Raw genomic sequence first — 57,671 nt, forward strand, 5'->3', positions numbered from 1 at the left:
TAAAAGGTTACAAAGAATTGGGGTAGGTTGATTGATCGTATATACCTCCCATACATGACAAAACTTTATTTATCGATATATAGGACTCATATCTGATTTCTGAACAAGATTTCAGATAAAACCCTGAGAAAACGGGCTTTTCAGTCTCAGGATATTTTCAGAAATCAAATCGGAGTTCTATAGATGAGATTTATAAAATTTTGATAGCTTTTAATACAAGTAAACTGCTCCTGTTTCTTGTATATCCAAAGCACGATGACTTTTATTTGCGTTGTCAGCTTCTTCAACAGTAACCTCGACAACTTGATCTTTTAATTTAACAGCGTATTGCAAGAAATAATTGGCACTGCCTGCAATATTGTAATCGGGATAGATAACTAACTGTAGAGGATATTGAAGATTTTGGAGAGTTACTTGTTGTTTTGCCTTAATTAAAGGCCGTTTTACTTTCGCATCCGTTATGCCATAGTCTATAGAAAAACCTGCTTTATTAATTATAAGAATAGTAATCGGACTCTTAATATTTAATCTTGCCACTGGTTGCCAAACTCCGGCTTTGTATGTATTTGCTGGCGGATCTTGCGCTGTAGCAGTCATGCAAGGAAGTATATTTAAACCAGCAGTAGCGATAAGTAGAGATGAAACGATAACAGATTTAAACATGGGTTAAAACAATGCCTTAAATTTAAAAAACTCGTAGCTATTATAATATTGGAAATGTGATTATTTCCTGGCTATTGATCATAAAAATTCAATAAAATACTAAAGAGTAAAAATCACTGAGAATTTAAAACAATAAATTTACTATTACATTTGCCAAAAGTTATAATCCAAACATTTGAGAATAGTTATAAAAAGCAACAACTACAAATTTTATCTGAGAAACTTTTATTACTCTGGATTCAGGTAAGTTCCAAAATTTTAGCTAGTTCTAAATCTGTCATATTTTCCTATTTACTTCAAGTGCAGATAAATCAGTTAGCCTAACTTGTAGGCAAATTAGCTAAAAATACTCATGCATAGCCTGAGTTTTCACGTCATGTGGAAAAGTCAACGGAAAACCTAACCCCCCAACCCCCTTCCCTACAAGGGAAGGGGGAGAAATCAAAGCCTCTCTCCTTGTAGGGGAGAGGTTTGGAGAGGGGTTTTCCAGATCCCGTGAAAAGTCAGATGTATAGCCTGTAGCGTCAGCAATGGAAGGATTGAGGAAAGGTTTACTTCACTTACTAGCAAGCTTTCGTATCTTCATACACTATTTTAGATCCTTACTTACGTATATATCTAAAGATTTTTTTAGTATTGTTTTATTTTGTCACGACCAAAAAATAAATTGAGATTTTTGCGGTTCAAAAACCTCACTTACATCAGTTAAAGTGTCACATATATCGGGTAATATGTAAATTACAACAATTAAAACATCACATACGCCATTTAAAAGTGAAAGCTCGCTTTTAATAAAAATTAATATGAATACCAATAAAAAATTTCATTTAGAGATGACAGAATCAAACAATAAATTCCTGCGAAAAAGAGGAGTAGTTCTGACTGTTGTTGGTTTGAAGAGATTGCAAACTGCAATTTTAGAAGAAGAAAGACAAACAAGAGGAGGTAAACGTTTTACCCAGGTAGAATTAAGCGATCGCATTGGCATTTCCACCTCTAGCTTAAGCCGTTTATGGTCTTTGAATTCTCGGATAGATCCACGCACCATCCGAATCTGCTTTAGTGCTTTTGACTTAGCGTTGCATGAAGATGACTACACTCTCTATGATGCAAATGAAATTGATTCTAAGCAGGAGTATTTCCAAAAAGCTCGGCAGATGATAGATCGAGATTTATCTGAGTATTCAGATAATGCAGATTTATTATCAGAAAGTGAATTAGTTGTGCAACAAAAAACAATGATAGCAAAGACTGCACCATCTGAAATTGTTTCCATATTTATCGGTGCAGAGAAAATTAAAAGTGAAATTTTACTCAACAAACAGAGTAATTATAACTCTCAATCAAAGATTACTGAATATATAAAATATCCCTGCGGCCCTTTATCTTTAGATTCAAAATTCTATATTCCTCGTCCTCCACTAGAAGAACTAGCATATCAAGAAATCATGCAACCGGGATGCGTCATTCGCATTCAAGGTTGTCGAGGCATGGGTAAAACTTCTCTGATGTTGCGGATTGTAGCTCATGCCAGAATGTTAGGGTATGAGACTGCAAAACTAAATATCGCTCAAGTTGATATTGATGTTTTGCGAAAACCTCAATTATTCATGCAATGGTTAGCTGCTAGTATTGCTCGTCAACTAGGCAGAGAATTTAATGTCGATAAACATTGGGACGAAGAAATAGGTAGTAAACTTAGCTGCACTCTTTTTCTGAAAGAATGTTTGCTTGCACCTTTAGAGAAACCTCTATTATTGGTATTCGATGAAGTTCAGCATATTTTTGCATATCCCGATCTAGCCAATGAATTTCTACCCCTGTTACGTTCTTGGCAAGAAGAAGCGCAACAGGATCAAGTATGGACAAAGCTGCGATTGGTGATTGTTTATTCCACAGATGTTTATCTTTCTCTGGATATTAATCAATCCCCCTTTAACATTGGGCTACCATTGAAATTATCAGAATTTACTTGTGAGCAAGTAATTGAGTTAGCTAACCGCTATGGAGTTGATTGGCAACAAAACGAGCAAGTGCAGCAATTAATGGAATTAATCGGGGGACATCCAGCATTGCTAAATATTACTCTTTATCATCTGCGCTATCATAAATTAACCTTAAAAGAAATTTTGCTGACAGCAATCACAGAATTAGGAATTTATCGTCAACATTTACAAAGTTTATTAAATAAATTACAAAAAAATATCCAATTATTAGATAGTATGAAAATCTTTTTAACAAAAGATAAAAATATCGATTTAGATATATTAACTGCCTACCAATTAGAAAATATGGGGTTAATTCAATTGCAGCAACAAAAATGGGTAATTAGTTGCCAATTATATCGAGACTTCTTGAAAAAATATCTGATGTCGTAATGAAAAAAAGTTCAGCAAATTATGATTTGCGATCATGAACACAAGTATTTACAAAGTTGGTGGTTGTCTAAATGCTAATGCTGCCAACTATGTTACTAGGCAAGCAGACATTCAACTTTATACAGCCCTGAAAGTAGGTGAATTTTGCTATGTATTCAACTGTCGCCAAATAGGTAAGTCTTCACTGCTGGTACATACCAAGCAAAGATTACAAAATGAAGGCTTTAGTTGTGCCTACATCGATATTACGCAAATACGCAGCCAAGAAATTACCCAGACACAATTTTATAAAGGGATAATTGTGCGCTTGCTGCATAGTTTCGGGTTAGCTAAGAAAATCGACTTTGCAGCTTGGTGGCAAGAACAAGCTGAGTTATCACTCATACAACGCTTGAGCAATTTTATCGAAGAAATTTTGCTAGTAAACCTGAGTAGTGAGCGCATTTTGATTTTTATTGATGAAATTGATAGTTTGCTGCAATTAAGTTTTGGCATAGATGATTTCTATGCCTGGATTCGGTCTTGTTATCAACAAAGAGTCCATAATCCTGAATATGAGCGACTGGGTTTTGCTTTATTTGGTGTTGCAACTCCCTCTGATTTAATTCAAGATAAACTCAAAACACCTTTTAATATCGGTGTTGCGATTAATTTAGAAGGGTTTACATTAGCAGAGGCTCAACCCTTGGTAGTGGGATTAGAGCAAGTTGCGAGCAATCCCCAAGGGGTATTTAAAGAAATTATTGCTTGGACTAATGGACAGCCATTTTTAACGCAAAAATTATGTCAGTTGGTAGTGAGAGCCAAACAACAGCATCACAGCCAAGGGATGAATCTAGAAAGTAGCAACGGCAAAACTAGCCCGCCTTTAGAAATTGCACCAGGTAAGGAAGGAGATTGGATAGAGTGTTTAGTGCGATCGCAAATCATTAACAATTGGGAATCTCAGGACGAACCAGAGCATTTACGCACAATTCGCAATCGCCTACTTTACAATAGTCAGCGCATTAGTAGATTACTGGGTATCTATCAGCAACTTTTACAAGCTATGCCTGTAGCAGCCGACGACAGTCGAGAACAAGTAGAACTGCTGCTTTCTGGTTTGGTAGTTAAACATCAAGGATATCTGCAAATCCGCAATCGCATATATCAACAAGTTTTCAATCGGGAATGGGTAGAGGCACAATTAAATCAACTATGTCCCTACTATGAAACACTATCAGCTTGGATTGCTTCTCAAAAACAGGATACATCGCGACTTTTACGGGGACAAGCCCTGATTGATGCCCAAAAGTGGGCGCAAAACAAAAGCCTCAGCGATCTAGATTACCAGTTTCTGGCAGCAAGTCAGGATGCAGAACAGCAAGAGATCCGGCGGCAATTTGAGGCACAGCAGGAAAGCGAACGGTTCTTTCGGCAACTAGCAGAAGCAATACCCCAGATGGTATGGATTGTAGAGCCAGATGGTAGGCTGTCTTATACCAACCAGCACTTAAGTAGCTTTTTGGGGCGATCGCTTTCGGAGGTGACAGATTGGAAACGCCTGGATCTGGCTCATCCCGACGATCGCTCTAGTAGCCTTGCCGCCTGGACGCATTCCCTAGAAACCAACTCACCCTATGAAGTACAACTGAGAATACAAGATGCTCAAGGGAACTATCGCTGGTTTCTCAATCAGGCGATTCCCATCAAGGATGGCAGCGGACAGGTGGTGAAGTGGTTTGGCACCAGCACCGACTTGGATGAGGTGAAACGAAAAGAAGAATTGCAGCGACTGCAAGAAGTTGAAAAGCGGCTGCAACAAGAAAAACGCGCCGGTCGCTTGCAAAAGTGGCTACTGGGGACTGTTAGTATTGCCTTTGTCATAGCCAGTTCTCTGGGAATGTATGCCTTTACTCAAAAACATCAAGCCACTCTCCGAGAAATTGAAGCGATCGCCAATGTCTCCGAAGCTCAGTTTGCCTCTGGCAATCTCTTAGATGCTTTGGTGACTGCCATCAAAGCCCAGACACGTTTGCGTAAATTATCGGCAGTGCCTACTCAGTTAACCACCCATGTCGATCGAGAGTTGCGCCGTGCCACTTTTCAGGTAATTGAGCAGAATCGGTTGAATGCAGACAAAGGGAGAGTGCGTGGCATAGCGATTAGTCCCGACGGGCAAAGGATCGCCACAACCCATGATAAATCTGCCATTATTCTCTGGGGAGCTGATGGCACCATGCTGCACACTATTCCAGAAAAGGCACGTACTGTCAGATTTAGTCCAGATGGTCAAATTCTCGTGGGAGCAATGGACGATAAAACGGTACACTTATGGAATCGAGACGGCAAACAGTTAAAAATTCTCAAAGGGCATCGGCAGAGGGTGATGTCTGTTGCTATCAGCCCTGATGGACAGTTGATTGCCTCAGCAGGACGCGACAATCTCATCAAACTCTGGAGTATTGATGGAAAGCTAATCCGTACATTGACTGGGCATCAGCAACTTATCTGGGAAGTGGCATTTAGTCCCGATGGGCGATCGCTAGCGACCGCGAGTGCGGACAATACAGTAATACTCTGGAATCTCGACGGTACAAGAATCCGCACCTTAAAAAACCCGATCGCCTCCGATAAAGGTGAAAATCGCTTCGTAAGTGTAGCGTTTAGCCCCGATGGCAAAATTTTAGTAGCAAGCGACTGGTATGGCAATATCCTCTGGTGGAGTAGGGATGGCAGATTGCTCAACACCACTTCCGAACACCAGAAAACAGTTGAGAATCTAGTTTTTAGCCCCAATGGTCAAACCCTCGCTTCTGGTAGTTGGGATAACACAATTAAACTCTGGAATCTTGATGGTACAGTTACCAGAACTTTGAGTGGTCATCCTAGTGGCACTCTGGCATTGGCTTTCACTCCCGATAGTCAACGTCTATTTTCCGGTGGCGAAGATGACTTAGTTCGCGTCTGGCGACTCTCTGCCAACCTCGTAACCGTCTTGCGGGGACATCGCGCCTCAGTGTGGAGTGTTAAGTTTGCCCCCGATGGAAAAACGGTGATTTCCTCTAGCTCGGACGGCACGATTAAACATTGGCACAACAACGGTCAGATTTTGCAAACTTTACCCTCACCACATGGAGAAGTCTGGGCAGTTGATAGCAGTTCCGATGGACAAACTGTTGCTGGCAATGATGATGGCTCCCTCACCTTCTGGAGCCGGGATGGCAAACTATTACAGACGATTAATGCCCATAGCAAGACTACATTTGATGTCACCTTCAATCCTACTGGCATAGAAATCGCTTCTGCTAGCTGGGATGGCACGATAAAACTGTGGCATCGTGATGGCAAGTTGATGCAATCTCTAGAGCCAAGTAAAGATGAGTTTAATGCTGTTGCTTTTAGTCCAGATAACCGATGGCTAGCTGCTGCGGGTCGGGATAAAATCATTCGCCTCTGGCATCGAAACGCTAATAAGCAATTTTCAAACCAACCCCAATATAAACTGGCAGGGCATGAAGATAATATTTGGGATGTCGCTTTTAGTCCAGATAGTCAGATACTAGCAACAGCCAGTGAGGACAATACAATCAAGATATGGTCGCTCGATGGGAGACTGATTCGTACACTCAAAGGACACAGCGATCGCGTCAATGCTGTCACCTTTATACCCGCAAATTCAGGACTTCCTGCCGCCTGGGGTACTGTCATCGCTTCTGCCAGTTGGGACAAAACCATCAAACTCTGGAAACTGGATGGCACACTGCTCAAAACTCTGGAAGGACATGAACAGCGAGCATTGAATGTTGCATTTTACCCCGCTACTCATAATCAGGGAGCATTGCTAGCATCTGCCGGGTTAGATGATGTTGTGATTCTCTGGCAACTCGATCGCGTTTTAGATAGTAACCAGATATTGCACTCTGGTTGTATTTGGATACGAGATTATTTGCGATCGCATTTAGATATGAGCGATCGTCAATCTCTGTGTCAGATGGAAAAAACTTCTTATACCAATTCTCTAAAATGAAGCAACAAATTCAAATCCCCGACAACCTTTGCTATAAAATCAATCACTCAAATACTACTGTTCTATTCCCATAGACTAATACACGATTTTGTAAGTGCGTTCGCACCGCTCTTGCTAATACAATTCTCTCCAAATCTTTGCCTTTTCTCACCAAATCATCAACTTCATCACGGTGACTAACTCGCACTACATCCTGTTCAATAATTGGGCCTGCATCTAAATCAGCAGTGGCGTAATGAGCAGTTGCACCAATAATTTTCACACCCCGTTCAAAAGCTCGGTGATAAGGGTTTGCTCCGATAAATGCTGGTAAAAATGAGTGATGAATATTAATAATTTGCGGAAATTGATTAATAAAATCTGCACTAACAATCTGCATATATTTTGCCAATACAACTAAATCTATTTTGTATTGGCGTAGTAATTCTAGTTGTTGGATTTCTTGTTCAGCTTTATTATCTTTATTGATGGGAATGTGCTGAAAGTCAATATTAAATTGTTCTGCCACTACCTTTAAATTAGAATGGTTACTAATAATTAAAGGAATTTCAGCAATAAATTCTTTGGCGCGTTGTCGCCAAATTAAATCAAATAAACAATGGTCTTGGCGACTTACCCAAATAGCAATGCGTGGGACTGTATCAGAAAAACGTAATTCCCACTTAGCACCTAAAGGTTGTGCGATCGCATTAAATGCAGGGGCAATAAATTCTCGCGGTAAATTGAACCCATCTAACTGCCATTCAATGCGCGTGAGGAATAACTCAGCAGCAAAATCTGTGTGCTGATCTGCATGGATAATATTACCACCGTTAGAATAGATGAAATTAGCAAACTTCGCTACCAGTCCCCTTTGATCGGGGCAGGAAATCAGCAATGTTGCTGTCGGATTTGTCATAGTAACTTAGAAAAAGTAATGAGATTTGAAGTAGAGTAGCACAGATGAGACTTCTTGGCATTTGTCGGGAAAAGGGGAAAGGGAAAGGGGGAAAGGTTTGTTATTTTCCCTTTACCCTTTTCCCCTCTCTTGCAAAAAGCACTTTTGCAAGAGGTCTTATGTGCTAAACCATTGTGCGTTACCGAAACATACCACAGAAACCGTAATTGCTTATTTACTATTTGTCGGAGTTGGTAAAGGGGTGCTGAGTCCAGGTAGCTTCTGACTGTTATCTACAGGTTGTTTCCACTCTGATAGTTCCCGATTCACGGCATTTGCAAAATCTGTAGATACTAACAGCACATTTATATTTCCATCGGGTTTCGTAGCAGGGTCAGCTTGAGCATACAAGAAACGTCCGTTAAAGTTGGATTTACCCAAAATCAACTGATGGCTTTGTTGGTTTTTTAGGGTGATATTAATAGTTGCTTGGGGTTGATCTAAGGCAAATTCTCCAAGTTCTTTTGCTGGAGTTGATAAAGTGCGATCGCTATTACCTTTGACTAACAAATCCATTAAATAAGAAACAATAGCGTCATTTGCTGGGCCCGATATTGGAGCTTTGATTAACCACTTGGGGTTACTAGAAGATTCAGGGTTGCGTTCCAGATTCAGGGTGATTTTGTTTGTCTTAACTGTTAAAGACTGCACATCATCTTCTGCAAAAGAGAAAATTTTCTGCTTTTGCTCCTTGATTTCTTCGCGCACAGTTGCACCCCGAATTTCATAGAAGTAAACAAAACCACCTAAACCCAGCGTTAACAATATCAAAATTAAAGTCGTTTTCGGCAATTTCATTTTTTAGTCATTTGTCACTTGTACTGAGTTTCGACTGCGCGGTAATCGAGCGACTTGTGCCGAGCGAAGTCGAGGTAAGTCGAGATTCAACTACCGCGAAGTCGTTCGCGTAGCGTCTCGCAGAGAAGTATTTGTCATTTGTCATTCGTCATTGGGCATGGAAAAAACTCTTCTCCAGTCTCTACTTGTCACTCCTAACTCCTAACTCACTTCTTACCGTCGTTTCCACCAAATAATAACTGCGATCGCAATTCCAATTAAAGGTAAAACTAACAAAGACGACAATATTAAAAGATTGCTTTGGTTAGTAGTCAGGATTATTCGACGGTTTTTCGGTTCTTTGGGGCGAATGGAAAGGGGTTGCTGATCCTGTTGACTCAGCCAAGTAACTGAGTTGAGGAATACATCTCCATTTAGTTGCTGTTGAAACAAGCCATCAGTAGCGAAATTAGAATTTCCTAAAACCACTAACCGTGACTCGGCAGCTGTTTGAGATGAGGGAGTAGGGGAAGAAGCGGGGGTAGGGGAGGCAGGGGGAGTGGGGGAAGCCTTGCTTTGAGTGGTTGGTGATGGTAGTAACGCTTGTGGAGTCTTGGGAGAAGGGGAAGGAGTGGGGCTAGTCTTGCTTTGAGTGGTTGGTGATGGTAGAGGTGAAGGTGTGGGTGCAGGTTGGGGAGTGGAAGTAGATTTGGGTGTTGGTTTTCTTGTTAAGGCAACGCCCAAGGTTAGAGGCCCTTTCAGGTCTTTATCTGCATTAAACTCTAATTTTTCGCTTTGGAGATCGCTTTCTGCCCAACTGCTGGGGTAGGGTTTGGTTCGTAGCAGTGGAGTAGCCTCAACACCAGGCACAGATGTAATTTCCAGTGGTCGAGCAATTGGATAAAAAGAATTGCCGTTACTGAAATCTTTAGTAATCGGATGTTGTCCATATTCTGTGACTAAGGGTGCAGCAGGGCCAAGTCCCACAACACTTTCGCCAGAGACATCGACTGCTAAACGATTATCCAGACGAACACCCCACTCTTGTAGCAAGCTGTTAAGTTTGGGATCGGTATTCGGATCAATCATCAGCAGTAAATTACCGCCGCGATTAAGATATTCTTGCAAAGCTTTGACTTCACCCTCAAACAATCCTCGTTTGGGGCCAGCCACTATCACTACAGCCGCATCTTGAGGAACTCTGGAAGTTTCTCCTAAATTCAACGGTGATGTTGTAAAGTTTTTATCGCCTAATCCCTGAACTGCTTGTGATATTGCATCTTTACCAGGCGAAACTTGGCGTTCGCCATGACCTTGTAATAAGTAAACTTTAGCTGTGGTTGAATTTGTTAGTTGTTGCAGACGACTAGTTAATCTAATTTCTGACAATCGCTCATTTTGATTTACTGTTTGCACTAATTGCCGTTTATCGCCAGATTCTAGGTAAACTTCCCCGTAATCTTTGACGCCAAACTTTTCTGCAAGTCCTGGTCTAGCTTGGGGATCGATATACTCATATTTAAATTTTGAGCTTTGGCGTTGATAATTTTCTAGTAGTTCTCTGTCTTGGGGATTTTGGTTAATATCAAACACCCAAACTTTAACTGGCTGTGGTAAAACTCTTACTAATTCACGTGACTGGGGTGCAAGAGTAAATAATTGAGCCTCTGTTAAGTCTGCCCGCAAGTGATAGCGAGTCCCCAAAAAGTTAATCAATCCTAGAATTGCTAGTACTGCCAAAGTTGCCACTAGGGCATTAGTCCCAGCTTGGGTAGAACGACGGTTCCACCAGTTGGTTTGGTAGCTTTGCAATATTATGCCCAATCCACTGATGACAATTCCCGTAATTAGAAATGCTAATGGAATTAATCCCCATTGTTCAGAGACTAATCCAACTGTTAAGCCGACAGCAATTAGGAACGGGCCCAACCAAAACAGATATTTCCACAGTTTATTTTTTGCAACTATCTTCATATTATTAGACTGAAGTGAGGAGTTAGGAGTTAGGAGTTTTAATAAAACACAATTCAGGATTCAGGAGGTCACTGAGCGAGTCGTACCCCTCCGGGGAAGCAAGCTACGCGCAGCGTCTCCGACAGGAGAAGTGAGCCATAATTCAGAATTAATTCAATTATGTATAACTGGCAGATAGCGCAGCGTCTCGTAGAGAGCATCTGAATAAACGAGTTGAAGTCTCTCACTTTCTTGTTCTGAATTCTATATTCTGGATTCTTCTTCAACTCCTCACTCCTAACTTTAAACTCATAACTTATATAACTATTGCCTTTGAAAACGCAGTGCATCAATTGATTGAGCTGTAAGAAAGATGCCCAAAAAAATGTAACTGGCAAATAAAATTAAAGCGCTAGTATCAAAAATGCCTTGGATTAATGTGTTGTAATGTTTCAGCAATGATAGATAACCTAAAGCTTCACCTACGGGACCAGGGACAATTTTAGCGATTAAATCAATCAATAACAATAATAAGATTACTGCAAAGGTAAGAACAGCAGACAAAATTGTGCTGTCTGTTAATGAAGAAATAAACATTCCTACAGATAAAATTGCCGCTGCTAGTAAGATTAATCCAAAATGACCCAGTAAGGGAATTGAGGTCGTCATTGGTGGATTTGAGCCGCTGATGGCGATCGCTTCCAACACTAGCATGGGTACAACCATTGTGATAAAAAATGTTATCACACCTAATAATTTACCTACAGCTACCGCCCAATTGGTGATTGGTGAGGTGGCTAAAAGTTCTAAAGTACCCCGCTTCCGTTCTTCGGCATAGAGTCCCATTGAGAGTATTGGCAGGATAAACAACAATAGCCATCCCATACGATCCAAAAATGCTCGGACAAATTCGTAGGGGACATCTATTGGTGGTACTGGTACTCCCAGCTGTTGCCCTTGTGCATCTATTGCCGCAACTCCTACCAAAATGCCGTCTGGCCCTAGCAAAATCATCACGAAGAATAACCCGGCGATTAACCAAAATATGCCTGCGATCGCATAAGCTAAGGGCGATACAAAATAACTCTGTAACTCTCGGCGATAAATGGCAATAATATTACTCAGCACTATACCCATTTACGCTGCCTCTCCTTCTTTGTCTGCTGCTAAGTCTACATCAGGATCGAAATTCTTTTCTTCTGTGGTCAGTTGCAAGAATACATCTTCTAAGGTGGCGTTAACCCGCCGCAGTTCATGTAAACCGAATCCTGCACGCACTAATGTTGTGGCAATATCGCGTCCTGGTTCTTTTCCTGGTTGCGATATCACTCGCAGATAAGCGCGATTTTCCTGGGGTTGATGTCCGTGCATTCCGGCTGTCGGAATTGATTCTATCAGGCTCACACCCGCGACTTTTTGCAATACCTGTTTCGCTAGGGCAGCTTCTCCTTCTATTTCCAATTCATATCCAGAACCACCTGTCAACTGAGTCATTAGGTTTTCTGGGGTATTAGTTGCCACAACTTTACCGCGATTGATGATGGCGACGCGGCTGCAAGTCATACTCACTTCTGGCAGAATGTGCGTGGAAAGAATAATTGTGTGAGTACCAGCGAGGCTTTTAATTAAATTCCGCACTTCAATTATTTGTCGGGGATCTAGTCCAACGGTGGGTTCATCCAAAATGATCGCTGGGGGATCGTGAACGATCGCTTGAGCAATTCCGACACGTTGGCGGTATCCTTTAGAGAGTTTGCGAATAATGACTCGCCGCTTATCTTCTAAGTTGCAGCGTTCAATGGCGGCTGTCACCTTATTGGGGCGATCGCCTGCTGGAACTCCCTTAATTCGGGCGACAAAATGCAAAAATCCCTCCACCGTCATGTCTGGATATAACGGCGGTGTTTCGGGTAAATAACCAATGCGTTGGCGCACAGCCAGAGAATTTTCATGGACATCATAACCAGCAATCCGGGCATTTCCATTGGTTGCCGGTAAATAACCAGCCAGAATCCGCATGGTTGTGGTTTTACCAGCGCCATTGGGGCCCAACAGCCCTAAAATCTCCCCAGGTTCGACGCTAAAGGTGACATCAGTAATTGCTGGGGTAGAGCCGTATATTTTACTCAGATGTTCAACTTCAATCATGCGTATAGTGGCGATCGCAAATTTATAGAATACCCAATAATCTTAGATCGCAATATTGAGTATGGGGGACTGACACAAAGATTAGCTGACAATGGGTAAAGTTCCTGAAAAACCTCTTTAGGCACTTCCAAATAAAAAACATCCCAAATTTTCTTGTGCGATGGGTGTCCTCACCCGTCTCATATTCAGGATGCCATTGGTATCAAATTAAGGCATCAGCCCCTAATAAACCATTCTCATACTCTGCATAGAAACGAGATAAACGAGAGAATAATGGGAAATCGAGCTTTTTTAGATTTGTGTGTATACCATAGCCAATCTGTACTAGGAGCAGTGTCGAGTTAATTAAGCAAATATCTTGAAAGGAACTATTTCTAATTTCTCTTTTGAGCGCAGATAAGGGCGAGATTAGCCAGCAACTTGAACGCCCGTTTACCAAAGAATTGGGTCTAAAGCCCCGTGCTTCTAGCACGGCTTTAAAGTAAGGAGTAATGAGTAAGGAGTAAGGAGTAATGAGTAATGAGTAATGAGTGGATCAAAAATGGGTATTTACTTATTACTTATTACTTATTACTTATTACTCCAGAATCCCCGCATCCTAGTGGTCGGGGAGGATTTCAATCACCAGCTTGCACATCGTTGGTGCATCTGTTAGCCATATTTATTAGCAGCTAATCGGTGTTGTTTGGGATGAGAATGTGGAGGATTAACTCAAATTTTGCCAAGGAGATTATGAGGTATGAGGTATGAATGAACCCTTGAACGTCCTAATGGTTGAAGATTCAGAAATCGATGCCATGTTAGTTATCCGTGAACTGCGTCGCGGTGGTTTCAATCCAATCTGGCAACGTGTCGAAACGGTAGAAGAGTTACATACAGCCCTCAATAGCCGTACCTGGGATCTAATAATTTCAGATTACCGATTGCCTGGATTCAATGCTCCTATGGCTCTGGAAATAGCAAAGCAGAGTCAAAAAGATATTCCTTTCATTCTCGTTTCTGGCACAATCGGCGAAGTATCTGCTGTGGAAATGATGAAAGCAGGTGCTCATGATTATGTAATGAAAGACAACTTAAGCCGATTGCCGGTGGCGGTGCGTCGAGAACTTCGGGATGCTCAAGTGCGGGCAGAGCGCCAACAAGCCCAAAATCTGTTACAAACATTAGCATCTAATATACCGGGAATAATTTATAGCTTTGTACATCATTTTAATGGTTCTATTGTCTTTGAATACATCAGTTTTGGCTGCCTGGATCTTCTAGAATTAACACCAGATCAAATTTTATCTGATGCCTCTGTGTGCTTTGCACAAATCCATATTGATGACCGTGCTGGATGTTATACAGCTGCCAAACAAAGCGCTCAAACTTTAAAACCATTCTTTTATGAATGGCGATTAATTACACCCTCTGGCAAACTGAAGTGGGTACAGGCAAGTGCGCGTTCAGAGTATCGAGAAAACGGGGATATTGTTTGGCATGGGGTTTTATTAGATGTGAGCGATCGCAAACAAGCACAAGAACTAATTATTCACAATGCCTTACACGATCCATTGACAGATTTACCGAATCGGACGCTTTTGATAGAACGGCTAGAATTATCAATTAACCGAGCCAAACGAATAGAAACCTATCGTTACGCCGTCTTATTTCTCGATCTAGATCGGTTCAAAGTTATCAATGATAGCTTAGGACATTTAGCTGGAGATCAACTACTTCAAAGCATTGCTCAGAAGCTAAAAACTCATCTGCGAGAGATTGATTTAGTCGCTCGAATCGGTGGTGACGAATTCGTAATTCTGCTAGAAGGTATTTCTGGTATGGAAAAAGCTATTCAAATTACTGAGCGGATTCTAAAAGATTTTCAAACACCATTGATCCTGAATGATTCGGAAGTGTTTATCAGTACAAGCATCGGTATTGTCTTAGGAACAAAGAACTATACTCGCGCCTCCGATTTACTCCGAGATGCCGATATTGCTATGTATAAAGCCAAAACTCAAGATAGAAGTTCCTACAAAATTTTTGATATAGAAATGCACACTCAAGCCGTAAATCGACTCACTCTAGAAACGGATATCCGTAAAGCTCTCGAACGAGAAGAGTTTGTCATATACTATCAGCCGATTGTTGACATACTTGGCGATGCCTACGGCGGGCAAAGCCAAGACGTTAGTAGAGAATTGCAGTTACAAGCAGTTCGGCTGATTGGATTTGAGGCATTAGTGCGCTGGCAACACCCAACTCGCGGGTTGATTTTGCCGGAGGAATTTGTTCCTGTTGCCGAAGAAACAGGGCTAATTGTGCAAATCGATCGCTGGATGTTCTACAAAGCCTGTCAACAACTGGCAAACTGGAAAACCAAGTTTTCTAGTCACTTTCCACTCAAGATGAGTATTAACCTCTCTGCTCAAGATATTCGCCAAGCCAGCTTAATTGATGGCATCGATCAAACACTATCCCAAATGGGTTTAGAAGGCGATTCTATAGCGCTAGAAATTACCGAGAGTATGTTAATTGACAATATCAGTCAGACAATTGATTTATTAACCCAATTAAAGGACAGAAAAATTCAAATCAGCATTGATGACTTTGGTAGCGGTTATTCATCACTCAATTATCTTCATCGTTTACCTGCTGATAATTTGAAGATCGATCGCTCCTTTGTAAGTCAGATGCAGGAAGGGAATCGTAATTATCAGGTCGTTAGTACTATTATTGCTTTGAGCAATCAACTCGGATTAGCCGTGATTGCCGAAGGTATTGAAACACCACAACAACTTCAATGGTTACAGGAACTTGGGTGCGAATTTGGTCAAGGTTATGTGTTCTCTAAACCTCTAAGATATGAGACAGCAGAAGTACTTCTAGCAAGTCAAACTACGTATTTGTCCTCTGGTGAATACGGCAACAGAGACGCTAATTAAAAAAGCAGAAAAAACTCTTGGCAAAGTCAAACTAAAAGTAAGCGATCGCGTCTTTATTACATCTATAAATTAAGTAGATATACTGCCGATATCAATAATTTACTTATTCATTAAAATGTCAATACAGAATAAATAGTAGCATGGTAATTAATGGCTAGAAGTCAATATTTTAGATTTATCTCTATCCTGAGCCAGATACTATTATATAATTTTTGTTATGAATTAGTTTTGTGTTTGTATCTAGTATTTTAGATTAACACAACAGTGCCATTTATCTTGATGGATCGAGCTAATTTTTTACTTTACATATCAGATAGCTAATCAATAAACCTCTAGCAAAAGAGGTTTTTATAACTTGGCAAAAATCTATCTGAAGATAAGTTACTAAAATTTACAAACTAGCTTAAGGTATATACAGCCTTTGCAATGAGTATTGGTTTTTCCAAGAACTTTTCATGCCTCATATTCATTATTCTCAGTTATTGCGTTATGGCATCGTTGTATTAATTGTCGCACTTGCACTAGTGCTAATGTTGATGCTAGACCCCTGGTTAAGCATGAATGGAACTCCTTTCTTGCTGTTTTTTAGCGCTGTAATGTTGAGTGCTTGGTATGGTGGTTTGAAGTCAGGGTTGTTAGCAACTTTTTTATCTGCTTTACTGAGCAATTACTTCTTTCTCCCCCCAGCTTATGAGCTGAGTTTTGACTTATCTAATTCTGTACGAATTGGATTGTTTGCATTACAAGGATTGCTCTTTAGTATCTTATGTGAGGCATTAAAGACTGCTAAAAGACGAGCTGATAGAAATCTGCAACAGCTGAGAGTTAGTGAAGAAAGATTTCGATTAGCGTTAAGTAGTTCAGATATCGTGGTATTTCAGCAGGATCGTGATTTGCGATATCAGTGGATTCATAATCCTCAAGGTCTAGAAGCTGCTGAGGAAATGCTAGGTAAATCTGATGATGAATTATTTCCAGCCTCAGTAGCAGAGCAATTGCAAGCAATTAAGCTAAAGGTAATAGAGACTGGTGTTGCAACCCGCCAAGAAGTTTATCTGACAACTTCTAAAGAAGACTGTTTTTATGATTTGCTAGTTGAACCACTAAGGGATGCAGACAATAGCATTTTAGGTATCACCTGTGCAGGTGTGAATATTACTGAGCGCAAGCAGACAGAACTAGAAAAAGCCAAGTTGCACCAGGAACTTCAGCAAGCCATTGGGCAAAAAGACGAATCTCTGGCTTTACTCAATGCTTGGCTTACTACTTCACCAGTGGCGCTGGCTTTTCTTGATACCGAGCTTCGCTACGTTCATGTTAATGAAGCGCTAGCTGCCATTAACGGTGTACCGCAAACTCAACATATTGGTCGCACCTTTAGGGAAGTACTACCAGAATGGGCGGCGCAAATTGAGCCTGTTTTTGAGCAAGTAATGGAAACGAGGCAGCCGTTACTCAACCAAGAAGTGAGCGGTGAAACCTATCCACCTGGGGTATATCGTTATGGTCTTGTCAGCTATTATCCGGTATGTTTGCCGAATGGACAGTTGTTGGGAGTGGGCATTAGTTCAATTGATATTACTCAACTGAAACAAACTGAGCAAGCATTACGGGAAAGCGAAGCAAAGTTTCGTAGTGTAGTTGAGTCAAACATGATTGGTATTGGCTTCTGGAGTCAAGACGGGGAGATTACAGAAGCGAACGATGCCTTGCTGAATATGGTGGGTTATACCCGTGAAGAATTACTTGCCGGAAAAATTAACTGGCAAGACCTAACTCCTACAGAGTACGTGCCACTCGATAAGCAAGCAATAACTCAATTTCAAGACAACCCTTTTTGCACCCCCTTTGAAAAAGAATATATTCGTAAAGACGGTTCGCACTTCCCGATTTTGATCGGTGGTAGCCATTTTGAAGGAACTGTAGATCGAGGAGCTTTTTTTGTTCTCGATATTACAGAGCGCAAGCAGGCTGAAGAAAGACTACGCTATATTGCCCAAATTAGTAGTTTACTCTCTACTTCGCTAGATTATGAACAAACCTTAGAACAGATCGCTAAAATCTCAGTTCCCCAACTAGCTGATTGGTGTAGCGTCGATATTTTAAATGAAGATAGTTCCATTCGTCGCCTACCCATTGCCCATGCAGACCCATCGAAAGCAGAGTTGGCGCATAAACTTCAAGAGTATGTGACAGATTACAAGGGTACAAGTGCAATTACTAGAGTACTGCAAACCGGGCAAAGCGAATTGATCTCAGAGGTATCTGATTCGCTATTAGTGGCGACTACTCAGAATCAGGAACACTTAGAACTTGTTCGGCAATTGGGGATGAAGTCTGTAATGATTGTGCCGTTAATCGCAAAAGGGCGAGTACTCGGCACTATCAGCTTTGTCACCACAGAATCAAACCGTCGCTACGATCGCACTGACCTAACTTTAGCAACAGAGATTACCCATCGGGCTGCTTTAGCAGTGGAAAATGCCCAACTTTATCGAGACATCCACCAAGCTTTAATCCATTATGCCGAATCTCTATCTCTCCTCGATGCCCTGCTAGGAGCGGCTCCTGTTGCCGTATGCTTTTTAGATAGGGAACTGCAATATATCCGCATTAATCAAGTTTTCGCTGACATTAACGGTTTAACTATAGAAGAACATCTAGGACGCAAATTTAGGGAAGTTTTGCCAGCGATGGCGGCTGAGTTAGAGCCACAGTTACAGCGCGTGTTAGATACTGGAGAACCCCTGCTGAATATGGAAATCAGTGGTGAGACAAGAGGACAACTAGGACGTTATGGTTACTGGCTCGGCAACTATTACCCAGTTGATAACGCAATGGGTGAAACGGTAGGAATTGGCATTATTTTGGCAGATGTGACAGCAGCAAAGCAAACAGAAGTTGCTTTGCGAGAAAGCGAAGAAAGGTTTCGGGCAATGTTCAATCAGGCAGCTGTGGGTATTACTTTAGTAGGGTTGGATGGACAATTTCTGCAAATTAATCCTGCTCTGTGTGAAATTACTGGGTATAGCCATGAAGAGTTAATGCAAATGAACTTTCAGGAAATTACCCACCCTGATGACTTAGAAGTTGATTTGGAAAATGCTCGGCGAGTTGTAGCAAAAGAAATTAGTGGTTATTCCTTAGAAAAGCGCTACATCCGCAAAGATGGTTCCATTGTGTGGGTAAATCTAACTTCATCAGCAGTTTGGGATGCGAAGGGACAACCAATGTATGCATTAGGCATTATTGAAGATATTAGTCATCGCAGACGAGTTGAAGCCACACAAAACTTTTTAGTCGAAGCCAGCACCTTATTAGCTGCCTCATTAGATTATGAAATCACCTTGGAAAGTGTGGCTAATCTAGCAGTCCCAACTTTAGCCGATTTGTGCATTGTAGATGTCTTTGAGGAAGATTGGTCAAGTAAACAAATTGCGTTGTTTACCGCCGCAGGCATCGCAATTGCCGATCCCACAAAATTAAATATTTTAGACGAAATCCGACGGCGTTATCGACCCAAAACCAAAGCCAAACAGCTTGTACGGCAGCTAAGACTAGGAATATCTATCTTTTATCCCGAATTATCTGACTCTAATCTTGTAGAGATGTCTGAAGACAACGAACATCTGCAATTGCTGCAAAGTCTGGGTATTCGTTCTCTGATGGTGATTCCAGTTCGTTCTCGCGGGCAATTATTTGGAGCCATCTCTTTTTTTACCGCCGAATCTGGTCGGTACTATCAACAAACAGACTTGGCTTTAGCAGAAGATATTGCTCGACGGGCAGCGACAGCCATCGACAACGCCAGACTTTATCAGGAAACTGAACGGTCTGTCAATCGCACAGTACTTTTACAAAAAATAACTGCTGCCTTCTCAGAAGCCTTAACTCCCCAACAGGTGGCTGATGTAGTGGTGAACCAAGGCATTGCCGCCTTGGAAGCTACTGGTGGTTCCGTTGTCTTACTTACTGAAGGAAATACTACCCTAAAAGTTGTGCAAGCAATTGGCTATCCGCAAACGCTCATAAATACTTTGACAACTTTTCCCATCACAGCACCTAACCAAATAGCAGAAACAGTCAGAACTGGGCAGCCGATTTTTTTAGAAAATTTAGCAGCCATGATTGCTAGATATCCCAACTTAGCAGATGTTGTGACTGTTATGGCGAATAATGCTTGGGCTTCCATTCCCTTGGTAGTAGAAGGTAAAGTAATTGGGGCTTTGGGATTAAGCTTTACTACTGGACGAATATTTAATGAAGAAGACCGGGGATTTATGTTGACACTGGGACAGCAGTGTGCACAAGCGATCGCCCGCGCTCAACTTTACGAAGCTGAAAAGACAGCTAGGGCAGAAGCCGAGACAGCCAACCGCATTAAAGATGAATTTCTCGCTGTCCTTTCCCATGAACTCCGAACTCCCTTGAATCCGATTTTAGGGTGGGCAAAGCTACTCAGAACCCGCAAGTTCGACGAAGCTACTAAAATCCGGGCATTGGAAACCATCGAGCGGAATGCCAAGTTACAAACCCAATTGATTGGAGATTTACTTGATGTTTCGCGGATTTTGCAAGGTAAGGTTAGGTTAAATCTCCATGCAGTGGATTTGAAAATAGCGATCGCAGCTGCATTAGAAACAGTACGTTTAGCAGCAGAAGCCAAATCGATTCAAATTCAAACGGTATTAAGTAATGATATCGGCAAAGTTCTTGGCGATGGCGATCGCTTGCAACAAGTGATGTGGAATCTCCTCTCCAATGCCGTCAAATTCACACCTACAGATGGGCTTGTAGAAGTGCGTCTACAGCAAGTTGGTTTAGATGCCCAAATCCAGGTAATTGATACAGGTAAAGGAATTAACCCAGAATTTTTACCCTATGTCTTTGATTACTTCCGGCAAGCAGATGCTAAGACAACCAGAGTTTTTGGTGGATTAGGATTGGGACTGGCAATTGTGCGTCATCTGGTAGAACTTCACGGTGGCACAGTTCAGGCAGAGAGTCTGGGAGAAGGACAAGGAGCTACATTCACAGTCAAACTGCCTCTGCTCAAAAATTCTGAGTTGCGAGTTAGCAGTAGTGAGACTTCTCAAGCAGAACTCGATACTGAGGAGACATTACTGGCTGGAGTCCAAATCCTGCTTGTGGACGATCAAGCCGATGTGCGAGAATTTTTTAGCTTTGCGCTGGAGCAATATGGCGCGACAGTAACGGCAGTTGAATCAGCAGATGAAGCGCTGCAAACATTAGTGCAATCCCAGCCAGATATCCTCTTAAGCGATATTGGAATGCCCTTCATGGATGGCTATATGTTGCTACGTGAGGTGAGAAAATTACCGCCAGAGCAAGGCGGAGAAATACCTGCGATCGCTTTAACTGCTTATGCAGGAGAAATTAATTACAACCAAGCAATGGCAGCAGGATTTCAAAAACATCTACCTAAACCCGTCGATCCTGTGGATTTAGCCGCTGCGATCGTTAGTCTCATTGGCAACACTTCATCTTAAGAGGATGTTTGAAAAGTCCTCTTGTCGGTATCAAAAATTTTAGATCCCCCTAAATCCCCCGATCAATTGGGGGACTTTGATTCCGGTTCCCCCTTTTTTAAGGGGGGTTAGGGGGGATCTAAAGTGCCTAAAGTCACAGCGAAACACTTTTCAAACAACCTCTAAGAATGAAGAAGGGGAAAGGGGAAAGGGGAAAGGCAACCCCACACTTAAAAGCAGGGGTTTCAACTCTCTGCGAGACGCCAAGGGCAACGCACTACGTGTCTCCAAAATCTTCTTTTTTTGTTCGACCTATTTAAAAACAGGGGCTTTGTAACTTGTGAGGAAAAGTTCTTTATTCCTGTCCTTTCCCCCTTTTCCCCTTCTTAGTAAATCAACTCTTAAATTTTTCTTCTTTCCTTTAGAAATTTAATATGTATTTTTTCTTTTTCTTCAGAAATTTGCCATTTGCAACTTGATGTTATAAATTGGTGCTCAGATTTGAATCAGAGATTTATTTAACAATGAAAACCCAACAGTTCAGTTCAACCACCCTAGAAAATAGACCTACCAAGACCAAAAAACAGTCTTTTCCTGGTAGGAGTATTGGTACTCCTAAAGTACCATTTCATAAATACCATAAAATAGTACAACAACATGAATTACTTAGTGACTGGGAACACGCGAGTTAAGTTAGGAACGTACTATAGCTAGCTACATCTCGGTATCCAGTCAGACATTAACTAATACCAATTCTCTATGAAGTTGCACTTAATAACGAGATGATGATATAATCCCATCCACAAATAGAAGCGTAGTTTACCGCCGTAGGCATCGCTTGTACTGAAATGGAATCCTTGAACCTGTTTTAACTTCCGTCTTAATTCATCTTTAGTCCCCTCCTTTATTCACCATCAAATTTTCTTAGCACCTTGGTATCAAGAAATGGAAAAGTATTTAGTCACCAAAGAAGAGATTGAGTCTTATGAAGGACTAGAAAAAACACATTTTCTTAACTCCAATGCTCGCAGACTGAATAAGTCTTTAGGGGATTTGACAGGGTTAAAAAATATCGGTTTCCACATCATTGAAGTAGAGCCTGGACGTGAATCAACGGAGCTTCATATGCACTATCACGAAGAAGAGTGCGTATACGTTCTTGAGGGAGAAGCTGAGGCAACAATTGGAGAAAGCGTTTATCCAGTTAAAGCAGGAGATTTTATTGGATATCGCGCTGGTGGCAAGCCGCACAACCTGAAAAACACGGGCAATTGTATATTCAAATGTATAGTAGTTGGTCAAAGGCTAGACCATGATATCGGTGATTATCCAAATTTGCAGAAGCGCATATATAGGAGCAAAGGTTTAAAGTGGAATCTGGTCGATATGGAAAATATAGCCGAACCAGTAGCAGGTAAGAAGGCATAACAGGTAGAATGCGTTTCCTCATGATTTCTTTGGCTCTATTGCCATGAGCCAACAATCTGAGTATTCTCCTTCATGCAGTTCATTTGCTGGCAATAGTTTTACTTTCACAAAACCACATTTTTCATAGCAGCGAATAGCACGATAATTGTCAACGTGCGGATCTATGACAATTTTATGAGCTTGACACTGTTCAAAAAGATAGTCGATAACTACTGACAGAATTTTTGTACCAATTCCCTTGTTCCAATAGTCGGTTTCGCCAATGAACAAGTCAATCGCATAAACACGCTCAGTTTGGTCGAGATGATACAATTGTCTATCAGTTTCCGATAAGTCATTGAGCGTACAATACTGCAAATAACCAATGGGAATATTTTGATAGTAGAGGAGGCACGGAATAACTGGCTCATCTCCTCTAACCATCGGTTTGTATGTTTCTATAATTCTTTCTAAGGGAAAAGGATTATCTCTTCCCTCATAAAATTCTAAAACTTTTGCATTAGTTAACCATTTTGCCATCAACTCATAATCATACATTTCATCTTGCATGAGACGAATCGATATTTCGCCTTTTTGAATCAGCATATCTTGTCTAAGTAGGTAGTGGGAAATTTTTACAACTATGTATTACTGTCTTTAAATAATTTCTTACTAAATCTAACTTGTTAAGAACCAAGCATAATTCAAGGCTAATTGATTTAAATGATGTCCAAATAATCCTATTAAATGATTTATCTGGCATTGATTCATAAACAAGTTAAGTGGTAAGTTATGCACGAGTTTTACTTAATCATCTTATTCTTTCTGTCTGTGATATTTTCTCTGGAACTTATACTCAGATGTCAAGACTTGTCACCGATCAAGTACCTGGAAGAAAGTTGACCAAATCGCTAGTTAATCATTAACTCCAGTCATTCAGGGGTGCTAAGAGAGCCTTAAAGCTTTATTTTTAATAGTTTTCGCCATATTGACGGACTTAATAAGTGAGTAATAATTCAGTGATTTTGTCAAATATATATTTCACTTTCTGTGAAGTTCAATATAGCTGAAAACTTCGATACTTAGGACAACGTTGGTGAAAAACTGGACTTCTGATGAAAATCCGCTGAGTTTAGTATGTAAGGTATCTCTTGTATGAACTTCTTAAGACAACGGCGATGGCTAATCACTGCGATCGCCGTCTTATTTCTAATGTTGTTAGGATTCTGCTTCAGTCTATTTCCTTTCCTGAAACTGCCTGCCACAGTTCCAGTAGCGTCAAACCCCGTGAGTTCATTAGCACAGAACCCACAACAACAAACTAAAAACGACTCTTACAATCATCCTGATGTTGCCTTCACTCTTCGCACCGCTATTGGTGAAGGCAAGCTTATCTTTACTGGACAGGGTAGTAAGATTGATGGTCAAGTTAATCCCAATCTAACGGTAAGTGTTGGGGATGTGGTGCAGATTACGTTGATTGATGGTGATGGTGATGGTGCCGAACACGACATCATTATCCCAGACTTTAAGGTTCAGTCGGGTAGAGTTAAGCGTCAGGGAGCGGCTTCGATTGTTACATTCCAAGCGGACAAAGAAGGGACGTTTACCTACTTGTGTTCAATTCCTGGTCACAAAGAAGCGGGCATGATCGGTCAGCTTATTGTGAAGAATCAGAATGCGGCTCAAGTCTTTACAGAAACGAAAGCCGCCAATATTATTCAGTCACCCACTGCTATTCCTCAACCCATTGGCAAACGCAATCCGCAATTGGTGCGTGTCAGCCTAGAAACTACCGAAGTAGAGGGTCAACTTGCAGATGGTACAACCTATAGCTACTGGACATATAACGGTAAAGTTCCTGGGCCCTTTGTACGAGTCCGAATAGGCGATACTGTAGAACTGCGAATGAAGAACAATCCTAAAAGCCGCAATCTTCACTCAATTGACCTCCATGCGGTCACAGGTCAAGGTGGTGGTGCTGCACTCACACAAACTTCACCGGGCGATGAAAAGGTCTTTACCTTTAAACCCCTAAATCCAGGTCTATTTGTTTACCACTGTGCAACGCCGATAGTGGCACAGCACATCTCTCATGGGATGTATGGTTTGATTTTGGTAGAACCTGAAGGTGGATTATCGAAGGTCGATCGCGAGTTCTATGTCATGCAAGGCGAACTCTACACCGTACAACCTACTGGTTATCATGGAAACCAAGAATTTAGTGTTGATAAACTTCTCAAAGAACAACCTGAATACTTTGTGTTCAACGGTGCATCGAAAGCACTAGTAGAGAAATCTTCCCTTCATGCCAAAGTCGGTGAAAAGGTTCGTATCTTCTTTGGAGTTGGAGGCCCGAACTACACCTCAGCATTCCATGTGATTGGTGAAGTCTTCGATCGCGTCTATCCCGAAGCATCCCTCACCTCTACCCCACTGACGAATTTGCAAACGACGAGTGTACCTCCGGGTGGCGCAACAATGGTGGAATTCAAAGTAGAAGTACCTGGACGCTTCATGCTGGTTGACCACGCACTCTCTCGTCTGGAAAAAGGTTTAGTAGGTCACTTGATCGTTGATGGTGAACCTCAACCCAACATCTACCGTCCTGGAACAGCCAATACTGGCACTTAAACAAAAATCAAATGCCCGAAACTTATTCTGCACAAGAATTAACAGATTAGCGAACGCAGAGATTCTGAGAAATGCGGGTTCAGAGCGATCGCTCTGAACCCGCATTTCTCACAAAGACGCATTATACGTATTTACTTATCTTTACATAGTTTGGTTTTTTCACCTCATTCTCTAAGTAGAGAACTAAATAATCATACTTTTGGCTGAGTCAAACAATTTTTAAATCAGCGATGCAATGATATTAATACTCATAGCTAAAATGGTAGTATTGAAAAAGAAAGATAAGATGCCATGTAACAGAGTCAAGCGTCTCATATCGGGTGATGTTGTCTGCACATCTGAAACTTGACTAGTCATGCCGACTACAAATGAATAATATAAAAATTCCCAGTAGTCTGGATAGTCGTTATGAGGAAAATCTAAACCTCTAGTTATTTCTTTACTATGATTACGATTAATATATTTGTAATAGCTGTGTGCATATTGCACTGCAAACATCGTATGCACTAGTAACCAGGAACCGACAATGGTCATAATTGAAAGTATGACATGTAGGGTAAGCAGAATTATTGACAATCCTTTTTTATCAGTTAGTAAAAACCCAATAGCTAAAACACTGGCACAAGCCGCAGCAATCACCAGCATAAATATAGCCAAATGTCCTTCATATTCACTCTCAGCATAACGGCGAATTTTTTGTGGGTTAGCCTTGGTCATTTTCCACCACGTTATACCTAAGAAAAAGTCAATACCGGAGTTCCAAGCGCAGAGAATGCGAGTAGGTAAGTGCAGAGAATGCGGCAGGATTACTAAAACTAATACAGCGAGTCCGATAGCAATGATTAATCGGGGTCGAGAGTCAAAGTTTTTAAATAAATTAAGTTTCACAAATATTGCGATCGCAGAGTTTAACTAATTGGTAATTCAGAATTTTCGGTGAAATACCACACCACATTGCACAATCGTCATTCCAGATTTTACAGGGGTCTGAATCCACATAAATAGATGGACAAAAATATTTACAACCATTGCAAACCAAGTGAAGCAATCCAATACTCTGCGAATGTCTCACTCGTAATAACATTGTGGGGGTTGCATATTTGCGGGATAATTTTACTATTTTTGTGGGATGGGCAACATGAGCGTCCCTTGTATTTCCGGGCGGGCAGGATGCCCACCCTACAAGAATCATCCCTTAATTCAGCAACGCCACATTGTGTAATTAATTTTGTCCAACTACTTACTTATCCCAGTCTTTAATCTCCAATCCTTAGTTCAATTACAAATTACTTGAAATTGGCTCTAATCGTCTCTATTCGTTTACGATTAACACCTAAATCGCTTTGACCTAAACGTGAAGCTGAACGCACATGGATAACATTGGCATTCCGGTCTAGATAGAATTCTACATCATCCACAAATCCCAGTAAAGCACTTTTAAATTCTGCATATAAATAATCTTGACTTTCGGTAATGATTTTGGTTCTTGGTAAAGACTCAATAATCTGTTTAAGATTAGTAATCGCTTCTTCTGGAGTAGATGTAAAAGTCAGTGGTGCAATTTGGTGAGATGCATCTGGACTCTGACTAGAAACGCAGTTAGGGGAATTAGGGCAGGATGCTAATTTACCGTTGCTAATACCTAAATTATTTGGTCGTTTGCCAGCAAAAACCATAATTCTGTCTCCGGGTAAGTGATTAACAATTCAAAATTCAAAATTAAAGACAATTTCAGACGAAGAGGAGTGCGGTCTTCTCCCAAAGGGAGAGGCTAGCGCCAAGGGGTCTCCCCATTCTTGAGCAACTCCGGGGGATTTAAACCCCGACTGAAACTGGGGGCTACCTGTAGAGGTAGGGGTCTTAAACCCTTTTATTTACGATAAATATACTCTCACATATTTGTTTGAATCACTGTAATACTTTGCTGCGATCGCATCTTCTGTCACTAAAACATCGGTGATGCGATCGCTCTTTATGACTCATATTTGACTTTTTCATAAAAAAGCCTGTACTCACTGCTCAATAAAGCTTACAGGCTATAATTACACCTATACGGAGTCACTTCAGACTAGGCGATACTCAAATTAACCCGGACAATCAAATCGTTGTAATCTCGATCGCCGCCATTTGCCAAATCCTCAAAGCCAAAAGCGTTATTCCCTAACAGGCGAATATGATCTGCTTTGTCAGTGTTAGCGCCCAAGAAGGAAAAGTAAACTGCCGGATCGTTATTGGGATTGCTATCAAGAATTGCATCAGCCCCGGCATTAACAATGATAAATGGGACGAAAATAGCACCAGGCTGGAAAGTGCCTGTAAAACTTGCTGTACCTTCGTTAGCCACACTCAAATCAATACCAGCGACACGGTTACTAATCGCAGCTTGAGTATAACCTGCCTGTCCAACCAGCACATCTGCTGTACCATCGCCATTGGTATCGATGCCACCATTCTCATCAGTTATCTGATAAAAGCCGACAAAGTTGTTAAAAGCGGCTTCTCTATGAACCACAAATTCGGCTTTTACCAATTGTTTCACATCCCGTAAATCAATTAGTTCAGGTTCATATTTTCCTTGAAGACCAGTACCTAGAGGTGGATCTTGCTCTGTTGCTGCAATCTTGACAACCAAATTCTGGAAGTTGAGAGAGAACCCTGTATCGTCCACATTCGTATCCGAGGAAAAAAGCACCTGAGAAAACGGGGTTTGTCCAGATAGCACCGCCTGAGTAGTGCTGCTACGGATTAAATAAAATCTTAGATTGCTCTCAGAGTTGAATTCCAGTAGGCTGCTGAGGTCAGTGGGATTAAAACCATTGGGTAGTTTGACAAGAGATGAAAGAAGCACTGTTGCCCGTTGGAGAGCTAGTTCGGTGTAATTTGCAGCACCAGGGGCTACACCGTTAATCCTACCTTCTGCATCGTCAACGACAAATACACCCAGTTCATTGACTTCTTCAGAGGTGTTGCTTTTAATCTTGACTGAGAGTTTGGCTTTTTCACCGTTAACTTGATTTTTGATCGTAAAGATATCACCTGTAATTCTTGTGAGTAGGCTGATTGATTCAGTCTCAGCAGTAATTCCTTGAGCAACGGTGAGTGCAAACACATCACTGACTTCAGCCCCAACCGAATCTTTGACGATAACTTTGATGTTCAAGCTACCCAAGTTATTAATCGTCGGAACGCCGCTGAAAGTACGCTTATTAGCATTGAAGGTTAACCAACTGGGTAGTGGGTCGCCGTTGTCTAAGGTAGCAGTGTAGATTAGGGTATCTTCAATATCTACATCGCTAAAGGTGTTTTCAGGGATGGTGAAGTTAAAGGTAGTTTCTGCCGTAACTTTTTGGTCAGCGATCGCCCGATCTACAATTGGTGGATTATTAGCTTTAGCAATTGTGAGTGCAAATACATCACTAATTTCAGCAAGAGCCGGATCTGTGGCGGTGACTTTAATGTTCAAGCTACCCACATGATCATTCGTAGGAGTGCCGCTGAAGGTAAGCTCATTAGCATTGAAGGTTAACCAACTAGGTAGTGGATCGCCGTTGTCTAAAGTAGCGGTGTAGGTCAAGGTATCTTCAAGATCCACATCGCTAAAAGTATTTTCAGAAATGGTGAAGTTGAAAGTAGTTTTTGCTGTGGCCTTTTGGTCAGCGATCGCCCGATCTACAATTGGTGTGCTATTGAACTTAGCAACTGTCAATACAAACACATTACTGACTTCATCCCCAGAAATATCCTTGACTGTGACTTTGATATTCTGATTACCCAAATTCTCCATTGTCGGAGTACCACTAAAATTCCGGGTAGCAGAATTAAAAGTTAGCCAACTGGGCAGTGGATCGCCGTTTTCGAGAGTAGCAGTGTAGGTGAGGCTATCGCCAGCATCGACATCAATGAAAGAATTTTCTGGGATAGTGAAATTAAACTGCGTATTTATGAGTACCTTTCGATTAGCGATCGCTTCAACTAACTCTGGTGCATCGTTAACGTTCTTAACAGTGAGTGCAAAATCATCGCTGACTTCAACCCCAAAAATATCCCTAGCAGTAACTTTAATGTTGAAGTTACTCACATCAGCATTTAAGGGAGTGCCATTAAAGGTTTTGGTAGCAGCATTGAAGCTTAACCAACTGGGTAGAAGATCGCCATTTTCGAGAGTGGCAGTGTAAGTGAGGCTATCGCCAGCATCGACATCAATAAAGGTGTCTTCTGAAAAAGTGAAATTGAAAACCGTGTCTTCTGTTGCTTCTTGGTTTGCAATTTCATTCATCACCTCTGGTGCATCATTGGCGTTTTTAACAGTGAGTACAAACACATCACTGACTTCAGCAAGAGAAGTATCTGTGGCAGTAACTTTAATATTCAGATTACCCACGTCTGCATTTAAGGGAGTGCCACTGAAGGTTTTAGTATTAGCATTAAAATTCAACCAACTCGGTAGAGCGTTGCCGTTTTCCAAGGTTGCAGTGTAAGTGAGATGATCGCCAGCATCGATATCAATGAAGGCGTCTTCTGAGAAAGTGAAATTGAAAACCGTGTCTTCTGTTGTTTCTGGATCTGCAATTTCATTCCCCACCTCTGGCGCATCGTTGGTGTTGTTAACGGTAAGTACAAAAACATCACTGACTTGAGCAAGAGCTGGATCTGTAGCAGTAACTTTAATGTTCAGGCTACCCACGTTTGCATTTAAGGGAGTACCACTGAAGGTTTTGGTCGCAGCATTGAAGCTTAACCAACTCGGTAGAGAGTCACCGTTTTCGAGAGTAGCAGTGTAGGTGAGACTATCGCCATCGATATCAATGAATGTGTTGTCAGGGATAGTGAAGTTGAAAACTGTGTCTTCTGTTGCTTGTTTATCTGCGATCGCCTGAAATACCTCTGGCGGATCGTTGGTGTTGTTAACGGTGAGTACAAAAACATCATTCGCTTGAGCAAGAGCAGTATCTGTGGCGATAACTTTAATGTTGAGGCTACCCACGTTTGCATTTAAAGGAGTGCCACTGAAGGTTTTGGTTGCAACATTGAAGCTTAACCAACTCGGTAGAGAGTCACCGTTTTCGAGAGTAGCAGTGTAGGTGAGAGTGTCGCCAGCATCGACATCCTTAAATGTGTTGTCTGGGATAGTGTAGTTGAAAACCGTGTCTTCTGTTGCTTGTTGATTAGCGATCGCATTTGCCACCTGTGGCGCATCATTGGTGTTATCAACAGTGAGTGTAAAGACATTACTTGCTTGAGCTTGAGCAATATCCGTAGCGATAACTTTGATGTTCAGACTACCGACGTTTGCACTGACGTTTTCATTTAAGGGAGTACCACTGAAGGTTTTGTTAGTAGCATTGAAACTTAACCAACTCGGTAGAGGGTTGCCGTTTTCAAGAGTGGCAGTGTAGGTGAGAATGTCTCCAGCATCGACATCAATGAAGGTGTTTGCGGGGATTGTGAAATTGAAAACTGCGTCTTCTGTTGCTTGTTGAGGAGTGATGGGCGAAGCTACTTGTGGCGCATCATTGGTGTTATTAACAGTGAGTGTAAATATATTACTCGCTTGAGTTTGAGCAATATCCGTGGCGGTAACTTTGATATTCAGGCTACCGACGTTTTCATTTAAGGGAGTACCACTGAAGGTTTTGTTAGTAGCATTGAAACTTAACCAACTCGGTAGAGGGTTGCCGTTTTCAAGAGTGGCAGTGTAGGTGAGAATGTCTCCAGCATCGACATCAATGAAGGTGTTTGCGGGGATTGTGAAATTGAAAACTGCGTCTTCTGTTGCTTGTTGAGGAGTGATGGGCGAAGCTACTTGTGGCGCATCATTGGTGTTATTAACAGTGAGTGTAAATATATTACTCGCTTGAGTTTGAGCAATATCCGTGGCGGTAACTTTGATATTCAGGCTACCGACGTTTTCATTTAAGGGAGTACCACTGAAGGTTTTGTTAGTAGCATTGAAACTTAACCAACTCGGTAGAGGGTTGCCGTTTTCAAGAGTGGCAGTGTAGGTGAGAATGTCTCCAGCATCGACATCAATGAAGGTGTTTGCGGGGATTGTGAAATTGAAAACTGCGTCTTCTGTTGCTTGTTGAGGAGTGATGGGCGAAGCTACTTGTGGCGCATCATTGGTGTTATTAACAGTGAGTGTAAATATATTACTCGCTTGAGTTTGAGCAATATCCGTGGCGGTAACTTTGATATTCAGGCTACCGACGTTTTCATTTAAGGGAGTACCACTGAAGGTTTTGTTAGTAGCATTGAAACTTAACCAACTCGGTAGAGGGTTGCCGTTTTCAAGAGTGGCAGTGTAGGTGAGAATGTCTCCAGCATCGACATCAATGAAGGTGTTTGCGGGGATTGTGAAATTGAAAACTGCGTCTTCTGTTGCTTGTTGAGAAGCGATGGGCGAAGCTACTTGTGGCGCATCGTTGGTGTTATTAACAGTGAGTGTAAACACATCACTGATTTGAGCAAGATAAGTATCCGTAGCAGTAACTTTAATGTTCAAGCTACCCACATTCTCATTTAACGGAGTACCACTGAATGTTTGAGTAGCAGTATTAAAGCTTAACCAACTGGGTAGAGAGTCACCGTTTTCGAGAGTGGCAGTGTAGGTGAGAGTGTCTTCAGGATCTTGATCTTGGAAGCTATCTGAGATTGTGAAGTTGAAGTTTATGTCTTCTGGAGTCTCCTTATCTGCGATTTCGTTCACTAGCACTGGATTTTGGTTAACCCTGTAGCGTGCCACCGCAAAGTTATTGGCGCTTACTCCCGCGACTATTACCGTACCATCGTGTTGGATAAGAGCATAGGCATTATCAGTAGTATTTGTGCCGATATCAGTAGTGATAATGCCAGTAGTATTGAAATTAGTGTCAAGAGTACCATTGCTGTTGTAACGTACTAAAGCAAAGTTATTGCTACTCGAACCCCCCACAATAATTTTGCCATTAGCTTGCACGCTAACGCTGTAGGCTATGTCAGTACCGCCCAAGTTAGTAACCACCTTACCAGCAGTACCAAAGCTGGTGTCGAGACTACCATTGCTGTTGTAACGTACCACAGCAAAGTTACTGCTACTCACTCCCGCCAGCAGAATCTTGCTGTCAGCTTGTACGCTAACGCTGTAGGCGGTGTCCGTGGTATTAGTACCAATATCAGTAATGACCTTGCCAGTAGTACCAAAGCTGGTGTCGAGACTACCATTGCTGTCGTAACGTACCACAGCAAAGTTACTATTACTCACTCCCACCACTAGAATTTTGCCATCGTCTTGCAGGGTAATGCTTCTAGCAATGTCAGTACTGCCCAAGTTAGTAATGACTTTGCCAGCAGTACCAAAGCCGGTGTCGAGAGTACCATTGCTGTTGTAACGTAAAACAGCAAAGTTACTATTACTCACTCCCGCTAACAGAATCTTGCCATCGTCTTGCAGGGCAACGCTGTAGGCGATGTCACTACTGCCCAAGTTATTAATAACCTTGCCAGCAGTACCAAAGCTGGTGTCGAGAGTACCATCGCTGTTGTAACGTAAAACAGCAAAGTTACTACTACTCACTCCGGCTACCAGAATCTTGCCATCGTCTTGTAGGGCAATGCTGTAGGCTATGTCAGTACTGCCCAAGTTAGTAGTGACCTTGCCAGCAGTACCAAAGCTGGTGTCGAGACTACCATTGCTGTTGTAACGTACCACAGCAAAGTTATTATTACTCACTCCCGCTACCAGAATCTTGCCATCGTCTTGCAGGGCAATGCTGTAGGCCATGTCAGTGGTATTAGTACCAATATCAGTAGTGATTTTGCCATCACTATCAAAGCTGTCATCAAGAACTACAGGTAGAATTGAAGCGTAGGCTGTTATTACTTCTTGCCCAAACGCTAAACGAGGAACAATAGGCGCTGTAGAAACCTCCAGTTCCCAATCACCACCTAATGCAGCACTCCCTGTCAAGTCATCAGAGGCCGCTACTACTGCACCTGTCAATTCGCTCAGACAGCGTATAAATAATACACCTGCCTCGTTTCGAGCGACTTTGCAACCATACAGCAGTAGTTGTGCATCTTCACTCAAAGCATTTGCCCAACCCATAAGTTGGGCTGCGTAACGATTGAGCGTTTCGTTGTTGAGTTGACTTTTGCCCAAATAGATGCACCCAGGTGCGCCGTGGGAAACAATGTGCAGACTATTGACTCCCTGATAAGACTCCAGCACTTGACTAATTTGCTCAATGCCATCTTGATTGGCATCTAAGACTACAACTGAGGTATCTGGTAATACACCCATCACCAGACTTTGGTAGTCATCAACTTGTGGGTCAATAAAAACTAGACGAGTAGGATACAAGTCTAAAGTTGGTTTAATATTAATGCTGTTAGATATTTTGTGTATAGTAAAGTTTTTATTGCTACTATGCTTTATCATAATTGTCCAAGAGTAAATCCCTGATATTCAGCAAAAATGAAACTTTTTGCTGATGTTTCTTGTAGTTGCTTTCACTTTCAATGTAGGAATAAAATAAATCCTTTCCCTCGGTAAATCCACCAGTTTAATTAATGAAGATTTAGAAATTTTGGGCATAGAAAATAGCTGAAACTTTTGATAAAAAACTCAGTACACATCTATAATCCCGGCATTGCATATTTGCGGGATGATTTAGCAACGTCCAAAATTTTCCCCAGTTTCTCCTGCTTGCCTCAATTCATACCACTGTGCGCTGCAATGCCCTATTTCCAGATTTCCTGTTCCCTCCCTACACAAGTAAGTTCAGGAATCAAATCGGATTCCTATATGATCCGGTAAGTATCGTCTAAATGAAGAGAGATTTATGACGCAAACAATTTCAATTAACGACTCTGGGCGCTTGCAACTCACGCCGCTAGAAATCCCATCCCGTCTGCTGTTGGGGCCAGGGCCATCTAATGCCCACCCCACAGTTCTCCAAGCGATGAATACTTCACCCGTTGGGCATCTTGACCCAACTTTTCTCGCACTCATGGATGAAATTCAGTCGTTGCTACGGTACGTATGGCAAACAGAAAACTCACTTACCATTGCAGTCAGCGGTACGGGAACAGCTGCAATGGAAGCAACCATCGCCAATGCTGTAGAACCTGGTGATGTAGTTTTAATTGGTGTAGCTGGTTACTTTGGTAATCGCCTCGTGGATATGGCTGGACGTTATGGCGCTGATGTGCGAACCATTACCAAACCTTGGGGACAAGTTTTTAACTTGGATGAACTCCAAACTGCCTTAAAAATTCATCGTCCTGCTATCTTAGCTCTAGTTCATGCCGAAACTTCCACTGGCGCACGTCAACCGTTGGAAGGGGTCGCTGATTTGTGTCGTGAATTTGGCACTTTGTTATTAGTGGATACGGTGACAAGTTTGGGCGGTGTCCCTTTGTTTTTGGATGCTTGGGGAGTTGACCTAGCTTATAGTTGTAGCCAAAAAGGGTTAGGTTGTTCGCCTGGTGCTTCTCCTTTTACAATGAGTGCGCGTGCTTTTGAGAAATTGCAACAGCGGCAAACGAAAGTTGCAAACTGGTATTTAGATATGTTGTTGCTGGGCAAGTATTGGGGCGCTGAACGCACCTATCACCACACAGCACCCATTAATTTATACTATGCATTGCGGGAAGCACTGCGTTTGCTTGCAGAAGAGGGATTAGCAAATTCCTGGCAGCGGCATCAAAAGAACGTAGAATATCTCTGGGAAGGTTTAGAGAATTTAGGACTAAGTATGCACGTTGAGCAAGAGTATAGACTGCCAACGCTTACCACTGTATGCATTCCAGAAGGGGTAGATGGTAAAGCGATCGCTCGGCAATTACTCAATGAACATAATATTGAAATTGGCGGTGGTCTTGGCGAACTGGCTGGAAAAGTTTGGCGCGTCGGATTGATGGGCTTTAATAGTCGAAAGGAAAGCGTTGACCAACTCTTAGCAGCACTACGGCAGGTTTTACCTAAGTAGTTTTGATGGAATTTGGTGCGTTAACAGTAGCTTAACGCACCTGATACAAAAGGCGATCGCGCTATAGCATTGTTTGAGAATTGAAGAAAAGCTGATACGCTACAGTTGTATTTGCTGTTAATTACTTTTTCTATTTATTCCATCAGCTACATTGTTCTCCCAAGTCTCATGACCTTGTGACCATATCTCCATTATTCGATTGGAAAATTGACAAATTTTTTCTTCTTCATTTGTTATTTGTGAATAAACACCAGCAGCTTGTAAATATAAAAACTTTTCTACTTGTAGCTTTTGTTCTACCCCTCGTGAGTGTACCCAGACTTTCTGAGAGGCTGTTTGAGTTAACAATGTTGTAGAGAGAGTAGCAAGCCCACTAATAATCGGAACAGCCCAATTTAATTGCTCAATCTTTTTACTTGCAGCGATCGCAGAAAGAATAGTTACAGTTGCAGCAAGAAAAATACTTGAATATTTGAGTCCCTGAAACCAACGTTTTTGTTCAAGAGCTTCCTTTTTAAAATGCTGGATCAGGCGTTCGCATTCCTCGATGGATTCCTTCTGTTTTTGTGATAAGGGTCGTGGGAATATATTTGTTGAGTCTTTCTCACTATCCTGCTTGTTGAGGTTAACTATCTGACTTTCTTCTGGCATTTTTTTTGCTACTAGTAAATATCAAATTGCACATTTTGAGTTTCATCAGTTTTAACCCAATCTATTGAAGAATTGCTATAGATATTTTTAAACTATCTAATGTTCACTGTGAGAAAAAACCCACAAATAGCAGAGGCAAGAGTATTAGGAGAGAAACGATCAAAACAAGGGTTGCCGGCTCAACTTTAATGTGGTTCTTTTGTGGATCGCGCATTTGGCACTCTCTTAAACAATAAGTATATTAACTAAGCCTAAAAGATGTTTACTTTTTTTCCAAACTCAATGGGGTTTAGAAGTGTAAACTTTTTACCCCATCAGCTTATTTCTTCCAAGGCAATTTAGTACCCATTTCAGTTAAAGCTGAGAAGATAAGATAGAGAATGAGTAACCCAGCAGCCGCAAAGAAAGCAAGTAAATCGTTATCCATAAATGCCCCACGCTAAAACTTCGCTCATCATAACGGAATTATCTAATCTTGAGCATTTTTCTGAGTCTGCAATCTTTGAGCTTCTGGGTGCAAACTGTACCAGCCATACCAGTGAATACTTTTCGGATAAACCCAACAATCTCTCTTTTGGTTTGGGGAAAAGGTTAAAGGGGAAGGGGTAAAGGTAAATTCAAACCCTTTCCCTTTCCCCTTTCCCCTTTAACCAAAAAGTATTGCTATACCAGTGACGAACTGCTAGCCAAACCGCTGAAAGCAAACCTGCTAAACTAAGAGTTAGTCCGCTAAAGGGCACTAATAATCCAAAAATAGGTAGCACTGCTCCAGCAATAGTAGCAACGATCGCAGCTAGAGAAGCTCTGCGGCTAGCTCCCAATCCCCATGTTAAAATTAGTAAAATGATGGAAATTAAAGTCCAAGCCAACTGAGGATTGATAACGCGGGCTAGATAGGTCAAATTTAATAGACAAGCAAAGAAAATACTACCAGCGATCGCAATATTTCTAAAACTCATTGGCAGTGATAAATATAACAACAATATCCACCACAAAAATATTGCTGGTGCGAGTAATAAAAGACGCGGAATAACCCCCGTATGACGAATAGGTTCGGTGTTGGTAAAAACTCCAAATGGATTTTTAACTGAAACATTATCGTCAAATTGCCAAGTAAATTGCGTACTGCGTCCGTCAGATTTAATCTCATCAGGTTCAATACCACTGGCAAAATTAGCCGGAGCAAAGTTAGCAATTGCTATGAGGCGGAAGTTAGAAAGCAACTGTCCCGCTGAACTATAAACCCAGCGAGGCCCGCCTCTAGCCTCATAGGTAACTCGAAAGGTGGTTTCTTCCCCTGGTTGCAGCCGGAAGGGAAAACCATAGTCTCCCGGATTGGTTTGTTGTAACCTAGTCCCGTCACGCTCGATTTTGTAGCTCTTAAGCAGTATGGAGCCGTTGGGTGGCGGTGCTTCAAAGAAAAAATTATTAATATCCTTAAGTTGGTTAACTACTTTATAATCGGCAGTATAATTTGCCCGATAAATTGAGCTACGACCTGGAACATCTACGCTTTGGTCAAGCTTGACTTGAATTTGCGAACCAGCCAACGTCATGAAGCGGGTGATCTCTCGTGTTTCATTTACCTTGACTATTTTGCCATTGACTTGGGTGTTATAGGAGTATGGCTCTCGAATCGAGTAGCGGACTTGAGGCGCAAATTGTTCAAGCTTTTCACCTGCAACACTTTCAGCCACTTGAGCCACCTTTGCTTGTTCCCAGTGGTGATAGCGATTGCTTAAAGTTGAACAGAGAAAAAATCCCGGTACTAACAGAACTAATACTAGAGTTAAATGCTGTAATCCCCGCAACAGTTGGGAATAACGAACAGCCCATTCGCCAATAAATATGAATTGTTCCGGCTGGCTACGACGCAGAGAAAAACTGATGAGTGCGATCGCAACTCCTAAAGCTACAATCAAAAATACTAATAACAGTGAAGCTTTGAGCGCCTGGGTTCCAAATTGAACAAGCTCAACTGGATGCGTCAAATCGGGTAATCCGGGAATACCTTGAGCAGAAGATGACATTGGTTGATTTTTGCAGAATTTGGAGAACCAGACCAATAAAATCTCTTAAAAGTTTCTGGATAATAGTTTTATTTGATACCTAGACAGTTTAAATAAGTGCTGCGTTGGCGTAGGTATCACTCTCTCCCTGGCTTTCTCGACTGTAACTTTTTATAAACACCAAAAACCCGGTCATGAAGACCGGGTTCTTGAGGGAAAACAATGGGGATATATTCCCCGAAGGTTAGTTATAGAGGTTTAGTATAATATCGATGCTCTGATATTTACTACCACGCCATTGTTACCCATTCCGGAAAATTAGCTAAGAATTTTTGACTAGTCTTCTTTGATCTCCTAAAATACAGCAACCTACTGGTAACATCAGCGTGTAGGATTGATAAATATTAATTTTCCGGCTTTTGCTGATGAACAATGCATTTGGTAGCTGGCAAGAATGGCTAACAGTATTCACCTATCTAGGTTTTACCGTCTTCATTATCTGGCGCGTGTTTACCGCCGAGAAGAATTAAAAAAGCTGCATATCATCTCACCAGGGCCTTTTTGCTCAAAGGGCAAAACAGTCCCAGCTTGTTGAACCTTGACTCGTTCGCGACAATTGTAAACCTCTGTAGGTCTTTTTATGCCATCTACGCTAACAATTGCCTTGTATTCCCAATAATTTTTGGCACTTCGGCTGATACTGAGAATGCAAATTTGGTGGCGGAGACCGTCGTAGACAGCGTAATTGCGGCATACAGACGCAAAAGCCGGATGTACCACGGAGAAAGGTAGTATTAATAGCAACAGAAACATTATGTATTTAATCCTGCTCATAAAAAATTGTTTAACATTATTTGGAAATATTATTAGATTTTTCAACCCTTTGAGTTGATTCAATTACTTTTCCTAGTTTGACAGACCAGAGATTGCAACTCCATAGCACACAATGCATGAGAGCAGCAGCAAAAAAGCTCACAATGTTTTATGTACTATTTTCCGCTAAAGTTTACTAAGCTCAATTGAACCATATGCAAACGCCTTCTTTACTTTGAGGGTCAAAATCTAGTACAACACGGCTTACATAAACCATATATTCCAAATAAATGAAACAGTTATACTGGATTCATTTTGAATTTTGAATTTTAAATTTTGAATTCCGCCTTGCAGTAGTAGTGCGTCTGTTCATGTACCATACCCTAATACCAATTCGTAATATCCTGCGGGAAGCCGCACTTAGTGCGTTTATTTATATTAATTGAGAAAGTCAGATTACATCTGGCTGGGTTCCTACCATTTGTATCTGTAGTCTGATTTTAGAAAATTGATATAACAACAAATGTGCAAAAAAAGTCAGTCGTAAGGACGATAAAATTGCAACCAAAAACAAAATTTGAGCAATCTGGGATTACACGCTGTTTCGCAGCAATACTGCTCTTTGGTCAAGTGTGGCTACATTTACTCCAAGGGAAAACCTACTATCGCAAGATTTTGCAACATCTTGTTACCGCTGGACCAGGTTCTATCTCTCCAGTTCTCCTTGTCAGCGGTTTTGCAGGAATGATTTTTACTATTCAAACGGCGAGGGAATTAGTAAGATTTGGCGCTGTTGATGCAGTGGGAGGTGCTTTTGCCTTAGCTTTTTGTAGAGAATTAGCTCCAATTTTGACCGCTAGTATTATGGCGGGACAAGTAGGTTCTGCTTTTGCAGCAGAAATAGGTGCAATGAGAGTTACCGAGCAAATTGATGCACTTTATATGCTCAAAACCGATCCAATTGATTATCTAGTACTTCCTAGAGTAATTGCTTGTTGTTTGATGGTGCCTTTGATGACGATTTTGGCTTTAGTTACAGGCATCATTGGCGGAGTTTTTGCCGCATCAAAGTTCTACCAAATTATTCCCGAAACATTTTTAGAATCAGTCAGAAATTTTTTAGAACCGTCAGATTTGTTTATTATTTTGCTAAAAGGGTTTATTTTTGGAGTGCTGGTTGCTGTCATTGGCTGTAGTTGGGGTTTAACTACGAGAGGGGGAGCAAAGGAAGTAGGAGAATCGGCAACAAAAGCAGTTGTTACTAGTTGGGTATCAATTTTTATTATGGATTTTTTCCTATCTCTAATGCTGTTTGAACACCCTGCATTTTGAACCCAAGTAAGTATTGAACAAAACAAAATTCCCGACTTTTTAAAAAGTTGGGAATTTGAGCTATAAAGGAAATTGTAGGTAAATAATACTACTTCTAAAGGATTGGCGTAACCCAACCCAGGCATCGCTTGCTTTTTCTGGTATACTTCATCACATTAACGGCATTTGGGAGTATATGAACTTGTAGATTAGCGCACCCAAAGCTAAACCTCCCAATGAAAAGATAGAGGTAGTGGAAAAAGCTAACCCTTCCCTAAGACCTGCTCTTTGAAAGTCTATCCTGACTAATATAGTCGCTGAAATGATAAGTAAAGTATCAAGAAATACCCGAAACCAGGCAATCATAATAAAGAATAAGAAAGCTGCTAAGACGGCAACGCCAAAAGACCTGGTATTTGATTGCAGAAAAAGACTGTAGTAATATGTCATCTTCGTCCAAGGAGCGGTCAACGTTATGATTAAAAGCAAGATAGCAATTACAGTTGCCACCCACACAAATATAGGAGCACGTGTTTCTGATATTACCCAGCCCAAAGTACTGTAACTTAGCAGTACTAGTGCCAGGGACACCCAAGGAACTCTTTTCAAAATTGACATGGGTTTATATTTCTAGTACAAGATTAAGGTTTTATCACATAAATAAGTGTAGTAACTCAAGACTTTATTTTGCTTGAGGACTTGCTCAGTTATGATGGTCTTCTCCCTTCACGATATCCCAGTATCAAAGGAGTTTTTTAAAATATGGAAGGAAGTGAGACAAGAAAGCAGAAGTTCTTACAGATAAAATTATGTAGATTTTGAATATATGGCTTAGACTAGTAAGTTTAGCATCATATTTTTATAGCTTCAATCAATAGACTTTTATGCTCTTCCCAAGAAAGCTAAACAAGTTTGTCGAAAATTGCGGTACAAAGTAGTTAAAGATTTGTAAACTGTTAGCAGCCGAGTAGCCGCGTGTCACATCTTGTTAAGGAATTATCATGAGACAACTTATTATTGCTGAACGCGTATGCCTCATTGGTCATATCGCGTCAAAAGCCTTTGGACTGGTAGGGATGCTACTGGTAGTACCTAATGCCGAAATAATTTTCAACTTATCGCAGGTAGGAGAAACTGCCGTACAGTTAAGTATGGCTGGCGGCGGTGTAGTTGATATCATCTTAGGGACAGTAGCTGTCTCTATTTATGCCTACCGGACGTTGGGATTAGGAACTTGGCTAGCATTTATGCTACCGGCTATGTTTATCTCTTTGGGAAGTGAACTACTGGGAACTAGTACAGGGTTTCCATTTGGTGATTATAGCTACTTGAGTGGCTTGGGTTATAAGATTGGAGGGCTAGTTCCTTTCACAATTCCTTTATCTTGGTTTTATGTTGGGCTGTCGTCTTACTTAATTGCGAGAACTGGTTTGAAAGTGGCTCAAAAACCCAGTTGGGGTCGCCATATTGCTGCGATAGCCGTTGGTGCTTTGCTCTTCACTTGCTGGGACTTTGCCCTTGAACCGGCTATGAGTCAAACTTCTCTGCCCTTCTGGTATTGGGAACAACCAGGAGCTTTCTTTGGAACACCTTACCAGAACTATGTAGGTTGGTTTGGTACTAGCGCTCTGTTTATGAGTGTGGCAGGATTATTGTGGAGAAATACCTCGATTAAATTAGAGCGATCGCAACTCAATCTGCCATTAGTCGTTTATTTAACTAACTTTGCATTCGCCGCCGGACTAAGCTTGGCAGCTGGATTTTCTATCCCTGTGTTACTTGGCTTATTGCTAGGTGTGATTCCGGCTGTGGTGCTGTGGTCAAGGAGTTCAACCACACTGGCTCAAGTTACTGTTGAACCAGTAAGCAAAGAAGTATCAGTAGCAAAGGTTGAAGTTGCCTTGAAATAAGTCTATTTGGGAGCAAAGGAGACAAGGAAACAAGGGGGAATTTATTGAACAAGTCTCTCCCTTGTCTCTTCTCCATATCCAATGCCCTATGCCCATTTATTTTGTATAGTCGCAATTTTAATTGTTAAGTATTTTGACAACATTAGACAACGCTTTGATATTAGAAAGCGCCATTTCTCTTTTATTGCTACTTATCCAAGTACCAGCAACGGCGATTCTGTTTTCGCGCTTGTTGAAGGGGCCAAGACGCCATCCTCCAATAGAACCACAACAGCCGACACCGGAGCTTTTGGGTAAGGTTAGCATCGTTGTTCCCACACTGAACGAAGCGCTTCGCATTAGCCCTCTGTTGGCTGGTTTAAGTCAGCAAAGCTATGAAGTTCGAGAAATTATGGTTGTAGACAGTAAATCGAGTGATGGAACGCCCGATTTAGTCAAAGCCTCACAGCAGAAAGATCCGCGCTTTCGCGTGATGACAGATGATCCCTTACCCTCTGGTTGGGTGGGGCGTCCTTGGGCGTTGCATAACGGTTTTCTATATAGCTCAGAGGCTAGTCAGTGGTTCTTGGGGCTGGATGCTGATATCCAACCGCATCCTGGTTTAGTTGCTGGTTTGGTGAAAACGGCCGAAGCACAAGGCTATGATTTGGTTTCTCTTTCACCCCAATTCATCCTCAAATATCCTGGGGAGTGTTGGCTACAACCGGCTTTGTTAATGACTTTGCTTTACCGATTTGACCCAGCGGGGATCAATACAGAGCAACCAGAACGAGTAATGGCAAATGGGCAGTGTTTTTTGTGTCGTCGCTCCGTTTTAGCTGCTGTAGGTGGTTATAGCAGTGCCAGAAGTTCTTTTTGTGATGATGTCACGTTGGCACGCAACATTGCTATCCAAGGTTATAAGGTGGGCTTTTTAGATGGCGCAAAAGTGTTGAAGGTACGAATGTATGAAGGGGCGATGGAGACGTGGAAAGAATGGGGGCGGAGTCTCGACCTCAAAGATGCAACTTCTCGCTCTCAGTTGTGGGGAGATTTATGGCTACTCACATCTGTTCAAGGTCTACCCCTTTTAATTGTCCTGACTTTTTTGTTGATTTCTCCCCCACTCTCATATTCGCCCACTCCCCCACTTCTGCTGCTGGGACTGAATTTATTCCTGTTGGTGATTCGCTTTGCGATGCTAATAGCGATCGCACCTTCCTATGATCGCACAAACGCTAAAGGCAGCTGGTTATTTTGGGTTTCCCCTTTGGCCGATCCCTTAGCTGTACTGCGAATCTTTTTATCTGCATTCCGCACCCCACGCGAGTGGCGAGGACGCAAGTATATTTAGTGGGGCATTGGGCATTGGCCAAACAGGGCATCGAGAAGAGACAAGGTAGACAAGGAAGAGGGGGAAGACTTGGGACATACTTGTTCAATAATTCCCCCTTGTCCCCCTTGTCCCTACTCCCTACTCCTCTTCCCCTCCTACTTTATCCCCGCGTTCCAATTCCCAAAGAATTTGATTTCCTTCACGGCGTACCCGTGACACTATCCAGTTTCGCCAGCGCCATTGATCTCCACGACTGGTGACAGCGCTGGCGTGGACATCCATCAAGTCTGCTAACTCAGAACTGGTGATTAAGTAGCCTTTTTCAGAAATTTCGTCAGCTATACGCAGAGTTTCGACCAAGCTGCGGAGTTGTGAAACCCTCATTTCTGGAGGTTTTTCATCGGTTACGGCCGCAGTTGGCCCGGTTGATGGTTCCATAACGGTTATTTCTGGTGCAGAAGTACTGATTTCTTGCGGACTTTGGTTAGTTATTCTAGAGTTTTTTTCATAATCAGCTACTTTTGCTACATTTAGTTCATTTTTGGAAGGTAAAGATTTATAAAAATCTGTGGAAGATAATTTTTGTAGGGAAGGGGTTTTGCCACTTGCATAAGTGCGAGCGATCGCATCACAACGTTCGTTACCTATGTTACCAGAATGTCCCCGAACGTATTGCCATTTGACTTGTTGGGTATTGAGTTCATCTAAGATTTCTAAAAGGTCTTGGTTTTGGACGGGTTTACCATCTGACTTTTTCCAGCCTTTATTTTTCCAGCCTTTCACCCACTTGGTAACACAGTTAATCAGGTATTCGCTATCGGTATGAAGGGTGATGGGTTGGGCTTGTTGAGATGTTTGCAGAAATTGAAGGGCAGCGATCGCAGCTTGCATCTCCATTTTATTATTAGTGGTATGAGGGGATGCATCGCCCATTTCGTGGATTGAGCCGTCGCTGAAGTAAACGACAACACCCCAACCGCCAGGGCCAGGATTACCGGTGCAAGCACCATCGGTGTATATGCTTTGAATTATGGGTTGGGTGGACATGTTTAGGGTATCGAACCGCGAAGGTAGAAGTTATTAGCGGCGAATTTTTTAACAATATCCAGGCTATTATACTGATAAATTTTTACTTTAGTTCTGAAATCGCTTTGATGCTGCCTCTTACTCACTCTTACTGATTACTCAGAACGATAAGCAACACGGAGACTTTGGATTAAAATCACCAGAGATGCGATCGCCATTAACCCGCCCCAAAACCAGTAAGGTAAAAGCAAATATCGCTGCATTTGCGCTGTATCAGAAATTCCAAGGGAACCAGCAGAACTACTAAATAGATAATCGAGTTGATGGTATGTACTTACACAAGCTTGTACACCCAAAAATTGAATGACAAACCCTTGCGCCCAGCGAGGTGCTTTCAGGGAAATACCCAAGATTATTAAACCTAGTAAGGGAATTGCTACCAATCCAAACCAGGAACGCACCCAAATTAATGTAGAAAACAGCAAAAAACTGCCTAAAATTTTTAAACTTAGAGAAGCTGCTGTAAAACTGCGGGAAGCCAGAATCAAAGCTGCACCAGCAAAAGGCGGTCCCATTGGCCCTGCTGCGGCGATTATTGCTGGGCCAATTGGCCCCAATGACGACCGGAGTCCATAAGTTGCGACACCGGAACCATTGCTAAAAATCTCTAATTTCTGAAACTGTCCTCCTAATAGGAGTGCCATTAAGCCGTGACCCATTTCATGAAACCAAGTTGCCAGAATTGTAAATGGGTATAAGATATAATCCCCTCCTGGTACTTGCCACAGTAAAGCAGTTGCGATCGCTGCTGCAACTAGCCAGGTTAGCCCCATACGTTCAACAACTGGCGGGGCTTCTTTGGTAAGCAAGGTTTCAAAATTTTTACTAGGTTCCCTCATAGGTCACTCAATTTTGGATTTTGGATTTTGGATTTTAGATTTTAGATTTTCTGAAAAATTCAAAATCTAAAATTGGCAATGTATTTCCATCCATCCTAGTGTAATTATTAAGGGAATGGAGTTGCTGGACTATGTAACAATTTGCACCTCGAAGCGACGGCTGTCAACTATGGCGCTATCAAGAACAACATAGTTATCCGTCGCTTGTCTGATGCAGTTCATTTGTTGCTCCTCAAAAATGGATGCCGGAGGATGGGCAGAAAATACTTAGACTGATGTCACAATTTAGCAAGAATCAGTTAAGCAAGTTGAAAGAGGAATGTCATTAAGTCTCCTTTACCCAAGCTGATGCGATCGCCTGGTCGCAAGCGATGACGGTTCCCTGGTAAAAGTGGCAAATTATTGATGTAAGTGCCATTAGAACTTCCCACATCCTCTACATAATGGGCATCTCCCTCGACGCGAATATCTGCATGAATCCGCGAGACAATTTCGGAATTGGGAAATCCTGAAACATCTATATCTGGAGGAATCCGGTCATTAGGCTTGCCGATATGAATCACAGAGAAATTTTGCGGCAATTCAATTAAGCGATCGCTTTGAACGTGGAGTAACCGCGCTGTAACCTGCTGCAATTGCGTTCTGGCAGCAGTTGCAGTTGGTGCTGGTGCTGCTGGCGGGGGTACTTCGGCTTCGGAGGCTGGTGCTGGTTCCACAGGTGGTGGAGTCGGAATACTACTTTGTCCAGAGACTACGGGTTGAGCTACAACGGTTGACACAGCTTCTTGAGGGCTGCTTTCTGCAATAGGCATCTGTGGCGTAGGTTCTGGGGGAACTGCCATCTCTGTTGGTGGTAAAGATGATTCGGGAGGATGGGAGTTAGTAGAACCGCTCATTCCCAAAGCATCTGGTTGTAAAAGTTCTAACAATGGATCGGGTGGAACTAACGCTGGCACTTCCACAGGAATATCGGGAGTAACTGTTGTAGCTACTGCGGGATGAACGTGTGGAACTCCTGCTGAGTGAAGGTTATAGCCACACTGACCGCAGAATGCAGCATCTGCCTGCACAGTTGCCCCACAACTGGGACAATTAGTAGTCGCAGGTAATGGTGTATAGCAAGCTTCACACTGGACAGCGCCATCAGGATTGGGATGATTGCAATTAGGGCAGACGATCATCGATATTTAGCCTTTGTTCAAGATCATCATAAATAGTAGGTAGGACTGGCAAGCAGAGGGCGGCCCTAGCTTTAGATTCTAGCAATTACTGCTAATGGAACAATGAATTGGACACTCTTACACGGGGAAGGGGAGCGGGGAAGCAGAGGGGTAGGGGAGCAGGGGAGCAGAGGAGAAGTTCAGTAAGTTTTTCCCCTCTGCCCCTCTGCCCCTTTGCCCCTTTGCACCTCTGCCTCTTGTCCCCAATGCCCCATTCTTCAATGTTGAAGTTCCAAACCTGCTGCCGCATCCAGCAGCCACCAAAGTTCTCCTTGGGGCTTAATTAAGCGGGATGGGTAAGTAAAGTCATCGGCTACAGGTGCAAAGACTTGCGCTAAAGCTGGTCGTTTATTAGCACCAGCAACCAGAAAAATCACGCTACGAGCAGAGTTGATGAAGGGGTATGTGAAACTTATCCTGGGGTTTCCGTCTTTGTTACCCACAGTCACAAGGCGATCGCGTACTTTAAGAGCTTCTGTGTGGGGAAACAAAGATGCGGTGTGTGCATCATCACCCATTCCTAGTAATACTACATCCAAGGGGGGAAACTCGACCCCAGAAGAATTGAAAAATTCTTTGAGATGTTGTTCATACTTGGCAGCAGCCAGTTCTGGATTGGCTTCTAAAGTTGGTACGGGGTGAATGTTAGCCGCTGGGATGTCAATGCGATCTAGCCACGCACGACGCGTCATCAGTTCATTGCTATCGGGGTGATCTGGTGGTACGTAACGCTCATCCCCCCAGAATATATGAATTTTATCCCAAGGTAGTTTTTGAGTAGCGATCGCTTCGTATAACGGTTTAGGTGTACTGCCACCAGACAAGGCGATGGTAAACCGCCCCCGCTGCTCAATGGCAGTTTCTAACTTGGACAGAATTAATTCTAGCGCTCGTGCAACCAGCGCCGGCTGATCCGGTAGAACTTCAACGGTTTTGTTCATGGCTTCATCATCATATTGCTGGCTTCCAGCAATACAATACCGAACTTATTACAATCCCCCTTTTTAACTTTTGAAACATTTAACATCGTGGATTAAGTAAACTGGAAAAACGTAGACCTCCTTATCACCTTCAAGGGTAAGTTTTCAGTAGTCAGTCGTACTAACTACTCTCATGATTATTTTTATTTACATCGCAGTTACTTGATACTTTGTTGATTAACGCCATAAAGGATACATTTATTAATTCTTATTAAAAATTAATAAACCTAATTAATCACCAACAACGTTTCCCAGTTAGGGATCGCTTCACGTTGGGCAATTAACAATTCCTGAATTCCTTTTTGGGCAATATCTAGCAGTTGATCCAGCTGAGTACGGCTAAAGCTGCCTTCTTCGGCTGTTCCTTGGACTTCAATGATTCCCAGATGTTGATTCATCACCACATTAAAATCTACTGTTGCAGCCACATCTTCGATATAATCTAGATCCAAAAATGGCTCTCCCTCCAGTAATCCTACGGAAACTGCCGCTACCTGTCCACACAAAGGCGATCGCTCCAACACGCCTTCTTGCAATAATTTAGAAATTGCATGAGCCAAGGCCACAAACGAGCCTGTAATGGCTGTTGTCCGAGTTCCGGCATCTGCTTGCAACACATCAGCATCTACAGTCAGCGTGCGTTCTCCCAGTGCCTCAAAATCCACTGCTGCGCGTAAGCTGCGGCCAATTAAACGCTGAATTTCTTGCGTCCGTCCAGATAATTTCAATAATTCCCTTTCTTGGCGTTTTTGTGTAGCAGATGGTAGCATTCGGTACTCAGCAGTTAGCCAGCCTTTACCAGTTCCTTCAAGAAACTTCGGAACTCCCTTATTAACGCTAACAGTACAAAGTACCTGAGTATCACCGCATCTTGCGAGAACAGAACCGGGGGCAAAGCGGGTGAAACTGGGGTGAAAGCTAATCGGACGTAGTTCGTAGGGAATACGACCGTCAGGACGCTGCCAAGCCATTGGAATTGCCTCAAGTTTTACAATACTGCCTTAAGATTACCTTAGTGTTATTAGGCATTGGTAAGAAGGGTAAAGGGGAATGGGTAAGGGGGAAAGGGTTTATTTCTTCATCCTTTAACCTTTAACCTTTTCCCTTCTCTTGTTACTTCCCCTTCCCCCTTCCTCTTCTAAGGAACTGAAAGCAGAGTCAAAATATTTTGCTGTACCATTTCTGGCGATTGGTCGCCGTTGATGGTCAATAAGCAGCGACGACGGTCGTAATATTCTAGGATGGGAATGGTGCGATCGTAGAATAATTCTACACGGCGCTGCACGATTTCTGGTTGGTCATCTGGTAGCGATCGCCCCAAGGATCGACTAACCATCACTGCTTCCGGGACTTGGAGATAAATTGCCCAATCTAACTTTTGCCCTAAATCATCCAATAAAAAATCTAATTCTTCAGCTTGGAAGGCAGTACGGGGATAGCCTTCTAACACCCAATCGCAGTTAATATCTGGTTGTCTGAGGCGAATTCTGATCAATTCAATGATCATTTCGTCTGGAACTAACTCCCCTTTTTGCATGTAGGGCCGTGCGTGGTAGCCTAGTTCACTCAAGCTAGCGTAAACAGAAAGAGAAGTCCGGGGATCGGCTTCCAACCATCGAAATTCCGGCAGGGGCTGATTGCCAGATATTGCTTCTCGTAAAATCTCACCTGTGGAAATCAGAGGAATATCAAAGTATCTGCAAAGCCTTTGTGCTTGAGTGCTTTTCCCCGATCCTGAACCTCCCAGAATCACCAATCTCACAACAGTTTACTCCTCATCCTGTCAAATTCACTACTAGCTAAGTCTGTATTGCCCAAATAACCAGCAAATCTAACATTTAAAGATTTTCAGACGTTCTGCCTAGCTTTTTTAAATAATTGGAACTGTAACTCTTATGTTTTCATTTTTACAACTCATTTCTGAGAAAAGACGAAAATTGAAGTCAAAATAACTCTTGACTTCAATACAAACCTAGTGTTTGACTAAGAATGCAATTTGCCAAATCCACCACACCTGTGAAAAACAGATTGATTATACAGGCAAATTTGTCAGTCTCACCGCCAGTAATAACCCTTGACTTATTGTATTTTTTTGAACTTAACTTTATGGTTGCCCAGCTAGAAACTCAAAGTATCAATTCAACCCTAACCCTACCATATCCAGTTGAAGGACTAGTGCAAGTTTTCACTAGTTCTCATCGCAACTTTTTTACGAGCGTGATGGCTCAATCACTGAGAATAGCTGGACAAGGAACGCCAGTATTAATAGTGCAATTTCTCAAAGGAGGCATTCGCCAAGGACACGATCGACCTATACAATTAGGACAAAATTTAGATTGGATTCGGTGTGATTTGCCTCGTTGTATCGATACACCACATTTAGACGATACAGAAAATCAAGCCTTACAAAAGCTGTGGCAGTATACACAACAAGTTGTGTGTGAGAGTAAGTATTCTCTCGTGGTGTTAGATGAGTTAAGTTTAGCGATTAACTTTGGTTTAATTCCTGAAACGGAAGTTTTAGCGTTTTTGGCAAAACGCCCTCCCCACGTTGATATCATTCTCACAGGGCCAGAGATGCCGAAATCTCTTCTTGATGTAGCAGATCAAATTACAGAAATCCGTCGGAGTTATCGACCCTAAACAAAATACTCAATTCAGGATATCCTAGTAATTCCGTTTGAATTAGCTGTGAAGTTGTGATTAAAAACGATATCTGGATTACTGAAATGGCTCAACAGGGTCTAATTTCCCCCTTCGAGCCGAGTTTAATCCGAAAAGTGCAAAAAGATGAATCAGTAGCAGTTAAACATGTAATCAGCTACGGTTTATCTTCTTATGGCTACGATATACGCCTTTCTTCGGCTGAGTTCCGCATTTTTCGTCACATTCCCGGAACTGTAGTCGATCCCAAAAACTTTAATCCCCAGAATCTGGAGCCAACAGCACTGCATACCGATGCCAGTGGCAGTTATTTTATTTTACCTGCTCATTCCTATGGACTTGGGGTTGCTTTAGAAAAACTAGAGGTTCCTGAGAATATTACTGTAATTTGTATTGGAAAATCTACATATGCACGTTGTGGCATAATAGCAAACCTAACACCTGCTGAGGCTGCATGGCGAGGTCATTTAACTTTAGAATTTTCCAATTCTTCCAGCGCAGACTGTCGCATTTACGCGGGGGAAGGAGTGGTGCAATTGCTATTTTTAGAAGGCGAACCCTGCGCTATTAGTTATGAAGCAAGACAGGGTAAATATCAGGATCAGCTAGAGATTGTAACTTTAGCTAAAGTCTAAGTAACAAGGAAGTAATCTTGCCTTACTTAGATCCTACTTTGCTTACTATTGTGCGATCGCTCTAAATCATATCCCAAAATTAGAGTGCGAGCGGTTGCTTTATCCCACTGCAAATTCTGTCAGCTTTCGCATATAAGGAGGCTGATAAGCCAGCACTATATCTTGCTTAGGAATACCATACTCTATTAATTCATTAGCCACGCCAATCTCAGTCCCATCATACTGAATCCAAATCTTACCATCTCGAATATCTAGATGAATTAAACAGCCATAAACTCGACGACGATTTTCCCACCCCGTATTCACAACTTGATAATGATCTTGTTGTACATCAAAAATAGTTTGCCGTTCGATTTCACCATAGGCAGGTTTAACCTGAGCATGAATTGTCAAAACTTGCTGGATGATTTCTCTATACTCCGCTAGTTTATCCATTGTACAATTACCTCATTTTCCGGGTCAAATACTAGCAGTTTCAATTGATATTCATGAATACTCAATTAAAATTTTAAGTGTAATAAATCGAAAATTTTATAGTCTAAACTTTCATCATATTTTAGCTCTTAAGCAAAAGTTGGAGCGATCACTTTATCCTACAAAACATTCCGTAACTCTTGAATTGTATTTGCTACAACAATTCTGCGTAAAATCTCTTTCAATTGCCCTAAGTCAGAAATTTGCGAAATTTGCGACATCAACTCCAAACCATCGCTGCCAAATTTTGCTTCTAAACTTGTTTCGATGCTAGAGATTATTCCACGTACTTCTCCTCTTGCTTCTCCTTCTGCTTCTCCTCGTGCTTGTCCCTCACGTAAAATTTCTTGATACCAAGGTGACTCTCTTAAGACTGTCATATCCCACCTCATGATTTCCTGAACTAAAGTACTTTCTAATACAAAGGTTGCAAAAAATGCCAGAACTGTCTCAAGTTGATTTAATTGCTCGTCAGCACGCAGCATTCGCAATGCTTCCCTAATTGTAGACTCGTTTTCTCCGCCTTTGAGAATTGGTACAAAGGGAAGCAGCGACGGTAACGGCGTCTCAAAAGCAATATTTACGTCAATCTCCCAGAGATTGATTACGCGGTAATCTTGAATTGCCCTTAACCCGATAAAATTAGATGCAAAACTTGTAGGTATTTCGCTGTTGCTAATTTTGAGAATGTTAATCAGTACAGGGTACGTTTGTAGTTTATATTTCTCTTCCGCAAGAGCAGCATAAGCACGCATCCGACGCGGCATTTCTGATGTGTGGCGTAACTGTAACTCATTGAGGATGAGAAATTTACCGTATTGGGGACTTTCAGCCGGAATTACAACATCGCTTTGTCGGCTAATCCATTGGAATTCTGTATTTAAGATTTCGCCTGTAACAATGTCAGGAATTCCTGTCACCCATTTTGCCCAATTATTTGGTGCAAGGCTGATTAATTTTTTAGTGCTAATATCGACAGCTTTGTTCATCAAAAAAATAGATGCGATCGCCCTAAATCAAACCCAATAAATCCGAGGATAATCGCTTCGCCTTATCCTACCGCAAATTCTGTCAACTTTCAGCCATTATCTAAGGTGCTAACCTGGCTTTACCTAGACGCTGCTTTTCATACCATTGTGCGATCGCAGGTGCCCAATCTTCAAAATGAGGCCACATCATTTCACACAACTTTTGAATTTCCAATTGAGCATCTTTCTTATTTCTCAGGTCACAAAAATGCAAGAAAGACCTTAAATTAAAACTAACTACAAAATGCTGGCGATAGTCAAAAGGCACTTTACCTCTAGCGTGTTCTTCAGACATTCCACCCTCAAAATCAGCTTTATATCGTTTAGCTGCTTCTAAACACCACTCCAAATCTGCTGCTCGTTGCTCTGGTGAATAGTGATACTTTTTGCCTTGTCTATCAGTGTAATAACCAACGGGACGTAAATAAAAAACATCTTCTATGTCTTTCTTGCCTTCTACTACGTCAATAAATTGGTTGCCTGTGTATCTAAAAGATTGTACATCAAATGATACAGAAACGCGATGAGTACGCGCCTGCTGCATTACACTGTGGGGAAAGTAGCCACAATTGAAAACAATCTGGGGATGCTCTAAAGGCCCATAGTGTCCCCTCTCACCCGCTAAAAGCCGCTTAACAATAACTTCGCCGCTTTGTGACTCAGAAGGCCAGGAGTCGCGCTCATCAAACACGAACCCATCAGTATAATCCTGGTGCATCGCTGCATAAATCACCTGCTGCGGGTTTGGTGTTTTGGCAATAACCTCTACTCGAAATCGATGCATTAGCTGTTGGGGAATGGATTTGTGATTGAAAGTGCTTACGCACAAGGAGCGGAGCCTGTTGCTTAGACATGTATTTGAACTCGATTCATCATCATATCTTTTCTCTGGCTTGCTTGGACTACTACTTGATTAGATTAAGATACTTTACAAATATTAATAACTTTGTTACAGTTATTTACATAAAGAGAAAACAGGGAAAAATCCATGCGTACAAGTACTGCTATCATTGACGACCAAGGCAAGCTGAACAACTTTGCGATCGAGCCAAAAGTATATATAGATGAACAAGGCGATCGCACTGGTTTCACTCCCTATGCAGAAATGCTTAACGGTCGGTTAGCAATGATTGGTTTTGTCTCTCTGATAGCATTAGAAGTATTCACAGGACACGGTATTGTTGGTGTTTTGGCAAGTCTGTAAAAACTAATTTATTTAAAATAAATCTAAAAAAATCTAAGAGACGGTAAATTTACCGTCTCTTATTTTATGGAAAACTTAGTGCTAGAGTGAAAATATACTGATAACAAAAGCCGTTAGTTATCAGCGTAAAAATATTGGGTGAACTATGGCTTTAACTGCTTCAACTATGTTGCCGCTAGGCACTAAAGCGCCAGATTTTAATCTACCAGAAGTAGTATCTGGAAAGGCAACTTCACTTTCTACCTTTGCAGATAAAAAAGCACTATTGGTAATGTTTATTTGTCGCCATTGCCCGTTTGTAAAACACGTCCAACAAGAATTAGTGCAGTTAGGAAGAGATTATTTTACAAGTGATTTAGCGATCGTTGCTATTAGTGCTAACGATGCAAAGAATTATCCAGATGATGCGCCAGAGTCGTTACAAGCATTTTCCACAGAACAAGGGTTTAATTTTACCTTATGCTACGACGAGAGCCAAGAAACGGCGAAGGCTTACACAGCAGCTTGCACACCAGATTTTTTTGTATTTGACGATCAACGTCAACTTGTTTATCGGGGACAATTAGATGATAGCCGCCCCAGTAATGATAAACCTGTAACAGGTGCAGATTTACGCGCAGCCATTGAAGCAGTGCTAGCGGGTAAACCTGTTACAAGTGATCAAAAGCCGAGTGTTGGTTGCAATATTAAATGGAAACCTGGAAACCAACCCAGTTATTTTGGTTAAGAGGGATTGGGAATTGAGATTAGGGGAGAGGTAACAGGTGACAGGTGACAGGAAATAATCTATACCCTGTAACCTGTATCCTGTTATCTTCTTCACTCCCCACACTTATCAATGTTTAATTTCCAAATTCAGTATGTAGCATCCTAATTGGACTTTTTCTGCCCACAATTCATATTCCAGCCGCAAATTCTCTGGCAAAGGATGTCCGTTGAGAGTTAGGCTACGAGTAAAATTTCGTAAACGAATCGGATCGTTAGGTTGCAATGACTCAGTTGGCAACCAATAGCGACTAATGCCATAAACACCCTGTTCCCAAAAGTGACGGTAACTCACTTGAGCATTACCTTGCATAGTCATGATGACTCGGTAAGGGGAAATCTCCAGCCACAAAATTCTGGGACTGTTAGGGGCGTAAGCTTTGCTCTTGCTTTGAGGAAGTGTGTCTTCTGGACTGATGACACTCTCCACTTCGCAGCTAATTAAAGGCGGTGCGGTCATCAGTAAATGGAATCGATCGGTATCTTTTTGATACAATGTGGCAGCAGTTTCGACAACAGACCAGATCGGTAGGTCAGTGGAAATCAGTGATAAGCACACGGGCTTGCGGTGATGGGTCAGCATGGGAGCGATAAGGGCTAAAAGCTATTGAACAAAGTGAAATGAACACTCTAGCTGTCTAATAGGTCTGGCTAAGAAACTAAATAGTAAAGCAGGCTTAATATTAATGAATCCGTTGATTTGTTAATAAGCTACACAAATCTGGATGAAACAGGTAGAATGTCAGCTTACACAGTAAAAATGGTACTTTTATCTAGAGAGAGCTAATTCGTAAGTAAAGCTTGTAAATATTCTAAGGCTATAGCCTCAAAACAGTGGCAGTCGTTTTAGATGCTAAAAAACCTTCTTCAGGGAGACTTACCGTAGATTGGAGTAAGTTTCATACAGCCAAAAGCAATAGGATACTAGGAAGGAAGTCACCAGAAGCGACAAACTAAGTCGCTGATGAACTTCCGGTGTATTCAAATGCCAGTGTATCCTAATGTCGGCTTCTGTTATATCCGTAAAAACTCACGAAAACCTTTCTCACCAAAATATTGTTGAGTAAAAAGTAAAATTCATTCACTCAGCAATATTTTCGTCTGCCTATTGTGCGTCTCGCAGAAAAGAAAGAGCAAAGATTTCCATTTCAAAGCAGCAACGGCAAGTTAGCTTGTATTAAAAAGCCCACGGATGAATTCGTGGGCTTTATAGCTTGAGCATTTTTTTGAGAATCGCTATAGGCTGAAGCTTCATAAAAAATCATTCTGATTTATTTTTATTCATTACCGATGTCATTGCACCTGTGAACAAGTCATGAGTGTTACAGGTGGGTACTTATTTGGGAATACTTTTATAGGAGTGATAAAAAAGGCGATCGCACTAACACTTTCAATTCAAATGTACTATGTCACCTTACAATCACTCTTATTTTACAAAAAAGACGTATAAATACTCAATAATCTACCAGGAGGAAACAAGATGGCATTCACTGAAGATATTACCAAGCTATCTGAACAAGTGCGTAAGCGGGCTGACCAAGTTGTTGGTGAAGAATCTACTAAGATGGCACTGATTGTTCCTTTTTTGAGTGTTCTTGGCTACGATGTCTACGATCCTAGTGAAGTAATACCGGAATACGTGGCAGATTTTGCTATTAGAAAAGCAGGGCAGTTTGAAAAGGTAGATTACGCTTTAGCTATTAACGGTACTAAAGTTATGCTTGTAGAAGCAAAAGCCCGTGGTCAAAAAGCTGAGGCACATGATGGACAATTGAGCAGATATTTTAATGCACTTTCGACAACAAAAGTAGCTATCGTCACTAACGGTATTGAATACCGTTTTTTTACAGACTTGCGTGAAACAAATGTTATGGACAAGGAGCCATTTTTTACTTTTAACATCCTGGAATATGATACCAAAGATATTGATAACCTCAAATTCTTTCACCGTGATAATTTTGAGGTTACAGCTATTACTAATCATGCCGAGGAAATGGTTTATGTCAAAGGCATGACTCAACTTCTAGGAAATCTTTTACGTTCTCCTTCTGAAGAATTTGTTCGCTTTTTAGTGACTGAACTTGGTACAGTTGCTCCTAGTTATGAAATTAAAGGTCGAATTACTGGTAAAATTATTGATAAATTCAAACCAATTGTTAAAAAGTCGATTCAGGGAAGTTTAGTGGAGTTAATGACTCGCTCACTTACTCCAGTAATAGATCAGCCTGTTGAACCTCCAATAGACATAGATAATGGAGAAGTTGATATACAACCAGATCCTCAAGAATCAAAAGTAGTAACAACTGCTGAAGAAATCGAAGCTTTTGAAAAAATTAAAGCAATTACGCAAACCTCAACGAGTTACAATTATCAACTCCAATACAAAGATACTGTTTCATACTTTGGTATCAATCTTGTTGGCAAAAGTACTTGGTGGTTTCTGCGGCTGTATCTATCTTCGCAGAAAAAAAGTTTTGTTACTCGACTAAGTGTAGATGAAGTAAAGTCGCTAGCTTCAAACTTTGAAGTGCAGGAAGTAACAGCTTCTCTGGGAGATGCCGCATCAAAAGTAATTATTTCTTCTGTCGGTGATTTAGATAAGCTGACATCACTGATTCTCAGATGTTACGAGGCAGAAGCAGCCAAGCATCAAACATTGACTCCAGACTTAATCAGAATGGAAAAATCAGCTTAACTCAAGGGATTTACTACAAAACTACACCTAAGCAACTATCTCCGATTTTTGCCTGCTAACAAATTAGCCGCACTACTAATTGGTTGACATATCAGTAATCATTGGCTTGAAAAAAGGACAAAAAAAGTGGCTCTGCAATCAGCAGAACCACCAAAGCTTTCGCAAACAAACCTGTTATCTAATTAACGAACTGCCCCTTGAGCAGAAACAGTATCAATCGGTTTCATCAGGTACAGGCGTAATAACTGCCAGCCATTGGAGATGTAAAGCGGCAGTTTTTGGAAGATTTGCAGGAATTTGGGAGTATTGGAGTTAGCGATCGCACCCAACTTTTCATTATTGCTTATACAAACATCCAACCGCTCATAAAACTCTGGATTCTCTACATCCAGCATCAGCGGGAATACCCGACCTGCGTTTTCGTTGGTCTTCTGAATTACATGGATATCGTATTCTCGCGCATCCAATCCAAGGGTGGCATAAAAGTCCTTGCGTTGAATGTCATTGAGATACATGGTCGCAAATACCGATAATAGGAAGAACCGACTCCACAGCCGTGCTTTCCAATCATTCAACATTTGCGGCTGAGATTTCATGACCGCATCAAAGAAATCACCATGACGGTTTTCATCCTGACACCAGTTTTCAAAGAACCGGAAGATTGGATAAACCCGGTCTTCGGGATGTGCTTCTAAATGGCGATAAATGGTGATGTAGCGCCAATAACCGATTTTCTCAGAAAGATAAGTAGCGTAGAAGATGAATTTCGGTTTAAAGAAGGT

At 41.7% G+C, this 57,671-nt stretch carries 41 protein-coding genes (1 of these 41 only partly in view); 16 read left to right on the top strand and 25 right to left on the bottom strand.

Annotated features, from left to right (window positions below; genetic code table 11):
* Positions 1-210 precede the first annotated feature (210 nt).
* Entirely contained in the window at positions 211-663 is a 453-nt protein-coding gene (locus RMX69_RS06220; RefSeq protein WP_289798554.1) for a hypothetical protein, read from the bottom strand.
* 803 nt (positions 664-1,466) lie between these two features.
* On the opposite strand from RMX69_RS06220, the gene RMX69_RS06225 reads away from it, so the two are divergent.
* On the top strand, positions 1,467-3,041 hold the full coding sequence (locus RMX69_RS06225) for an AAA-like domain-containing protein (protein WP_322636865.1): 1,575 nt from the start codon (positions 1,467-1,469) through the stop codon (positions 3,039-3,041).
* Between the two features lie 34 nt (positions 3,042-3,075).
* A complete protein-coding gene (locus RMX69_RS06230; RefSeq protein ID WP_322636867.1) occupies positions 3,076-7,050 on the top strand; it encodes an AAA-like domain-containing protein in 3,975 nt (1,324 codons plus the stop codon).
* 43 nt (positions 7,051-7,093) lie between these two features.
* Here RMX69_RS06230 and purU read toward each other — a convergent pair whose 3' ends face one another.
* The 5 genes from purU to RMX69_RS06255 form a co-directional block, all read right to left on the bottom strand.
* On the bottom strand, positions 7,094-7,948 hold the full coding sequence (gene purU / locus RMX69_RS06235) for a formyltetrahydrofolate deformylase (RefSeq protein ID WP_322636868.1): 855 nt from the start codon (positions 7,946-7,948) through the stop codon (positions 7,094-7,096).
* 210 nt (positions 7,949-8,158) lie between these two features.
* Positions 8,159-8,785 (bottom strand): DUF4340 domain-containing protein, encoded by a 627-nt coding sequence (locus RMX69_RS06240; protein WP_322636870.1) that lies wholly within the window; start codon positions 8,783-8,785, stop codon positions 8,159-8,161.
* 213 nt (positions 8,786-8,998) lie between these two features.
* Positions 8,999-10,738 carry a GldG family protein gene (locus tag RMX69_RS06245; RefSeq protein WP_322636872.1) on the bottom strand — a complete coding sequence of 580 codons (1,740 nt, stop codon included), beginning with the start codon at positions 10,736-10,738 and terminating at the stop codon, positions 8,999-9,001.
* A 303-nt stretch (positions 10,739-11,041) separates the two neighbouring features.
* Positions 11,042-11,854, bottom strand: coding sequence for an ABC transporter permease (locus tag RMX69_RS06250; protein WP_289798548.1), 813 nt, complete (start codon positions 11,852-11,854; stop codon positions 11,042-11,044).
* Positions 11,855-12,865: an ABC transporter ATP-binding protein gene (locus RMX69_RS06255; RefSeq protein ID WP_322636874.1), complete on the bottom strand. Its 1,011-nt coding sequence runs from the start codon at positions 12,863-12,865 to the stop codon at positions 11,855-11,857.
* A 746-nt stretch (positions 12,866-13,611) separates the two neighbouring features.
* Here RMX69_RS06255 and RMX69_RS06260 point away from each other — a divergent pair.
* The 4 genes from RMX69_RS06260 (at position 13,612) to RMX69_RS06275 (ending at position 22,709) form a co-directional block, all read left to right on the top strand.
* Complete coding sequence (locus tag RMX69_RS06260; protein WP_322636876.1) at positions 13,612-15,792, top strand: putative bifunctional diguanylate cyclase/phosphodiesterase; 2,181 nt, start codon at positions 13,612-13,614, stop codon at positions 15,790-15,792.
* Positions 15,793-16,247: 455 nt separating this feature from the next.
* Entirely contained in the window at positions 16,248-21,302 is a 5,055-nt protein-coding gene (locus RMX69_RS06265; protein ID WP_322636878.1) for a PAS domain S-box protein, read from the top strand.
* Positions 21,303-21,805: 503 nt separating this feature from the next.
* Positions 21,806-21,973: a hypothetical protein gene (locus RMX69_RS06270; protein ID WP_289798544.1), complete on the top strand. Its 168-nt coding sequence runs from the start codon at positions 21,806-21,808 to the stop codon at positions 21,971-21,973.
* Positions 21,974-22,226: 253 nt separating this feature from the next.
* On the top strand, positions 22,227-22,709 hold the full coding sequence (locus tag RMX69_RS06275; RefSeq protein WP_322636879.1) for a cupin domain-containing protein: 483 nt from the start codon (positions 22,227-22,229) through the stop codon (positions 22,707-22,709).
* 18 nt (positions 22,710-22,727) lie between these two features.
* Here the strand turns inward: RMX69_RS06275 and RMX69_RS06280 are convergent, their stop codons facing one another.
* A complete protein-coding gene (locus tag RMX69_RS06280) occupies positions 22,728-23,294 on the bottom strand; it encodes a GNAT family N-acetyltransferase (RefSeq protein WP_322636881.1) in 567 nt (188 codons plus the stop codon).
* A gap of 549 nt (positions 23,295-23,843) precedes the next feature.
* Between RMX69_RS06280 and nirK the strand changes: the two genes are divergently transcribed.
* The gene (gene nirK / locus RMX69_RS06285) at positions 23,844-25,322 is read left to right on the top strand and encodes a copper-containing nitrite reductase (protein ID WP_289798541.1); all 1,479 of its coding nucleotides are present in this window, start codon (positions 23,844-23,846) and stop codon (positions 25,320-25,322) included.
* A 219-nt stretch (positions 25,323-25,541) separates the two neighbouring features.
* Here the strand turns inward: nirK and RMX69_RS06290 are convergent, their stop codons facing one another.
* The 3 genes from RMX69_RS06290 to RMX69_RS06300 all read right to left on the bottom strand — a co-directional run bounded on the left by RMX69_RS06290 (position 25,542) and on the right by RMX69_RS06300 (position 33,738).
* Complete coding sequence (locus tag RMX69_RS06290; RefSeq protein WP_322636883.1) at positions 25,542-26,210, bottom strand: DUF1345 domain-containing protein; 669 nt, start codon at positions 26,208-26,210, stop codon at positions 25,542-25,544.
* A gap of 398 nt (positions 26,211-26,608) precedes the next feature.
* Positions 26,609-26,998 carry a DUF1499 domain-containing protein gene (locus RMX69_RS06295; protein WP_322636884.1) on the bottom strand — a complete coding sequence of 130 codons (390 nt, stop codon included), beginning with the start codon at positions 26,996-26,998 and terminating at the stop codon, positions 26,609-26,611.
* 392 nt (positions 26,999-27,390) lie between these two features.
* Positions 27,391-33,738, bottom strand: a complete 6,348-nt coding sequence (locus RMX69_RS06300; protein ID WP_322636885.1) for a putative Ig domain-containing protein — start codon at positions 33,736-33,738, stop codon at positions 27,391-27,393.
* A 403-nt stretch (positions 33,739-34,141) separates the two neighbouring features.
* Between RMX69_RS06300 and RMX69_RS06305 the strand changes: the two genes are divergently transcribed.
* A complete protein-coding gene (locus RMX69_RS06305) occupies positions 34,142-35,290 on the top strand; it encodes an alanine--glyoxylate aminotransferase family protein (protein ID WP_322636887.1) in 1,149 nt (382 codons plus the stop codon).
* A 117-nt stretch (positions 35,291-35,407) separates the two neighbouring features.
* Here RMX69_RS06305 and RMX69_RS06310 read toward each other — a convergent pair whose 3' ends face one another.
* The 3 genes from RMX69_RS06310 to RMX69_RS06320 all read right to left on the bottom strand — a co-directional run bounded on the left by RMX69_RS06310 (position 35,408) and on the right by RMX69_RS06320 (position 38,763).
* A complete protein-coding gene (locus tag RMX69_RS06310) occupies positions 35,408-35,941 on the bottom strand; it encodes a DUF4231 domain-containing protein (RefSeq protein ID WP_289798535.1) in 534 nt (177 codons plus the stop codon).
* A gap of 617 nt (positions 35,942-36,558) precedes the next feature.
* A complete protein-coding gene (locus RMX69_RS06315) occupies positions 36,559-37,971 on the bottom strand; it encodes a hypothetical protein (protein ID WP_322636890.1) in 1,413 nt (470 codons plus the stop codon).
* A 489-nt stretch (positions 37,972-38,460) separates the two neighbouring features.
* Positions 38,461-38,763 (bottom strand): hypothetical protein, encoded by a 303-nt coding sequence (locus RMX69_RS06320; protein WP_322636892.1) that lies wholly within the window; start codon positions 38,761-38,763, stop codon positions 38,461-38,463.
* Positions 38,764-39,321: 558 nt separating this feature from the next.
* On the opposite strand from RMX69_RS06320, the gene RMX69_RS06325 reads away from it, so the two are divergent.
* Positions 39,322-40,095 (top strand): MlaE family ABC transporter permease, encoded by a 774-nt coding sequence (locus RMX69_RS06325; RefSeq protein ID WP_289798532.1) that lies wholly within the window; start codon positions 39,322-39,324, stop codon positions 40,093-40,095.
* Positions 40,096-40,245: 150 nt separating this feature from the next.
* On the opposite strand, the gene RMX69_RS06330 is transcribed toward RMX69_RS06325, so the two are convergent.
* Positions 40,246-40,692 carry a hypothetical protein gene (locus RMX69_RS06330; RefSeq protein ID WP_289798531.1) on the bottom strand — a complete coding sequence of 149 codons (447 nt, stop codon included), beginning with the start codon at positions 40,690-40,692 and terminating at the stop codon, positions 40,246-40,248.
* A 383-nt stretch (positions 40,693-41,075) separates the two neighbouring features.
* Between RMX69_RS06330 and cruF the strand changes: the two genes are divergently transcribed.
* Positions 41,076-41,984, top strand: coding sequence for a gamma-carotene 1'-hydroxylase CruF (gene cruF / locus RMX69_RS06335; protein ID WP_322636894.1), 909 nt, complete (start codon positions 41,076-41,078; stop codon positions 41,982-41,984).
* A gap of 133 nt (positions 41,985-42,117) precedes the next feature.
* Positions 42,118-43,317, top strand: a complete 1,200-nt coding sequence (gene cruG / locus RMX69_RS06340) for a 2'-O-glycosyltransferase CruG (protein ID WP_322636897.1) — start codon at positions 42,118-42,120, stop codon at positions 43,315-43,317.
* Positions 43,318-43,437: 120 nt separating this feature from the next.
* On the opposite strand, the gene rnhA is transcribed toward cruG, so the two are convergent.
* The 6 genes from rnhA to RMX69_RS06370 all read right to left on the bottom strand — a co-directional run bounded on the left by rnhA (position 43,438) and on the right by RMX69_RS06370 (position 49,186).
* Positions 43,438-44,346, bottom strand: a complete 909-nt coding sequence (gene rnhA / locus RMX69_RS06345) for a ribonuclease HI (protein ID WP_322636899.1) — start codon at positions 44,344-44,346, stop codon at positions 43,438-43,440.
* Positions 44,347-44,480: 134 nt separating this feature from the next.
* The gene (locus tag RMX69_RS06350; protein WP_322636901.1) at positions 44,481-45,224 is read right to left on the bottom strand and encodes a M50 family metallopeptidase; all 744 of its coding nucleotides are present in this window, start codon (positions 45,222-45,224) and stop codon (positions 44,481-44,483) included.
* A gap of 299 nt (positions 45,225-45,523) precedes the next feature.
* Positions 45,524-46,405, bottom strand: coding sequence for an FHA domain-containing protein (locus RMX69_RS06355; RefSeq protein WP_289798527.1), 882 nt, complete (start codon positions 46,403-46,405; stop codon positions 45,524-45,526).
* 257 nt (positions 46,406-46,662) lie between these two features.
* Positions 46,663-47,385: a 6-phosphogluconolactonase gene (pgl, locus tag RMX69_RS06360; RefSeq protein WP_322636903.1), complete on the bottom strand. Its 723-nt coding sequence runs from the start codon at positions 47,383-47,385 to the stop codon at positions 46,663-46,665.
* A 266-nt stretch (positions 47,386-47,651) separates the two neighbouring features.
* Positions 47,652-48,395, bottom strand: coding sequence for a ribonuclease PH (gene rph / locus RMX69_RS06365; RefSeq protein WP_289798525.1), 744 nt, complete (start codon positions 48,393-48,395; stop codon positions 47,652-47,654).
* Between the two features lie 167 nt (positions 48,396-48,562).
* On the bottom strand, positions 48,563-49,186 hold the full coding sequence (locus RMX69_RS06370) for a nucleoside monophosphate kinase (protein WP_322636905.1): 624 nt from the start codon (positions 49,184-49,186) through the stop codon (positions 48,563-48,565).
* A gap of 344 nt (positions 49,187-49,530) precedes the next feature.
* Here RMX69_RS06370 and RMX69_RS06375 point away from each other — a divergent pair, with 344 nt between their 5' ends.
* Together RMX69_RS06375 and dcd are read left to right on the top strand one after the other, a co-directional pair.
* Positions 49,531-50,067 carry a P-loop NTPase family protein gene (locus tag RMX69_RS06375; RefSeq protein WP_322636907.1) on the top strand — a complete coding sequence of 179 codons (537 nt, stop codon included), beginning with the start codon at positions 49,531-49,533 and terminating at the stop codon, positions 50,065-50,067.
* A gap of 86 nt (positions 50,068-50,153) precedes the next feature.
* Complete coding sequence (dcd, locus tag RMX69_RS06380; RefSeq protein ID WP_322636999.1) at positions 50,154-50,723, top strand: dCTP deaminase; 570 nt, start codon at positions 50,154-50,156, stop codon at positions 50,721-50,723.
* Between the two features lie 99 nt (positions 50,724-50,822).
* On the opposite strand, the gene RMX69_RS06385 is transcribed toward dcd, so the two are convergent.
* The 3 genes from RMX69_RS06385 to thyX form a co-directional block, all read right to left on the bottom strand.
* Positions 50,823-51,158: a XisI protein gene (locus RMX69_RS06385; protein ID WP_322636908.1), complete on the bottom strand. Its 336-nt coding sequence runs from the start codon at positions 51,156-51,158 to the stop codon at positions 50,823-50,825.
* Positions 51,159-51,316: 158 nt separating this feature from the next.
* On the bottom strand, positions 51,317-52,186 hold the full coding sequence (locus tag RMX69_RS06390) for an Rpn family recombination-promoting nuclease/putative transposase (protein WP_322636909.1): 870 nt from the start codon (positions 52,184-52,186) through the stop codon (positions 51,317-51,319).
* Positions 52,187-52,286: 100 nt separating this feature from the next.
* A complete protein-coding gene (gene thyX / locus RMX69_RS06395) occupies positions 52,287-53,009 on the bottom strand; it encodes an FAD-dependent thymidylate synthase (protein WP_190942978.1) in 723 nt (240 codons plus the stop codon).
* 204 nt (positions 53,010-53,213) lie between these two features.
* Here thyX and RMX69_RS06400 point away from each other — a divergent pair, with 204 nt between their 5' ends.
* Positions 53,214-53,429, top strand: a complete 216-nt coding sequence (locus RMX69_RS06400; protein WP_094348273.1) for a chlorophyll a/b-binding protein — start codon at positions 53,214-53,216, stop codon at positions 53,427-53,429.
* Between the two features lie 145 nt (positions 53,430-53,574).
* A complete protein-coding gene (locus RMX69_RS06405) occupies positions 53,575-54,156 on the top strand; it encodes a thioredoxin family protein (RefSeq protein WP_289798518.1) in 582 nt (193 codons plus the stop codon).
* Between the two features lie 108 nt (positions 54,157-54,264).
* Here RMX69_RS06405 and RMX69_RS06410 read toward each other — a convergent pair whose 3' ends face one another.
* On the bottom strand, positions 54,265-54,777 hold the full coding sequence (locus RMX69_RS06410) for a hypothetical protein (RefSeq protein ID WP_094348271.1): 513 nt from the start codon (positions 54,775-54,777) through the stop codon (positions 54,265-54,267).
* Between the two features lie 897 nt (positions 54,778-55,674).
* Here RMX69_RS06410 and RMX69_RS06415 point away from each other — a divergent pair.
* Entirely contained in the window at positions 55,675-56,889 is a 1,215-nt protein-coding gene (locus tag RMX69_RS06415) for a type I restriction endonuclease (RefSeq protein WP_322636911.1), read from the top strand.
* A 182-nt stretch (positions 56,890-57,071) separates the two neighbouring features.
* Here the strand turns inward: RMX69_RS06415 and acsF are convergent, their stop codons facing one another.
* Positions 57,072-57,671, bottom strand: partial view of a magnesium-protoporphyrin IX monomethyl ester (oxidative) cyclase gene (gene acsF / locus RMX69_RS06420; RefSeq protein ID WP_289798516.1) — the 3' portion only. It continues 477 nt past the right edge of the window; 600 of the gene's 1,077 nt are visible here — the last part of the coding sequence; its start codon lies beyond the right edge, outside the window; the stop codon is at positions 57,072-57,074.

Source organism: Nostoc sp. EspVER01 (assembly GCF_034530635.1).
In the GTDB taxonomy this organism is placed as follows: Bacteria; Cyanobacteriota; Cyanobacteriia; order Cyanobacteriales; family Nostocaceae; genus Nostoc.

Coding starts and splice junctions, on each gene's coding strand:
- RMX69_RS06310 (WP_289798535.1), bottom strand. CDS start 35,941: ATGCCAGAAGAAAGTCAGATAGTTAACCTCAACAAGCAGGATAGTGAG.
- pgl (WP_322636903.1), bottom strand. CDS start 47,385: ATGAACAAAACCGTTGAAGTTCTACCGGATCAGCCGGCGCTGGTTGCA.
- RMX69_RS06255 (WP_322636874.1), bottom strand. CDS start 12,865: ATGATTGAAGTTGAACATCTGAGTAAAATATACGGCTCTACCCCAGCA.
- RMX69_RS06265 (WP_322636878.1), top strand. CDS start 16,248: ATGCCTCATATTCATTATTCTCAGTTATTGCGTTATGGCATCGTTGTA.
- rnhA (WP_322636899.1), bottom strand. CDS start 44,346: ATGTCCACCCAACCCATAATTCAAAGCATATACACCGATGGTGCTTGC.
- RMX69_RS06375 (WP_322636907.1), top strand. CDS start 49,531: ATGGTTGCCCAGCTAGAAACTCAAAGTATCAATTCAACCCTAACCCTA.
- RMX69_RS06330 (WP_289798531.1), bottom strand. CDS start 40,692: ATGTCAATTTTGAAAAGAGTTCCTTGGGTGTCCCTGGCACTAGTACTG.
- RMX69_RS06350 (WP_322636901.1), bottom strand. CDS start 45,224: ATGAGGGAACCTAGTAAAAATTTTGAAACCTTGCTTACCAAAGAAGCC.
- RMX69_RS06315 (WP_322636890.1), bottom strand. CDS start 37,971: ATGTCATCTTCTGCTCAAGGTATTCCCGGATTACCCGATTTGACGCAT.
- nirK (WP_289798541.1), top strand. CDS start 23,844: ATGAACTTCTTAAGACAACGGCGATGGCTAATCACTGCGATCGCCGTC.
- RMX69_RS06250 (WP_289798548.1), bottom strand. CDS start 11,854: ATGGGTATAGTGCTGAGTAATATTATTGCCATTTATCGCCGAGAGTTA.
- purU (WP_322636868.1), bottom strand. CDS start 7,948: ATGACAAATCCGACAGCAACATTGCTGATTTCCTGCCCCGATCAAAGG.
- RMX69_RS06410 (WP_094348271.1), bottom strand. CDS start 54,777: ATGCTGACCCATCACCGCAAGCCCGTGTGCTTATCACTGATTTCCACT.
- RMX69_RS06260 (WP_322636876.1), top strand. CDS start 13,612: ATGAATGAACCCTTGAACGTCCTAATGGTTGAAGATTCAGAAATCGAT.
- RMX69_RS06415 (WP_322636911.1), top strand. CDS start 55,675: ATGGCATTCACTGAAGATATTACCAAGCTATCTGAACAAGTGCGTAAG.
- RMX69_RS06400 (WP_094348273.1), top strand. CDS start 53,214: ATGCGTACAAGTACTGCTATCATTGACGACCAAGGCAAGCTGAACAAC.
- RMX69_RS06280 (WP_322636881.1), bottom strand. CDS start 23,294: ATGCTGATTCAAAAAGGCGAAATATCGATTCGTCTCATGCAAGATGAA.
- dcd (WP_322636999.1), top strand. CDS start 50,154: ATGGCTCAACAGGGTCTAATTTCCCCCTTCGAGCCGAGTTTAATCCGA.
- RMX69_RS06230 (WP_322636867.1), top strand. CDS start 3,076: ATGAACACAAGTATTTACAAAGTTGGTGGTTGTCTAAATGCTAATGCT.
- RMX69_RS06320 (WP_322636892.1), bottom strand. CDS start 38,763: ATGTTTCTGTTGCTATTAATACTACCTTTCTCCGTGGTACATCCGGCT.
- RMX69_RS06405 (WP_289798518.1), top strand. CDS start 53,575: ATGGCTTTAACTGCTTCAACTATGTTGCCGCTAGGCACTAAAGCGCCA.
- RMX69_RS06270 (WP_289798544.1), top strand. CDS start 21,806: ATGAAAACCCAACAGTTCAGTTCAACCACCCTAGAAAATAGACCTACC.
- RMX69_RS06295 (WP_322636884.1), bottom strand. CDS start 26,998: ATGGTTTTTGCTGGCAAACGACCAAATAATTTAGGTATTAGCAACGGT.
- RMX69_RS06245 (WP_322636872.1), bottom strand. CDS start 10,738: ATGAAGATAGTTGCAAAAAATAAACTGTGGAAATATCTGTTTTGGTTG.
- RMX69_RS06355 (WP_289798527.1), bottom strand. CDS start 46,405: ATGATCGTCTGCCCTAATTGCAATCATCCCAATCCTGATGGCGCTGTC.
- RMX69_RS06240 (WP_322636870.1), bottom strand. CDS start 8,785: ATGAAATTGCCGAAAACGACTTTAATTTTGATATTGTTAACGCTGGGT.
- RMX69_RS06275 (WP_322636879.1), top strand. CDS start 22,227: ATGGAAAAGTATTTAGTCACCAAAGAAGAGATTGAGTCTTATGAAGGA.
- cruF (WP_322636894.1), top strand. CDS start 41,076: ATGAGACAACTTATTATTGCTGAACGCGTATGCCTCATTGGTCATATC.
- RMX69_RS06305 (WP_322636887.1), top strand. CDS start 34,142: ATGACGCAAACAATTTCAATTAACGACTCTGGGCGCTTGCAACTCACG.
- thyX (WP_190942978.1), bottom strand. CDS start 53,009: ATGCATCGATTTCGAGTAGAGGTTATTGCCAAAACACCAAACCCGCAG.
- RMX69_RS06220 (WP_289798554.1), bottom strand. CDS start 663: ATGTTTAAATCTGTTATCGTTTCATCTCTACTTATCGCTACTGCTGGT.
- RMX69_RS06225 (WP_322636865.1), top strand. CDS start 1,467: ATGAATACCAATAAAAAATTTCATTTAGAGATGACAGAATCAAACAAT.
- RMX69_RS06390 (WP_322636909.1), bottom strand. CDS start 52,186: ATGAACAAAGCTGTCGATATTAGCACTAAAAAATTAATCAGCCTTGCA.
- RMX69_RS06300 (WP_322636885.1), bottom strand. CDS start 33,738: ATGATAAAGCATAGTAGCAATAAAAACTTTACTATACACAAAATATCT.
- rph (WP_289798525.1), bottom strand. CDS start 48,395: ATGGCTTGGCAGCGTCCTGACGGTCGTATTCCCTACGAACTACGTCCG.
- RMX69_RS06385 (WP_322636908.1), bottom strand. CDS start 51,158: ATGGATAAACTAGCGGAGTATAGAGAAATCATCCAGCAAGTTTTGACA.